This is a genomic window from Bacillus sp. S10(2024) (assembly GCF_050473865.1).
Lineage (GTDB): Bacteria > Bacillota > Bacilli > Bacillales > Bacillaceae_G > Bacillus_A.
Genome location: NZ_JBFLUR010000002.1, coordinates 3,188,014 through 3,245,684 on the forward strand (window position 1 = coordinate 3,188,014; position 57,671 = coordinate 3,245,684).

Consider the following 57,671-nt stretch of genomic DNA (forward strand, 5'->3'; position numbering starts at 1 on the left):
TAACCGTTTGAAGTAGGGGTTCTACTAGTTTATCATCATCATAATCAGGCTTTGCATACCCATCTCGTATAACAGTAATATCTTCTGATTTCTTCTTATCATAAGATATTAAATAAGTTTCCTCTTTCCCATCAGCATTTTTCCCATAAACAAATGTATCAAACGCTGTGATTGTTCCATCTGAACGAAATGTAAGATCAAAATCAGTTGCCATATATAATTTCTTTGGCAAAGGATATTTTTTATTTATATCTTCAAAAATACCTTCTACTCCAGATTCATATATATTATTATGTTTAAATTTAACTGATCTTTCATGTTTTAACCTTTCTATAAGCCATGCAAGTTTGCCATTATAATTTGTTGCACTTTTATAAATCTGTACCCCATAAAATGATGTGATTACAACAATAATGATAATAGAAATGTATTTCCATGTAGTTGAATTCGTTAATTTTTTAGATTCATATTCTCTATCTTTTATCATTCTCATTGTAATAAATGTAATGATAGATGCAAAAAATACTATACATAATAATAAAATATAAATATTATAATCCATTCTTCCATACTTACAATATGAAGCTAACTCATAACAAAAAATCCCGTATACAATTATTAATATTGGATTTGTCACTAATGACATAAATATCCTTTTTATATTTTTCCTAAATATAGAAATCACTCCCAATTAAATGTATCAATGACATTAAGTATACTTTTTTTACCAAACAGTTGTATATAAGTTTTAAAAAACGACATAAGACTCCTTTCTTTTTTATGTGAGAAGACCATTGCATCCGGCCGTGTATAGGAGCAGTCAGATGTAATGGGAGCAAGCAAGTGCAGGTCATAATGTATTCTGCATAACAGTGACTTATATGTCGAAACATGAAAAAGAATTTATATAGTAGTGAAAGGCAAATAAAAAAGTAATCCATTTTGTAAAATATAAAAAGACAAGCTCATGTAAGTAAGCTTGTCCTTGTATATAAATAGAAGAGATATTGTTTATTTAAAACTTAACTTCAATTTTTTAATATCAAATGTAATCCACTGCTTTCTGTTCACCATTACTTGCCTATACAGTTTCTAATACCTTTTCAAGCATTGTCCCATTTTTAGCAAAATTCGTATGCCAAGAAAAAGCTTTTTCTAACACATGAGGAGTTTGTCCACCTCTTGTTTGCGCTTCTTCGTAATAAGCTCGTAGTTGGTCACGATACATTGGATGTGCGCAATTCTCAATAATCAGTTCCACTCTTTCCCTTGGCGCCAGTCCCCTTAAGTCAGCATATCCCTGTTCAGTGACGATAACATCTACATCGTGTTCCGTATGGTCTACGTGAGAGACGAAAGGAACGATACTTGAAATGTTACCACCTTTCGCAATGGACTTAGTAACAAAGATAGCTAGGCGTGCATTTCTTGCAAAATCACCAGAACCACCGATACCGTTCATCATTTTTGTACCTAAAACGTGAGTAGAGTTAACATTTCCGTATATATCTAATTCTAAAGCAGTATTAATCGAGATTAATCCAAGGCGGCGAATGATTTCAGGATGATTGGAAATCTCTTGCGGGCGCATCATTAATTTATCACGATACTTTTCAAAGTTGGAAAATACCTGTTGCATTTTCTCTTCAGAAAGCGTGATAGAGCAACAAGAAGCAAAATTGACTTTCCCAGCATCCATAAGATCAAAGACCGCGTCCTGTAATACCTCGGAATAAACTTCTAAATCTTCAAACTCCGAATCTAACATTCCATGCAGCACTGCATTGGCCACTGAACCAATTCCCGATTGTAACGGCGCTAAACTATTCGTTAATCGGCCTACTTTTACTTCTTTTCGAAGGAAATCTATTAAATGCTGTGCCATAATAACAGTTTCTTCATCTGGAGGAACAATCGTCGATGGCGAATCAAGTTGGTTCGTAAACACAATTCCCTTCACTTTTTCAACATCAACTGGAATACCAATCGTTCCAATTCGATCATCCGATTTAGCGAGCGGAATTGGAAGTCTTTCCCCTTGTTTCCCTGGCTCATATAAATCATGAAGCCCCTCTAATTGTGTAGATTGAGCCATATTCATTTCAATAATAATCGACTTAGCATTTAGAGCAAACGCTAAAGAATTTCCAATTGAAGTGGTTGGAATAATCATTCCGTCCTCAGTTATTGCAACCGCTTCCAAAATAGCGACATCTATATCCATAACGTCAGCACGAAGTAGTTCTGCTGTATGAGATAAGTGCTGATCCACAAATAAAAAGTCTCCGTTATTAATTCCTTTTCGCATAGTTGCATCGGCTTGGAAAGGCAATCTTTTCCCTAAAATCCCTGCCTCAGCAAATAATTTATCTACATCCGAGCCTAAGGAAGCTCCAGTATAAACATTTACTTTAAAAGATTTATCACCCTTAACACGATTCACAAGCGCAAATGGAACTGCCTTCACATCACCTGCACGTGTAAACCCACTTAATCCTAACGTCATTCCACTTTGAATCCAGGAAGCCGCTTCTTCAGGTGTAACTACTCGGTCTTTCAAACGATGGTCCCTGATTCTATCTAAATTATTCTCCATAATATAATCCCTCTCTTAATGAATATTCATAATTATTTTACACATTAACACTATCAAAATAGGGATTTTAGTATACGATACGAAAAATTCAGATAAAGGAGCTAATTTAGGTCCTAAAACAGTAAATCTAGAATCCTAGAAGCTTCCGAAAATAACTAGCATATGATTGACTAACTGGTACCCTCTCACCATTATCCATCGAAAGCAAAAAAGTAGAATGGGTATCAGGATAAATTGCTTTAATATGATTAACATTCACAATAAATGAGCGGTGACATCTAATAAACGAATCCTTCGGAAGCAAATATTCAAATTCTTGCAGAGAGTATTTATGCGTTCCTGATAACTCTTCTGAATTCACATACGTCTTTTTATCTTTTGCCTCCAAATACATGACCTTTGAAAAAGGAACCGGGACCCAGCCGTCCGTTGTTTTTAAAGTAACAACCGACTTTCCATCCGTTAAAGCTGGATAAATTGCCGTCACGCACCCCTCAAGTTTTCCATTATTAAAAAATGGTACGGCCATTCCATGATAAGGAATACCAAAAACATCTCGGTTAATAAACTCAGAAACCTTTTGCTTTGTCACCATTGCCTTATGGGCAATCGTCCCTTCCTTTATAGGGTCCCCAACGCTAATCTTTAAATCAATTCGTTTACTTGGCTGATAGTAGATATATTCTTTCGTATTCGAAACAGCAATTGAAATTTCATCTGAAAATAGTTCACCAACGACATCCAGTAGTAAGCCTAAGGTTATATCTTCCATATTATTCACCTCATTCATTATTATACTACTATTATTAATACCAAACTGTATTGATTCTGATGGAAAAGTAATAAAATAATCAAATGCAGCATTTCCTTTTCCTGTAAAACATTTTTAACCTCTCATTTTATTTTTTTCGATATCAACTCTCCATTGAACACTCTTTTTTATGTCCTTCACCACCTATTATTTTCGAGAGTTTATTATTGCCTATATGCATTCATACTGACTTCAATGTCATTAACTATTCATGGATTTTCATATTACTTTTATAAATAGAATATATATATAATGTTGAAAATCTTCTTGTTCTCCTTCGGGTTGACTAGAGTATAGACAATAAACAGTTAAGGGGGAAATAGATGTTATATACCGACGAGTTTATGGAGAGTTTACGGATGGAAGGCGACCCTATTCCGGATGGAATTATTAAAGAATTGTTCAAAAATAGTCAGGTTGGTGCAGTAAACTCTTTGTTGAAACAATTAATTAACAATGATCAAGCTTATCCAAAAGAGCTTCCTGATAACATTGAAAGTTGGCTGAGGGATACAGCTTATTGTCCACAAGGGGTTGACTGGGCCCGAATGAGAAACGCAACTGACTTATTTCGGGAACATGGTATTGCTATCACTTTACTATTAGCAACAGGCTCACTTGTGTATTGTTATGCAGCTCGTAAAGGTGTTAAGGTCCTTACATTCAGTTATCGTTTAGGTCAAAATGCCTACCGTAGGATAGCTGAAACAGGACAATTCGTCCTTCATGTCATGGCACCAGATGGTCTTGAATCCGAAGGACAAGGAATCAAAGCGATCCAAAAAGTTCGTTTAATGCATTCGGCTATTCGTCACTTAATCCAACAAACTGGTAGATGGAACGAAAAAGAAAATGGGATCCCCATTTGTCAGGAGGACTTGTTGGGTACTCTATTATCCTTCTCTAGTGTTATCATTGATGGCCTTCGCCGTTTAGGTATGAATATAACAGAAAAACAGGCCGAAGATTATCTATATTTTTGGAAAATCGTAGGATCCATGCTAGGAGTTCGGGAGGACATTATCCCAGAGACCATGGAACAATCAATAATGTTAACAAAAACTATTGGAAGAAGGCATCATGGTCCGTCCCCCGAAGGAATTCAGATGACTCAAGCTCTTCTCGAATACCATGCAGATCTAATTCCGGGTCAGATGTTTGATAACATTATTCCTGCTCTAATTCGAGAAATCGTAGGAGACGAAATTGCAGATTGGATGGAAGTGCCCCGCTCCAATTGGCAAAAGTTAATGAAACTCAAAGAACTAATGGGTCTTCTTGATCCTGATTATTCAGGTGTTTTTGGAAGTATGACTAATCAGCTCGGACTGGCATTGCTCAGACGGCAGTCACTTTCTATCACCGATTATGAATATACCCCGTTTCTCATACCAACCAAACTACGAGAGGTATGGGGAATAGATGGAGATGCAAAAAAAGGGGATAAAAATGAATAAACCTTGCGCATCTTTATACTTGACGAATGATATGCGGCAGGCTGTATCCATTGGTAGTCCCGCTGTTGGAGATAATGACCGACTACTTGAATAATTTGAATCCTAATTTAATATAGGGATTATGTATAATATTCCATAATCCCCTTCCCATATGAACTACACCGCCTAATTATAAAGGAAAATAACATACGATATTATTTAACATTTACATGGCATAAAAAAGACCAACTCCCAATTGTAGGAGCTAGTCATAGGTTTGTTAAATTAAGGTTTTTATCGGCGTAAACGTCTTTTCTTCTATTTTGGCATACCACTATTTATGAATCGCAGTTAGTTATTTATTCCTCAACATCTCAGCAAGTTCATATAGTGGATTGTGCTGCTGAATGCGATAGTGACGTCCTTCCTTTTGCAAATACCCTTTATCGCAAAATTGTGTTAGTACATGCAATAAGTGACGATAGGATACACCTAGATAATCACAAACCGTTACGTGTTTCTCCTTATAAACCCCTTCATAAGCTGTTTGCAAAATAAAATCTGCAAGTCGGTTTTCAAGCGGAAAGGCAAGGCTTTGTGAATACTTTGCAGCCATAAGTGTTGCCTTTATACTTAAAAACTTAGTTAATTCACGTAGAAATTTTGCATCTTCCATCAATTGTGTGCGACAACGATGAATAGGAAGAGCAAAACAAATGGTCTTCATTGATGCTTGAATTCCTTTTGTATAGTACACCTCATTAAATAATTCCATTTCTCCAATGTACTCATTTGTGTTAATAAAATTAATTAAGGAAACTTTTCCATTTTGATGTGTTACATATATCTTTGCTTTCCCTTCAATAACATAAAATAGAAAATTCGTTCTCATACCTTCTTGAATAATCCATTCATCCCGTTGATACTCATGCACTTCCATAAACTCTTCGACTGGAAAAGAAAATAAATGCGCAATAGAGCCCTTCTTCAACTGCAGTCGCTTTTTCTCACCTTTGTAGATTTCCATAATCCACCTCAAAAATATGAGATATCTCATATTATTTTTTCGTATTTACATGATAACATGCAAACTATAGGGGGGATACAGCATGAACACACATCGCTGGATGAGTGTACAGTTTTTTAGTTTTTTTATGACATGGGGAATTTTTCTGCCCTATTGGACAGGATGGATGATTCATACAAAAGGAATTACGGTTCCTCAAGCTAGTTTGATTATGAGCTTAGGTTTAGTTGCAAGAGGCCTTTCCACATTATTTGCATTTCCTTATTTATCAGGGAAATTTAGTAGTAAAACCTTATTAAACGGGGCGGGAATCTGTACGCTGATTGCTATTCTGTGTTATATTCCGGCAAGTTCCTTTACTAGCTTACTTATAGTCACATTAGCATTCCACTTTTTTTATCCAACATTGATGCCTGCTTTAGATAGCGCTGCTGGCGTACTCGTACAAAGTAACCAATTAAAAGATTACGGGAGAAGCCGTCAATGGGGATCCATCGGATTCGTCCTAGCCGGCATGATTTTATCTATCTTTACAGGGATGCTTGGAGATGAAGTGATTTTATGGGCCTTGTTACTTGGTACAGTAATATTCGTGTGTCTTGGTTTTATGCGCGCACCTGTCATTCTATCTAAAAGTCCTCAATCAGACCAAACACAAAAAGAAGGCATGTTAAAACTATTTCATATCAAGCACTTTAGTTTGGTACTCATTATAGTAATTTTACTGCAAGCGGCACACGCTTCTTATTACAATTATGGTTATCTCTTTTTACAAGAAATCCACGCACCCAAATATTTAATAGGTGTAATTATTAACATTGCCGTAATCGCGGAAATCATTTTTTTCTCAATCGCAGACCGGAAGTTTCAAAACTTTTCAGTAGGCTCCTTACTTGCACTGGCAGCACTTGGTTCTTCCGTACGTTGGCTATTAGTATTTGCTTTTCCTAATGTAATTGTTTTTTGTATCGCGCAAACCTTGCATGCATGCTCATTTGCAATGGGGCATTATGCCTTTATGAAATACCTAGTCAAAAACATTTCACATACACAGATTCCGAAAGCACAAGGCATATATTCAGCGCTGGCTCTTAGCTGGAGCACTGCCGTATTTACAATTTTCGGTGCCTATTTATACGAAATTGAGCCAAGATATGCCTTTATCGGGATGATTGTTTGTACCATACCGTCGATGCTGCTTGCACTTGTTTATCGGAATTTGGAACATAAAAAGAAAGCAGCAGTTTTTATTTAGTTTGTTTATTTAAAACTATACGAAGCTAAACCGATCTTATATGCCGCACAAATCTAATTGAGGTGCTTTAGATAAGAAAAAAGTGGAGCCATATTGTGCTCCACTTCAATCTTTATCTTTTTGAATTTTAAGACTAACTTATTTTCTTTTGCTTTTCTATATCATGTATTTTTTCATATTTGCTATACATTAACCATGCAACAACTGAGAAAATAACAGGTCCAGCCACACTCCAGATGGTTGTTTGTATATCCCCTTCTAAAGCCGGCTGTACGATACTAAAGAAATTTGCAATTCCAACTGTTAGAACAACAATCCATGTCCAAAGATTTGCGCTCAATTGTGTTTTATATACGATAAATGGCTTATTGATTTCCACTTTTCTCTTAAAATACGGGAATGCAAGTGCTATAAATACATACGGTATTGTCATAGCCACGTTAGTCATCGAAACGAGTATGTTAAAGAATGCCGCCATTGTGCTTCCACCGAAAGCGATTAGTGCGATCATTACACAAACAATAACAGCTTGAATCCACATAGCATTAACAGGCAGCCCATTCTTTGTTTCACCGATTCTCCCGGGCCACAATCTCTTAGGTGTTCCTTCAATCAGCTGCTTTAACGGTGAAAACATTAAGGTAAAGAACGCACCGGACAGTGCCAGGAACATTGAAAGTCCAATGTATCTGGCAACCCCAAATCCCAAAGCCGTAGCTGTAGCATGGCTTGCTCCAAAGGCAGTACCTAGTGAGTAGCCTAAATTGGCCATAACTATATAACTTGCGTTTCCTAGGTTAACATTCGCAATACCCATTACAGATGCCCAGTTTGTGAATATTCCAATTAATAATATTCCTAATGAATACCCTACAGAGATTATGGCTGCAGATAAAAGAATTCCTTTCGGAAACGTTTTTTCTGGATTTTCTGTTACATCCACTAAACCGCCTACAGCTTCAAGTCCACCATAAGCGAAGAGGGCATATACTACAAATGCTAGCGAAGCAATAATATCTCCTGCATATTTAGGATTTGGTGTTTGAGTAAATGAATGTAACCCTGCAATCGGCTGCGCCAAATGTCCATGATTACCTATAAGTACTACTATTGCACCGACCAAAAGAAATACATTCAATAACAAGACTGCAGTACCACCTAAAGAGGTTACTTTTTTTATTTTATCCAGACCCTTAGTTGATGTATAGGTTACTATAAGAATCCATACAATTCCTAAAACCCCCAGAACTTGAGGTCCTCGAAGATTAAATAAAGTCCAGCTTTGTGTTGTATCTTGTCCAAAGATAGCATTTGACACCGGAACCCACATACCCGATGCAACATTGACCATCCAAGTTATATAAGAAAAATACCACATGAAAGTTCCTATAAATGCAAATTTTGGACCGATGGATTTTTCCATCCATGAATAGATACCACCTTTTTCCTCTTTAAAGGCGGAACCAAATTCAGCTACCATTAATGCAAAAGGAACAAAGAAGGTTATGGCTGAAAATATGTACCAAGGTATAGCGGCATAACCCATCTTATAAAATGATCTTGGAATATTGTTGAATCCATAAACAGAAGTAAAAATCATTAATACTAGGGATACTAAAGTCAATTTTTTGGCTATGTTTGTGTTTGACACACATTTCCCCCCCTAATTATAGTTATCATATAACTTCAACACGGAATGTTTACTTCGTATAATCATACTTAATCCTACATTTAAAAATAGACAAGCATTTCCAGTCAACGTAAGTAAACGATGAAATTGCTTTTTATTATATCCAAATTGTACTATAGCTACTATAATCCACTGTTACAATCATATGAACACATTCTAATACTATTTAACTTCCCCGAATTCCTTTACATAGGCTTAGCATTTTTTAATTCAATAATGATTTTAGTTTTCCTGTTCTTCTCTTCTTGACGTTGAAACTAGCCAATAAAAAACCTCATTTACTAAAAATTCAATAAAGAACAGCGCTGATAAAAACCCTTTAAAAGTATTTCCACCATTCAGAAATCTTTATCTTTTCTGGGGGTGCGAAAATAAGGAGTAACTGGTAACTGGCAACTGGCATTGCTTATGGACAGTATAGGAATAATCTCTCTTGTAAACCTTCTAAGACGTCTTTTGGCACTTCCCTGACCTCAATATCCCCACCTAGGAAAAGTAGCCAATTTGTTATTTCGGTCAATTCTTCTGAATTATTAACATTGATAAAAGTCTTCAGAATGGCTGTAGTTTGGTAAGGATTCGTATAGGAAATTGAAACTTTTAAAGGATGGTATTTTTTGAATTGAGCAATCGCCTTTGGACCAAGTTCAAGAACAAGATTGATCGCTTCTTCCTGTTTACTTAGTTTTTCCAAAATCTTTTTCTTACTTAATCTTTTTTTCGTAGGGTATGGTTTGACATTGGTGAGATTGTCGACAGGAAAAATCTGTCTCTTTTCTTCCGTTAAGTCAAAGCCTTCAATTAGCCAAAGGCTTTTTTCACGATAAAGGTGCAAGAGATAAATTGGATAAGACTTGATTACCTTCGCTTCTTTGATGGTAATCAATAAATAGCTATCAAGAAGCAGGACTTGGATAAGTTCTTCTAACATAGGATGGGGGAGGTCTGATAGATCAAGCAGATCGGGATTATTCGGGTTGGTCCCTTCAAAAAGCAAGATTTGATTTAAAAGAACAAGGTCCCCTTGCTGGTTTTCTGAGATGAGGCCTAGTAATTTTTCAGCTAAAGAATGACGACTCTTTAGATAGGGGAGTTGTTGATTTCTTGTAGCCATAAAGGCAATAAAAAGAGCTTTGATCTCATTATCAGTAAAGCGAACAGTGGGCAGGACAGAGTTGTTCATGACAAAATAACCCCCATCCCTTCCAACTTCAGCGACAAGTGGCATCCCCATAGCTTCAATTTCTCTGATATCTCTAATAGCTGTCGAACGAGAGATGTTAAATTCTCGCATGATTTCAGAAATTGTAAAGTGGGCGCGGTTGTTGATATACCGCATAATGATATTAATCCGTTCAACTTTTTTCATCTGGGCCTCCTAAACAGTATCACTTTTTGACATGATTTAAGGCTATTATAAACTCATCAAGTGAAAAGACAAATCATTTGATTAATAAAAAAAGAGGTGGGTTTTGAATATGACTGATTATACCCTAGAAGAAAAAGACAGCTTTACCGTTTTAGGTATTGGAACTGAGCTTAAGAGTGATTACACAGACTATGCTAGCATAAACAAGGAAAAATCAGACTTTTGGCGGGCCGTCAAACAAGATGGAAGGCTTGACACTTTAAAAGCCATAGCCGCAAATAATTACATTTTTGCCGTGAACGAAGCAGTGAATAACAAGATGATGCATTATGCTGGCGTCATGACAGAGGTATCAGTACCAGAAGAATCTAGAATTATCCAATTCCCTAAAGGGGAATACCTAGTTGTTAAAGGGGAAGGGAATACGGCTGATGAGTTGAGTAATAAGCTTACTGGCATTGCCTTTGGTCAAGTCTTGCCAGAAGCAAAGAATTTTGCCTATGTTGGTGGGCCAAATGCGATGGTTGAGATGGAACAACGAAATGGCTTAGTATTTGGTGAAATGTGGATTCCTGTTGTTAGGAAATAAAGAAATAAAAGGAGAGATGGAAATGTCCTATATCGTTGATTTTAAAAATATATCTACAGTTGGTTTAGAGTCTTCACCTGTAGCTGAAGCGCTTGCTGGTTTACGTGCTAATGAAGCCCGTTACTTTATGAATAAATACAAGCATGAATTTACGGTTGTACCAGCTAGCGAAAGCCAGGAGACCCTTGATTATGTGAACCGAATTTTAAAAGAAGAACGTGATATTAAGTTTGCGGCCAAACCTTTAGAAACGTCGCGTTTTCAAGTGGAAAATATCAAATTCGCCTACGTCTTTTATGAGGATGGTCTTGGGATTAACGTCATGTATACGGTTGATGCCCCTAAGAAGCGTGCCGTTGGTTTTAAGCTTTCTGATGGGATGGAGGTACCGAAGGAGTTAGAAGGGAAATTTAAGTTTGCTAGGCAGAAGTCTAAACTAGCTGGAACAATTCGGGGCTCGTTTTTTGTAATTAAAGGAGAATATTAAAGTAAGCAAAAGCGTATATGGAGAAATTTAACCATTTTTTGTATATGGTCATCCTTTTTCTTCATTTTGATAGAAAAATCCTGATTGAACAAAAAATTAAATTCATTGCAAGAGCAAAAACAACCATTCATGCAACACATGTTCATCTAGGCATTCAAATAACAAAACAGCACCTCTCCATCAAATTAGAGGGTGCTGTTACTTTTTTTGCAAAAAACTTGTTTACTTATAATACGGTTCTGCGAAATTAATTCCAAAAATGCCAAACTAGCTAATACCCGAACCGATACACCAAAAACCTCTCATTTAAATTCCGCTCATACAATCCCGGCAATATAACCTCCTCTTTCAATTCAAACGAGGTTTGATTATCTAAAAAGTAAATATAGTCTTCTGATGGATAATACAAAATCAACTCTACTTCTCGTTCTACTTGTTCCACTGAAAACAATATATTATTGATCACATTCATAAACACTTGCACCGAAAACGGATTAAAGAAGTAAAATTTATTATCAAGCGGATCAATTTCGTATTCTTGCGCTAAGCAACATTGGAAATGAATTTTATTTTTAATTCTCTTCTCCTTCTTTACATAGCGATCTCGATTTTCCATCGCTTCTTGATAGAACGTCTCGTTCATTTCTACCCCTACAACGGACGCATGATAGAAATGATGAATATAGAAATTTAATCGTCCTTTCCCACATCCAAAATCAACAACTCGGTCACTGCTTTTTAAATCATATTGCGTAAATAATGTTTCGAGTGCGCGATATGGTGTTGGTTCATAACGATGATAATGCAAAGACTTATAAAACTCTTTTTGCTCTCCTACTGTTTTTATATTTAACACTGCATCGTAATATTGTTCATTCATGTGTTCACCCTACTCTCTACGAAAAGAATCTTGATACACTCCAGATCCCTTTCGATTTTATCATATATATACGAGTTCCAAACCTATGCCATATGAAAAAAAGTCCCTTCATAATACGAAAGGGACTTCGCTCACACAAATGATCTGCACAGCAATTCCTCTTTACTATACAGATCATTTGTATGATAGTTTTTATAAATAATTGCGGAATAATGAATTTACAGTACTGCTTTTAATAGTTCTGCTACTAATGGAATTACTCCACCTAAGAATGATAACACTGCCATTGCGATTGCCATATGATTTCCTCCTCTACTATATATATCAATTCACTTTTGCTATACATCATTTGTATGATAATTTTTATAAATAATTGCGGAATAATGAATTACATTACTGCTTTTAATAGTTCTTGTACGAATGGAATAATTCCACCGATAAATTTTAAAACTGCCATTGCGATTGCCATTTTATTTCCTCCTCTAATCTACACTTTAATTCATCTTTGCTATACATCATTTGTATAAATAGTTGCTAAATAATGAACTTACATTACTGCTTTTAATAGTTCTGCTACTAATGGAATAATTCCACCGATAAATTTTAAAACTGCCATTGCGATTGCCATTTTATTTCCTCCTCTAATCTACACTTTAATTCATCCTTGCTATACAGATCATTTGTATAAATAATTGCTGAATAACGAACTTACATTACTGCTTTTAATAGTTCCTCTACGAATGGAAGGACCCCACCGATAAATTTTAAAACTGCCATTGCGATTGCCATTTTATTTCCTCCTCTAATCTACACTTCAATTCACCTTTGCTATACAGATCATTTGTATAAATAATTGCTGAATAATGAACTTACATTACTGCTTTTAATAGTTCCTCTACGAATGGAATAATTCCGCCGATAAATTTTAAAACTGCCATTGCGATTGCCATTTTATTTCCTCCTCTAATCTACACTTTAATTCATCTTTGCTATACAGATCATTTGTATAAATAGTTGCTGAATAATGAACTTACATTACTGCTTTTAATAGCTCTTGTACGAATGGAAAGATCCCACTGATAAATTTTAAAACTGCCATTGCGATTGCCATTTTATTTCCTCCTCTAATCTACACTTTAATTCATCTTTGCCATACAGATCATTTGTATAAATGTTTGTTCTTAATAACAAACTTACATTACTGCTTTTAAAAGCTCTTGTACAAATGGAATAATTCCACCGATAAATTTTAAAACTGCCATTGCGATTGCCATATGATTTCCTCCTCTAATCTTTACTTCAATTCATCTTTGCCATACAGATCATTTGTATAGATGTTTGTTCTTAATAACGAACTTACATTACTGCTTTTAATAGCTCTTGTACGAATGGGATAATTCCGCCGATAAATTTTAAAACTGCCATTGCGATTGCCATTTTATTTCCTCCTCTTTTTTGTTGTTAAGATGTTGTTCATCTTTATACTCTTATTATAGTAAGCGCTTACATTTTTATCAACACATTTTAATATGCAATAATACATATTGAAATGTATTTAAATTCTCTTCCTTGTTTATTTGGTCATAGAGAGGTATTATCATTATTTTAAAAAAAAAACGCTAAGGGCCAGTACTAGTATTGTTATAACTAGAGAAACAATGATGAACTTGTATGGATAAAAAGCAAATTTACGTTTTGGATAAATATAAATCAGCTGCTACACTCAAGATACTTAACAATTAAGTCTCTTCACCCGAAAAAAGCCGATTTCCCCGAAGTTAAGGAAGAATCAGCTTTCATTCACACTCACGCTTAAAACCATAAAGGTAAAAAATAAAAACAATACTATTTCAAAACTTCCAATACCGTTTGCTTCAAGATTTCTACGCCATCTAATATACAAGATCGCTCAAATGTCATGTGAGGATGGTGTAATCCTGGCTTTAAATTCGCTCCTAATCCTAACATAACTGCTTTTAAATGAGGCTTTTTCACCGTATAATAATGAAAATCATCACTTCCCGCTGTACGAAGCGGTGGAGTGCAGCCCTCTACTCCATATGTTTGCAGAATTCCCTTACGAAGAAACTGTTCCGCTTCTTCTGATACGACTGCTCCAGGTACATAGTCAACCCAGTCATAAGAAATCTTTACACCCATTGATTCAGCTGATTGAATCACTTGTTCTATCTTTTTCTTTAGATCTTCCAACAATCCATTGTTTTCCGCCCTTACATCTAAAGCAAAATGAGCGTTCCCAGGAATGATATTTAAACTTTCACCACCTGCTTGGCATCGCGTCATTTTAACGGAATAAGAATATTGCGGCGAAAACCATATATTTTTCAATCCCATATTAATCATCGTAACGACATCAATTGCATTCGTACCTTGATGTGGTCGTGCACCGTGAGCATCCGTTCCAACTATATGAGCTTCTAAAAAGTCAGCTGCACCGTGACGGATAGATGGTGCTGCCTGCTTTAATGATAATTCCTCTATTGGTCGTAAGTGAATGCCAAATAGGAAATCAACGTCATCCACAACGCCTTTCTCCACCATTTTCAGGGCTCCGCTTCCCTTTTCTTCTGCCGGCTGGAAAATGAATCGAACTGTTCCTGTCTGCCAATTCGCCTGTTTTAACTGTAAAATGAGCCCCATCACAATCGTCATATGAGCATCATGACCGCATGAATGATTTGCTTTAAACTCTCCATCTACTTCTTGCCATAACGCGTCCATATCACCTCGAACCGCGACAACGGGTTCCCCGCTTCCCATTTCTGCGATTACACCAGGACAATCATCAAACGTTTTATAGGAAATGCCTTCTCCCTCTAAGAATTTCGCAATATAGGCAGTCGTATTATACTCTTTCCAGCTCACTTCAGGATTCTCATGTAAATGTTGAAAAATTCCGCTTAACCGATCCTGGAAATCTACTTTTTTCACTGTTGTGCTCTCCCTTCTCACATCGCAGTCACTCTCTTAAGATGTATAAAATGCTAAACGACCTTATTATTCATAACAATCATGTTTTCCAAAAACATATTCAATATTCTTGTAAATGTCAAGAAACAAACACTGATAATTCGTAATTATTCACGCATTTATTATATCTGACGAGAAGACCCCCATCTCAAGCAGAGAAGTGTGTCCAATGAAAAAAGCATATTTTCAATTCGGATCTATAAGAATGCGCTGAAGGAGCAGTATAACGATCGATTGCGATATGTGTTTGTGAAAGAATTACAGGGTGAGAAACAAAAGGAATGAGTGAATGTAGAAAAGTTTCTTATGAGTGATATTGCTGGGCAGCAAAGGTTGCTGGCGGAGGGTTATCGTGGGTATGATATGGAGTTTTTTTGGGGGGAGTATTTGGTTTGGTTTGGGAAGTAAAATAACAATAGCGCATTTTCTTATATTCTTTATTATAGAAAAAAAAGGTGAGATGCTACTATCTGTAGTGTATCACCTTTTTCAATGAGACGCCCCTCTTAGAAAAAGGTAGAGAGAACTTGATAATTTTCTCCCTCCACTCTTCATTGTATGCTCGCCCTTTCTATAACTTCGAGCAGTTTCTTAAATAATACTGATAAAATAACCCATCAGACCAACCCATTCGATGCTTTAGTTCAGTTAAATAGGCCAATATAATTATGAGCCCATCTGAATTGGACTGAAAAGAAACCCCTCTTTCTTGCAGATCATTTGCCAATGGACTGATCATTTCCATATTTCCACTACGATAAATTTCCTCACCAGCAATAGAAACTTCCTTCGCAAATTTTAATAGGCCTCTTTCATGCAATTTCGCTTTTTGTGACTCATAAATGCCATATGCACAGCTGAATAATACATCGATGTCCTTCAATATAAGTGTTTCTTTTCCAACAAATAAGTTTTGTGTTTCTTTTTCGAACATCTGAATAATTGAAATGTCCCGTTTTTTTTCTTCCAAAGCATGCAAAATACTCATGTAATACCATGATTGGTCACGTTTTCCACGCTTAAAACGCGACCATATTTGATCGTCTTCTCTTTCTACATCCTCTTGAATGGAGCGTAAGTTATGTAATTTATCTGCGATGATTAACGTAATCTCTTCATTCGAACGGTGTGGGAGAGATAGAATAGTATGTTTTTTTCGCTCTTCCCATGACAATGATTTATCTGGTTCTGAAGCCGCCTGAACCAGCTTCAGAACTTCTTCGCCAAAATTCTCACACAACTCAGCCTCAGTTGTATTGGTATCTTCTAAAGTATCATGCAATAACCCTGCAGCAATCACTTCATCACGCTGCTTTGCTTTCTGTAAGATAAGTGCTACTCCAAATGGATGTATAATGTACGGAATGTTAGTACCTTTACGCATTTGGCCTTCGTGCTTAATAGCAGCAAACTGCATTGCTTTCTCAACTAACCTGCTCATGTACCTCATCTCCTTTTCCTTCATTTCTATTCATAACATAAACACCGCTCAGAATAAAATCTTCCGAGCGGTGTTTGCTTCTCTAACCACTTACAAAAGTGCCCCTTCGTAAAGGGGCATCTTTCATTTATTTATTAACCTCTAACAAATCCACCTGCTCCAGCTTTTTCCTTACTGTCCTTTTGCTCAACCTTATAACGATCTCCACCTACAAATAAGGAAACAAGAAGCCCGATGATACCAGCTATTATTGCCAATATAAAGCCGCGGTGCAATGCTGCTTCTAACGCCCCTCTCAGGAATTCTACTAGCTGAGGAGGGATCTGCGCATGATTTTGCATCAAGATTTCTGGTTTTGCTAATTTTTCAATTTGATCAGCCGGTATTCTAGAAGATGCTGCAAAATCCACCATCTTTTCTTTTAAATCATTGTTCACAATAGTTGCTGTAATGGCAGCTCCCATTACACCACCAATACTTCTCCAAAATCCCACAACCGATGATGCAATCCCCATATATTTCATATCGACGGATTGAGCGACAGCATTTTGCGCGACACTCATAAGTGGGCCAAGAACAATCAGCCCCATTGTAATCATAACAAGTGTTACTGTTAATTTTGATGTATCATGTGTGATGGTACTGAGCATGTAAGCTTCAAATATTCCAAATGCCATAGAAATGACCATAATAGTACGGAAAGAGACTTTCGTACAAAGGAAACCACCTAAAATTGCACCAATCATAATTGGAAACATCATTGGTGTTAACACACTATTTGAATTTTCATTCCCAATAATAGCTACTGAAAGAATAGGAAGATACGTAATCGCAGAGAACATAATTGCTCCCTGACAAAATACAATAATACTTGTGCCAAGCACCATTTTATTTTTAAAAATGGAAAGAGGTAAAATCGGTTCACTGGCCTTTCTTTCCACTAATATAAACAACACAATCGATATAGCAGCTGTACTAAACATTCCAATGATTTGAACGGAGTCCCAAGCATAATCCTTCCCACCCCACTCTAAACCGAGAAGAAGTAAAACAGTTGAAGCAATTAATAAAATCGTTCCAAGATAATCCACTTTTGGTTTATGTTCTGACTTAGATTCCTGTAAAGAAAACAACAAAGTAATAATCGATAAAATGCCAAAAGGTACATTTACGTAAAAGCACCATCTCCATCCTAACCAAGATGCTTCGGAAATCCAAGTACCGATCTGCGGTCCAAGAACTGAGGATATACCAAATATCCCAGCAAACACACCAGACATTTTCGCAGCCTGCTTAGGATCTGTAGAAATTGAATAAATGATTGTGAATGAGATCGGGAAAATAGCTCCTGAACCAATCCCTTGAATAACACGATACGCAATTAACTGGTCTATATTTTGAGCAGTTCCACATAATGCTGACCCAACTAAAAATAAACTAATCCCAATTAAATAAAATAATTTCCTTCCAAACAAATCGCTCATTTTCCCAAACACGAGCATCGTACTTGTTGCCGCAAGCATATAAGCCGTGAAAACCCAGCTCATTTTATCAAACCCACCAATATCTTTAATCACTTGACTAATGCTTGCTGAAACAATGGTGTTATCCAGAGATGACATAAACAGTCCTAATGCCATGGCTACAATCACAAAGGGCATTCTTTTGTTATTTTCCATTATGCTCTCCCTTCATTCCCCATTTTTTCAATCCTATCCACTCAAATAGAATAACACTTTCACATTGAATAACAACAAAATTTGGAAGTGTTTTTCTGACAAAAAACTACTTAACACTTTGTAGCCATAGATAAAGAATATGTGTTTCATCCAGACACAATAATACAGCATTCTCGTTTAAGGCATTTTTGTCTGGTCAATTGGGCAAAAGAATATCTTCTGCTTTTTCGTGTCAGCTTTTTTCAACACATAAGTAGGGTATATGTTGAAGAAGGAGGATTTAGATATGAGAAAAAAGGAAATTTACCCACTTATACGTAGGTGATTTATATTGAAAGAAATTATGCGGTTAAATTTTTACTATTTAAACACCAAAATATGTAAAATAAAAATTCCCCGTATATTATATTTTAATTTCAAATCAATACATATTCATTGTATTATTTTCTAAAAATTTGGAATTATTGTATTTTTTTGTTGAGAAAAAGAGGATAAAATGTTATATTTTGGTTATAGATAGGGAATGGAGGTGATTTTAATGAAAATCGAAATTAAAGAAGTTGAAAATCTAGTACCTTTAATCAATCATCATCGCTAATTAGTAACATTACATAAAATCTAATTATTAACTTAGTAAAGTACACAATTAGATTTTACATTTACTAATAATTGTAATTTAAAAACTACAGAGTCGGATAGTTTCACGAGAAATGTTTGAATTACCAAACCATAAGGAGGTGATTTTAGTGAAAATTGAAATTAAAGAAGTTGAAAATCTAGTACCTTTAATCAATCATCATCGCTAATTAGTAACATTACATAAAATCTAATTATTAACTTAGTAAAGTACACAATTAGATTTTACATTTACTAATAATTGTAATTTAAAAACTACAGAGTCGGATAGTTTCACGAGAAATGTTTGAATTACCAAACCATAAGGAGGTGATTTTAATGAAAATCGAAATTAAAGAAGTTGAAAATCTAGTACCTTTAATCAATCATCATCGCTAATTAGCGATATTAAAAAGAGTGTAATCATTAAATGAAAACTAAGATGATTACACTCTTTGTGTTAAAATTTTTTTAAGAGAGGGATGAATATGAGGCCAAAAGTCAAAGAAATAATAACACCTATTATTAGACATGGGGATTTCTTAAGAATAGGATACGAAGGAAAAGTTTATGATCTATTAGACACCGATTCCTCTTTAGAAAAGTTATTACTTTCCCTTAATGGAGTTAATTCGTTAGCTGATTTAACAAAAATTCATAAGTTAAGTGAAGAAGACTTATACACAACTTTAGTGCAATTGGATAAAATTAACATACTTGAAGATAAATATAAAAATAACAATTTGTTGACAGAATATGAAAAAGTGAGATACAGAGCTAATCTTACTTATTTTGAAAACTATTCTTCTCTCGACTACAGCTCATATGAGATGCAAGATCGACTAAAACAAACCCATGTATTGGTTTTAGGATTAGGTGGAGCTATCCAAGACGTTGCTTCTTTAGCTAGTTTAGGTGTTGGAAAAATAACTGGATTAGATTTTGATTTAGTAGAACACAGCAATCTAAATAGACAGTACATATACAAAGAGGAAGATGTTGGAGAAAGTAAAGCTCAATCTGCTAAAAAAAGGATCAAAGAGATTAATAGTAATACTCAGATTAATATAATAGAAAAAAAAATAACGAATGTAGCAGATTTAGAAGAACTATTAAATGGTGTCGACATTGTAATCAGTGGAATAGATTCACCTGGAATTATTTCAAGCAGATGGGTCAATTACGCATGTCTAAAACAACAAATACCCGCTATTTTTAGTGGCATAAGTGGAAATAAAATAATGATTAATAAATTATCTTCCGATGGGAATGGGTGTTTTGATTGTTTTTTAATTGATTGTCTTAAAAAGGATCCTTTCTTTAAGCATCAATTAAAGAAACTTTATGGAGCAAATTTTGAAAAGAAAAATACCGCAATTGCTCCGACAGTATCCATTTTGAGTGGTTTTATTACCTTAGAAGTAATGAAGCACGCTTTAAATATAGAAAATCAAATACAACCAGGGACGATGTATCAAATTGACTTAAACACACTCTCTATCATCAAAGATTTTTCATGGAAAAAAAACCCTAATTGCCCTTCGTGTTGCGGAAAAGAAAACAACACCAATATTTGTGATATAAATGATTTATTCCAGGTAAGCGAGGTCTAAACCTATGACAATTAAAGACCTAACTAAAGATTCAATTATTTCTCTGCAGAATTTAACAATTATCAAAGAAGTAGATGAATTTACATTAGGGGATGAAAAGAAAAACATCTATTTTAGAGTCCCTATAGAAGCCACTTACGTGATACAAGAGGCTAATGGTATTAAGAGCATCAAAGAAATTGAAGATACAATCAAAGTCACCAAGCAGGTAGACATTGACGTTCTGGACTTTATAATCAATTTAAATAAGCTTGGCCTAATTGAAGACATAGATACTCTCCAACAGCATAACCTAACAAAAAAATCTTGGACTATTTTGTTAGGAAAGATTTTTTTCAATAAATTTACCACTGTTTTTTATAGCTTAAATGTGCTACTGCTTTTCATACTATTCATCATAGATTATGAAACACTACTACCTTCATATAGAGATACCTTTGTTTTTACACATATAGGTTTAAGTTTGCTACTATTCTTTATCGTATCATGGTTATTAGTTTTTATTCATGAGTTAGCACATTATTTTGCAGTTTCTGCATATGGTAAAAAAATGAAATTACAGTTGAGTGTTCGATGGTTTTGGATTGTAATTGAAGCTGATATGAATTCCTTATGGTTAATACCTAGAAACCATAGATATATCCCATTTTTAGCTGGTTTTTTTTGGGATGTACTTATTTTGAACACCTCACTAATAATTAGTCTATTTATTGAAAACGGTTTATTTCTAAACATATTAAAAATGATCTCGTTAATACAATTTTATAAAATACTCTGGCAGTTTATTATATTTTTAAGAACCGATTTTTATTATGTAATCATAAACTATCTTGGAATATCTAACTTAACAAAAGGAAGTATTTCCTATTTATTAAGAAAATTTAGCCACAGTCAAAAAAATTTCTTTGATAAGTTTAATAACCGCGAACAAAAAATTTGTAAGAGGTATAGTTATTTATATCTTATTTCGATAGTAATAATGTCTTATTTATTTTTCTCTTTATCACTTCCAGCTACAATATATGCTATCAGAGAATCATTTCAGAATATAAGTACATTTAATATGAATAATCTTATTTTTTGGGATTCTTCAATTGTCTTATCCATTTTTTTATTAGAACTTGTCCTTTGGATAATAGGCGGCTACCAAAAGTGGAGACGGGAGGGTACTTAAATATGAAAAATAAAATTCACTTCGTTACAGAAGGAAACAAATCTAATCATCCCCTCATTTTTATCCATGGGTTATGTTGGACAAAAAAAATTTGGGATTCAACTATAAAAGATCTGAAGGATGACTTCTTTTTAGTTCTCATAGACTTGCCTGGTCACGGTGACAGTGGATATTTAAATAATTATTCTTTTGAACAAGTTTCTAAAGAAATTCATCGAGTTATTTTATCTTTAGACATTACAGACAAAGTAAGTATAATTGGAAATTCTATAGGAGCATCAATCGCCCTAGTTTATACGAGCCTTTATAATAATGTTAAAAATTTATTTTTAGTTGATGGTGGATATTATCCATTTAGCCAAATTGAAGGATTAACTTGGCGTGATATCGAAAACGCAAGCTTACCAGATCACATATTCGAGAATCAATCAAATTTCATTGAATTTATGAAAAGTGATAATCCATCATTATGGAATGATTCCATTGAACAAGCAGTTTTAGATCAAATCTTCTGGAACAAAAGTGAAGAGAAATACCAACTCAAAATAAACGATGAAGACCAACTAAAATATATGGGAGCTGAGTGGGAGTTAAATCCTCAACAGAAACTAGATGAAGTCCCAGATTCCTTAAATATTATTTTAATGGTTGCCTTAAATCAAAATACAAATGAAGAGTTTTCAATGAAACATGCAAATCAAATGAAAGAAAAGCATTCAAATACAACTGTTCTTATTTTCAAAAATACAGATCACTTAATTATGCTAGATGCTACTGAAAGGTTTGTTAAAGAAGTTAAAAACAATATAACCCAATAGTTATACTGTTTTATAAGGTGAATTTAATGATTTAAACATTATGCATCATAAACATTTCAATAAAAAGTTATTGAAATAATCTCTGTAAAATCAATTTTTGAAAGGTAAGAAAAATATGCCGATGCGTTCAACCACATCGGCAATTCATTCAAAATCCTTATTTTATAAGTTTTAACCAAGCCACACACTCCTCATATCCAGAGTGTATGTAGCAACCCAAGGGGGCTGCTAGTACATTCTTGAGACCTTTTCCTTTCAGAAAACAGACTTCATCAAAACAAAAGTTGTCGGCTGCAAAGGACCTCGAAACTAAATAAAATAAATACAAATGAATTGATGCAATTCATTTTCCCTCTAAATCTTTGAGAGTTACATCATTTCAATGTCCTCTGCCTCATCAACACTCTTTTCAAATTTATCAAGCAATGCACGCACTTCATCTGTTGATTTCGTGCTCATTAATTGATTTCTTAATTCAGCAGCTCCATGGAATCCTTTTACATAAATCTTGAAAAAGCGATGAAGCCCTGTGATTGAACGTGGCAGTACTTCCGCATATTGATCTTGAAGATCAAGCTGCAGTCTTAAAAGATCAAGGTATTCTTTACTGCTATGCTCTTTTGGCTCTTTTTCAAAAGCAAAAGGATTTTTAAAAATACCTCGCCCGATCATAACGCCATCAATACCATATTTTTCAGCAAGCTGCAGTCCAGTTTGACGGTCAGGAATGTCTCCATTAATTGTTAGTAACGTATTTGGTGCGATACGGTCACGTAATTTTTTGATCTCCGGAATTAACTCCCAATGTGCATCTACTTGGCTCATTTCCTCTCTTGTACGTAAATGAATAGAAAGGTTCGCAATATCCTGTTTTAAAATATGCGTTAGCCACTCCTCCCATTCATTTATATCCTTATAGCCAAGTCGTGTTTTCACGCTGACAGGCAGTCCGCCCGCTTTTGCTGCTTGAATAAGTTCTGCCGCAACGTCTGGGCGTAGAATAAGGCCACTGCCTTTCCCTCTCGATGCCACATTCGGTACAGGGCAGCCCATATTAATATCGATGCCTTTAAATCCTAGCTCTGCCATACCAATACTCATTTGACGGAAATATTCGGGATTATCCCCCCAAATATGTGCCACTATTGGCTGTTCATCTTCTGTAAAAATCAAACGGCCACGCACACTTTTCATACCCTCTGGATGACAATAACTATCCGAGTTTGTAAACTCTGTGAAGAATACATCCGGTCGACCAGCTTCACTTACTACGTGACGAAAAACAACATCTGTCACATCTTCCATTGGTGCAAGTACAAAAAATGGTCGTGGTAAATCACGCCAAAAATTATCTATCATTTCAAACTCAAATCCTCTCACTATGAATACAACTTCAACCTCTCGGTCAAAAAATATAAAGTGAAACTTTAATCAGTGGGGGGCTTCATCCCCCACTGATTATCAGCCCTCACCAATCGGGCTTTTACGGGCAGTTTCTCTCCCACCTAACTTCTTAAGAAAAGCGGAAGCGGCTCGCTCAGAATCGCAGGGCGTTGGAGTACCGGACAGAGAGGCGCTTTTTGCCTCGTCCGAGGGCGCGGAACGACCGGAGATTCTAGCCGCTAAAGCTGGACAATGCTTTCGTCGAATTTTGAGGTGGGAGTATTACTGCCCACGAATAGCGGGATAAAGTCAAATGTTTCACTTCTTTTACACTTATATCATGCCTAATAACTTATTATCAAACACAAATACATTTGGACATTTATAATTTGTGAAAATCAGCAATATTTATTTTAACTAAAATTGATCCTAAATGGTATTTTTATAAACAAAAAAGCAAGTAATATAGATTTTTCCTATTTCAACTGCTTTTCTACTATACCAACTCCAACGATATCACTGCTAAACAGTCATTTTCCAGCTTGATAATGCTAACCAGTTTTCCAGTTCCTTATAATCAGGCATTATTTTCCCAACAAGGCGCCAAAAGGATCGATCATGATTTAGATGGACCATATGGCACATTTCGTGAACGACTACATAGTCAATCACCCTCAGTGGTGCCATTGCCAGCTTCCAATTAAATGTTAACTGCAGATTTGAATCACAGGTTCCCCATGTACGATTACTATCTGAAATACGAATTGAACGCGGCTTTGTTTTAAAGTTGCTTTGATAAGATTGGATACTCTTCTCTACTAACGCTTTACACCGCTGATAATAAAATCGTTTTAAGGCTTGTTTTATTTTCTCATCCTCAAGCTGTTTCACATATATATGTAGCTTATCCCCTTCAAACACTGCATGGTCTTGCCCAATACTTGCATCTTGGGAAATTTGTATGGGATATGTGTTCCCTAAATACAGAAAGCTCTCCCCATGATCATAGACCTTCTCCTTTGGCCCAAGCATTCTATCCTTCATTTCCTTGGATGTTTTCTGAATCCAATCCCATTTTTCCTCTAACAATTGGAGTACGTATCCAACAGGCATCCCTTTAGGAGCCTGGACTTCAACATTTCCGTAAGAATCTACATAAATACGTACAGATTTTTTCTTCTTGTAAGTTATATGAAAATTAATTGTCTCACCTAAATATGTATGTATCATTTCATCACCTAGAATATTCGTTCATGTTATCTTTGCATTCTATATTAAAAAAATAAGAGTAGGATACAAACTTCCTACTCCATCCATTGTATCATCTACTTTCTTAACATGAATACACATACAATGCTAAGAAGTTACAATGCTTATTCTTTACCCTCTATATTTAACAGCTAGTCCCTTTAAGAAATTCCTTGCATATCTATCACCGCACTCTTTGTAATTCTTATGACCTTTTTTTCTTAATAAAGCGCCTAACTCTCCAGCTGTTACCTTAACTCCCACTCCGTCTAATATCTCAAGTACTTCGTCACTCGTTAATGATAGTGCTATTTTCATTTTCTTTAAAAGAAGGTTATTAGCACTCTCATTATTCTGTAAAGGTACCGCTTGTCCTGGTTTCGGATCTTGTTTTCCTCTTTTAAAAGTAATAAAGCCATTCAAAAATGACTCTAACATCGCATTATCGCATGTTAATACGTAGTCACTTTCAACTACGTCAGCATTGCTAGCTTCATTTTGGGGAATTTTCTTTAATTTTGTAAACATATCAAGCACTTCTTCTTTCGTTACTTCAATGCCACCAAGATTAAATATTTCCACCATATCTGTATCTTTTATATCTAGGGCATATCTTATCCTCTTTAATATATCATTATTGCTCATAGCCATTGTTAGTCCTCCTAAAATGTTGATTATTTATCTAGCAGTCAAAGCGTATCCTTTAACACGCCTTAATTTTCAACCATTATTATGTTAAATATAATAAATCGCCCTTAAAATTGATTATATCTCTAGTACCTTTAAGCTAATGCCATTAATACTTTAACATTTTAAAGACATGTTTTATAGTCTTACCTGAATTAATACTTGTAAAGGTTATACCGAGAAGACCTTCAGTCTGAAGAAAGATTAAAATGATGTTTGATTCACTTTTATCTCTTTCATTGCACCTGTAGATCTAATCCATATTTGTTTTATAAGAATCTTTCCGCCGCAGCATTGACTAAAAGAAAAAGCAGTGCTTTGATTTCTCAAAAACACTGCCCGTTCACTGACATAGGCTGAAACAGTTTTAAAAAGTTGACGACAATTACACATAATGTCAGTATCATGACTAATCGCGATAGTATATTCATGATATTATCATTGATGGTATCGTCAAAGTCTCCCGTCGGCCCATCAATGATAGTATCCGTATTGTATGACTACGCTCTTGCGATACTCCGCGCTGTTAGTTGCCTTCTCTTAAATTAAGCCAAGCCACACACTCAACATGCGTAGTATGCGGGAACATATCCACAGGCTGAACCTCCTGCGTCTTATACCCGCCTTCTTCAAGCACTTTCAAATCACGAGCAAGTGTCGCTGGGCTACATGATACATATACAACACGCTTTGGCTTCATGTCGATGATTGTTTTTAATAGTGCTTCATCGCACCCTTTACGAGGTGGATCGACGACGATTGTGTCGGCGATAATGCCTTGTTTGTACCAGTTTGGGATGACTACTTCTGCCTCGCCTACGCCGAATTCGACGTTTGTTATGTTGTTTAGTTCTGCGTTTCGGTTTGCGTCTTCAATTGCTTCTGGGACGATTTCAACGCCGTATACTTTTTTTGCTTTTTGCGCTAGGAATAATGAGATTGTTCCGATGCCGCAATATGCGTCGATAACCGTTTCGTTTCCATCTAGTTTTGCGTACTCTAGTGCTTTGTCATATAGCACTTTCGTTTGTGCTGGGTTTACTTGATAGAAAGAACGTGCTGAAATTGCAAATTTAATGTCACCGATAAAGTCATAAATATATTCTGATCCGTATAGAACTGTTGTTGCGCTGCCGAAAATGACGTTTGTGCGTTTGTTGTTTACGTTTTGGACAATCGATTTTACGCTTGGGAACTTCGCTGCAATTTCTTCGATGATTGCCTGTTTGTTTGGAAGTTCTGCCGTACGGGTGATAAGGACAAGCATGATTTCCCCTGTGACTTGTCCGTAACGAGCCATGACGTGACGAAGTGTACCTTTGTGGCGTTCTTCGTTGTACGCTGTTATGCCGTGCTTTTCACAAATGCGTTTTACTTCTTGAATTAATGTATCGTTTTCTTCTGCTTGGATTAAGCATGTTTCCATATTAATGATGTCATGCGTTCCTTGGCGGTAAAAGCCAGCGACAAGTCCGCCTTCACGCTCGCCAATTGGCACTTGCGCTTTGTTTCGATATACCCATGGATTTTCCATGCCAAGGACAGGGTGAACGGGTACATCATGTAGTCCACCGATACGCTGCATCACGCCCTGCACTTGCTTTTCTTTTGCTTGTAGTTGTCCTTCATATGTTAGATGCTGCAGTTGGCAACCGCCGCACTGATTATATACTGGGCATTCTGCATCTTTGCGGTATGGACTTTCTTGATAAAGTTTCATTAAACGACCAAAAGCAAAGTTCTTTTTCACTTTAATGATTTTAATTTGCGCTTCTTCACCCGGTAATCCGTTTTTAACGAAAATAGGATAGCCTTCTACTTTCGCAACACCGGCACCGTCATGTGTTAAATCTTCAAATACTACATCTATAAACTCGTTTTTTTCAACTGGTGGCGTCATTTTATTACTCATTTTCCGACCTCTCTTTTTTCATAACACTGCGTTACATTTTACCATATTCCCTCGCTCTTTAGCCATCGGAAGAAAAAATCTATTGACGATAATTCTTTATTAATGTTACGCTACTACTAATTGCATACGGATGGTGTTACCTCATATATACTTGATGATATGGATCGAGAGTCTCTACCTGGCAACCGGAAATTGCTGGACTATGGGGGAAACTAATGAATATTAACTTTTTTATTATATATAAAGACTCATATTGATTAGCTTTCTCGCATAGAAGAAAGTCGATCTGTATGGGTCTTTTTTTATTTCTATTTTAAAGGTTAGACATCATACGTATGACTTAAAATCTTTGAGGTTTACTCTTCTATTTATTTACACATCTGAAAGGAGAAAATTTTGTGCACTATGTAATGAGTATTATCGGTATTCTTGCCGTATTAGGAATTTGTTTTGCTTTCTCTAACAACAGAGCAAAAGTGAATTTCCGCGCTATTATTATTATGCTTGTTTTCCAAATTTTAATTGGTTGGTTTGTATTTGGAACAAAAGTTGGTCAGCAAATCATCGTTTTTATCGGTCAAGTCTTCAATAAATTAATTAAACTTGGTACGACAGGCGTGGACTTTTTATTTAACGGCATTCATAAAGATTTTGTATTTTTCTTCAATGTATTATTAATTATCGTCTTTTTCTCTGCACTACTTTCTATTTTTAGTTATCTTGGCATTTTACCTTTTATCGTTCGTGTTGTTGGCGGTGCGATTTCAAAAATTACAGGTTTGCCGCGTGTGGAATCGTTCCACGCTGTAAACTCGGTCTTCTTTGGATCAAGTGAAGCATTACTTGTTATTAAAAATGATTTACAACATTTTAATGCAAACCGTATGTTTATCATTTGCTGTTCGGCAATGAGCTCTGTATCAGCTTCTGTCACAGCATCTTATGTGATGATGTTAGATACAAAATACGTATTAATAGCCTTGCCGCTAAACTTATTCTCTAGTCTTATCGTTTGTTCATTATTAACACCAGTTGATACAGCACAAGAGGATGAAAAGCTCCAAAAGTTCGATAAAAACATGTTTGGTAACAGCTTAATTGATGCGATGATTAACGGTGCTTTAGACGGTTTAAAAGTAGCCGGAATTGTTGCAGCATTAATGATTGCTTTTATCGGTGTAATGGAAGTTGTAAACTTCGTAATTTCTTCTGCTTCAGGTGCAATTGGTTATAAAATTACACTACAACAAATCTTCGGTTACATTCTTTCACCATTTGCTTTCTTAATGGGAATTCCAGCACATGATGTTATTTCTGCTGGTGGTATTATGGGAACGAAGATCGCATTAAACGAATTCGTTGCGATTCTTGATTTAAAGAAAATCATGACAACATTATCTCCGCAGACAGTTGGGATTGTTACAGTATTCTTAATTAGCTTTGCAAGCATTAGCCAAATCGGCGCAATCGTCGGTACAATTCGTGCTCTATCTGAAAAACAAGGGCGCATTGTATCACGCTTTGGATGGAAACTCCTTTGTGCTTCAACATTAGCTTCTATTTTATCTGCGACAATCGCAGGATTATTCATTTAACTAGCAGATAGCTTCCTATCTTTAAAAATAGGAAGCTATTTTTTTATTTTCCTTATAAAATTGATTCATTTAAGTGTATACATTTATTATTATTGATTCGTTGTATAAGTATAGGGAGGACAAATGATGAAAAAAGAAGATATACTCGCCTCCTATCTTATCAATTTAGGAGAGGAAGTGTTCAACCTATTACTAGCGAAAGGAGCAAAAAAGGAAGATGCTGAAGATATAATTCAAAACACTTTTTACAAAGTGTACACACTGTTGGATGATCTAACAGAAAGCAATATACGTCCATGGTTTTTTAGAGTCGCACTCAATGAATATATTGACTTAAAAAGAAAAAAGGAGCAGCAAAACATCTACTTAACCGAGGAAATTTATGCAAAGCTCCAATATACAGACAGCGAATTTGACGCCATTTTAAATAAAGATGAGATTTTCTATTTATTAAAAGACATCAAAAAAGACTACAAAGAAGCTTTCTTTTTAAAGTATTACTATGATTTTTCATACGAAGAAATTGCAATTATTTTGGACGTTAAAGTAAACAGTGTAAAACAAAAGTTATATCGTTCCCGTAAATTGATTCACTCAAAAATAGGGGGAAAACATTAATGGACACTTCGTTAAAAGATGCTTTAAAAAAAGCTAAACGAAAACAATTACTAAAAATCGTCATTACTTCTATTATCGTTGTACCTATTCTATTACTAATCTTTTATAAAGTTGGCAATTACTTTGCAGCAAAAAGTTCTACAAGACTTCACGAACAACTCTTTTTACATAATGAAATTGCCGAACCTAATATTCAAATCAATTCTCAAGTTACAAGTAATTCCTCCATGTTTGGTGGTAACATTGTGACGAATCGTTCTAAAAATATTAATGGTTATTTAGTACAATGGAGCACACTTACAAGTTCGTATGATTGGCTTCGCGTTACTATCGATCACAATGAGTTAATACCAGGATTTTATTGGTCTGATACAGAGTTCTATGAGTATGATAAACAAACAAAGAAGAAAGTTGCGACATTTTATCATCCATCTATTAAAAAGTACTATGATGGTGTACAAAATGAACTAGGTGAAATTTCACAAATGGAAAATCACGTTGCGGAAGTTGCGATTTCTTTCGATCAGCCTTATACATTACAAGAAATTCAAGCAAAGATTCCCGATAATTTAAACATCGCATGGTTATATATGACATCACCAATTGCAGATGAAAGTAAGGGACCTGCTGGTATGCCTGTTTATGGATTCGATCCATCTGATTCACCGAAAAAGGCATACGATAGCTTTATTGATGCACTTAAAAAATATGATACAGATGGTAGTAACGAAACAGTCCAAAAGTTTTTAAAATCAAATAAAAATAAACAGTTTGATGAAGTAAAAATTTTAGGGGTAATGCTGACTGGTCAAACCAAAAATTTTAAAGCCTTAGAAAATCAAGGTTTCATTCGTGGTGCTTCTGTAGGGGCTACTGCACAAATCGTCCCTTATATGAAACCAAAGAAATAATAAGCAAGAGACCAGATAAAGTGAAACCTTAATCAGCCCTCACCTATCTTTTTCGATTCTCTCTCAATCTTGAGGTGGGGGATAACTGACCACAAATAACGGGATAAATATTTGGTCTCTCTTTTTTGTTTTAAATGTTGCACCTGGCAGGAAAAGGCCCTGACCGTTCCTATGCGCGGACAGATGCTCTCGCCCTTCCCTAAAAAGAAAAGGGTTTTTATATCGTTTTTTTTGATATTTATATATATCTTCCTTGTTAGTTGCGAAAATTCAGTATCTTTGTCGTAATTATCCAAAAAAGTATATTCCCCTCTCCTTTCGAGAGTGATATGATTAACAAGGATATAATACACAATAGAAGGATGGATATGATGAAGAAATATGCACTATTGGCTTTACTTTCTTCTACTATTCTTGTAGGCTGCAACACTAGTGTAACTAGTGATACACAGAAAAAAGATGCAGCTACCGAGAAGCAAAAGGAAACGAAAAAAGTTGAAGCAAAAACAGTCGATGTTCCTTTAACACAAGGGAACATCACATGGGAGCCTTTTGCACCTGATGCAAAAAACACTGTGCTCTATATGAACAATTTAAAAGATGCGTTTAAAGAAGTACAATACCACGTTTGGCGCACTGCTGATGGCCCTGAAAGCAAACAGACATTTTCATCACATGAAAAAGATCATAACTTTGCTTTCCCATTCCACTTAAAATCTTTCAATTTGAAACGCGGAGAATATCAAATTGAAACAACAGGATTAAAAGAAGATGGCACACAAGTACCTCTTGCGAAATCTACAATTACATTCCAACAATCTGTACCAATTCTAATGTATCATGCGATTGAAAAATACTCTGGACCAGGTGACGGCGAGTTAGGGTTGTATGTACCGCCCGAACAGTTCGAATTACATATGAAGTATTTAAAAGATAATGGGTATACATTGCTGACTTTTGAACGTTGGAATGATATAAATCGTGTCAATAAGCCTGTCTTTATCACCTTAGATGATGGACGAAAAAATAATATGAATGCCCTTAGAATTTTACAAGGTTTAAAAGATGATAAATTCCAGCCAGCAGCGACAGAGTTTCTCGTTGCCAATGATATTGATGCACCAAATCGTCTTTCAAAAGATGAGATTAAACAGATGGTAGATTCCGGTATTTTCTCTATCCAATCGCACACATCTACTCATGCGATGATGGCTTTTTCAAACAATTATGATGAGGAATTACGCGTTTCAAAAGAGAAAATTCAAAATCTTACTGGCAAAAAAATCATTGCTCTTGCGTATCCAGTAGGTTCTTATAACGATCAAGCTGTTGCAGAAACAAAAAAATATTATGAGTTTGCTGTAACAACAGATCATGGCAATCATCTGACAAAAGGTACACCGAACGAGCAATATTTAATTAAACGCCATTTTGTCGGACCTAAAACAACAATGGGTGAATTTACAGCATTGGTAAGAGAGCGCAATTAATAATATAAATGCAAATTCCTGCCGCATAACAGCGACTGATATGTGGAAAAATGAATTTATATATTGTAAGGCTGTTTTATTAACAAAGCAGCCTCTTCTTATACTTTGATTAAAGGATGCTTATACTATGAAAAAATATATTTCTACTATACTACTCTCTACGCTGTTCATCGCTGGCTGTAGTAATACAACGCAAACAGAACCGAAAAAAGAAGCAGCAACTTCCAAGCAGCAAACCACTAAGAAGGCAGAAGAGAAAGTGCAGCCACAAGGATCCATTTCGTGGAATCCGATTACACACGAGTCAACAAACACTGTTATCTATATAAAAGATGTAAAAGATTCCCTGACAGAGGTGCAATACAAAATTTGGCGCACCGCTGACGGAAAAGAAAATGTCAAAACATTCTCTTCTAAAGAAAAAGAAAATCATTTTTCTTTACCGTTCGATTTGAAAGAATTTGAAGGTAAGCGCGGGGAATATCAAATTGAAGCTAATGGTGTGAAAGAAGATGGAAAAACAATCCCACTCACAAAATCAGCAATTGTCTTTCAACAGCATGTACCGATTCTCATGTATCATGCGATTGATGATTATAAAGAAGGAAGCGGTATTAAAGACCTATTTGTTTCCCCTGCCAACTTTGAAGCGCAAATGAGGTATTTAAAAGATAATGGCTATACACTTTTAACATTTGAACGTTGGGACGACATCAACAAAGTAAACAAGCCAATTTTCGTTACATTTGATGATGGGATGAAAAACAATTTAAACGCTTTTCATATTTTACAAAAGCTAAAAGATGATAAATTTAAACCAACTGCAACAGAGTATATGATTACTGATTCTATCGATACAGACGGTTCTCTATCTACAGCTGATATAAAAGAAATGGTGAACTCCGGCATTTTTTCTGTTCAATCTCATACAGCAACACATGCAGATTTACCAAAAATCACAAACTATGAAGCTGAGCTAAGGGGTTCGAAGGAGAAACTTGAAAAAGTTACCGGAAAACCTGTTATTGCGATTGCTTATCCATTTGGCCATGTAAATGATCAAGTTGTTGCAGAAACGAAAAAATATTATCAATTTGCGACAACAACGAAACCTGGACAATTCATTACAAAAGGTGAAGCAGATGAGTTATTACGCATGAAACGTGTCCGTATTCATAACAACACAACTGTAGAACAGTTTGCGTTAGCAATTAAATAAGAAAATAGAACCCGCTTACAATCGGGTTCTATTTATAATTTCAGAATTTTCCTGTATTATGTATATAAGAAATATTTAAACAAAGGAGAATACATATGTCATTTGAGCAAACTTTAGAAAAATATGCTTCACTTGCGGTAAATATCGGAGTAAATATTCAACCTGGACAAACATTAAGTATTGGCGCACCAATTGAAGCTGCTCCGTTCGTTCGTCTTGTTACAAAAAAAGCTTATGAATCTGGAGCAAAACATGTATACGTTGACTTTGTAGATGAGCAATTATCACGCTTAAAATTTGATTTAGCACCAGAAGAAGCCTTTTCTGAATTCCCCGCTTGGAAAGCACGTGCACGTGAAGAACTAGCAAAAGAAGGCGCAGCATTTATGTCTATTTACGCAGAAAATCCAGATTTATTAAAAGGTGTGGATCCAAAGCGTATTGCGAGCGCAAACCGAGCAGCTGGGGAAGCGATGAAAACAGTTCGTGAATATATGCAAGCTGACAAAGTAAGCTGGTGTGTGATTTCTGTTCCAACTGTAGAATGGGCAGCAAAAGTATTCCCAGATGTACCGAAAGAAGAACAAGTAGCAAAATTATGGGATGCGATTTTCCAAGCTACTCGTGCGAACTTAGAAAATCCAGTTGAAGCGTGGAACGAACATAACGATAACTTACATACGAAAGTACACTATTTAAACGACAAACACTATAAAGCATTATCTTACAAAGGACCAGGCACAGATTTAACAATCGAACTTCCTGAAAAACATTTATGGGTTGGTGCTGGCAGCGTTAACGAAAAGAATGTACCATTCATGGCAAACATTCCAACTGAAGAAGTATTTACAATGCCATTAAAAACAGGCGTAAACGGCTATGTGACAAGTAAAAAACCATTAGTGTATGCTGGAAATGTAATTGATAACTTTACACTTACATTTGAAAACGGACGCATTGTAGAATACAAAGCTGAAGTTGGCGAAGAAACATTAAAACACTTAGTTGAAACAGATGAAGGTTCTCACTTCTTAGGAGAAGTTGCATTAGTACCGCACGATTCACCTATTTCGAATACAAATATTTTGTTCTACAATACATTATTTGACGAAAATGCATCTTGCCATTTAGCAATCGGTAATGCTTATGCTTTTAACTTAGACGGCGGTAAAACAATGTCAAAAGAAGAACTTGCAGAAAACGGTGCAAACTCTAGTATTACACACGTAGACTTTATGATTGGCTCCGGCGAACTAGATATTGATGGTATTACAGCAGATGGTACTCATGAACCAATCTTCCGTAAAGGCAATTGGGCACTTTAATAAGAATAAAGAATCGCATCAACGAAAACGTTGATGCGATTCTTTTTATAGTCCTAATGAAATATATTTAATTTCTACATACTCTTCAATTCCAAAGTGACCACCTTCACGGCCGATACCACTTTCTTTAAATCCACCAAATGGCGCTTGCGCAACCGATGGAAGACCGTCATTTAAGCCAATAATTCCGTATTCCAATGCTTCACTAATTTGAAATGCTTGGCTAATATTTGTTGTAAAGACATATGCGGCTAGGCCGTACGGCGTATTATTCGCACGCTCAATTACTTCTTCAGCTGTTTTAAATTTCGCAACAGGTGCAAGCGGCCCGAATGTTTCTTCTGTCATACATAACATCTCATCATTTGCTTCGCCGATTACAGTTGGCTGAACAAAGTAACCTTCTAATTCTGCAACTCCTCCGTTCAGTACCTTTCCACCCTTTTGAATGGCATCTTCTATATGTTCCTGTACTTTTTCAACAGCTGATTGATCGATAAGCGGCCCAACAGTTGTTCCCTCTGCAAAACCGTCACCTACCTGTAATTCTCCGACAGCTTTTTGAAGCTTCTCTACAAAATTTTCATATACATCTTCTTGCACAAACACACGATTTGTACAAATGCACGTTTGACCAGCATTACGGAATTTCGAACCGATTACCGCTTCAACAGCTTTATCTAAATCTGCATCATTCATCACAATAAATGGTGCATGGCCACCTAACTCTAGGGAAACTTTTTTCATTGTTTCTGCCGCACCCCGCATTAATTCTTTTCCAATTTCCGTTGATCCCGTAAAGGATACCTTTCTCACACGTCCATCATTCATCCATGTATCAGCAATTGCTTTCGCGCTACCTGTTACAATATTTAAAACACCTTTTGGAATGTCTGCTTCATGCGCAAGCTCAGCTAGTTTTAACGCTGTTAATGGCGTTTGACTTGCTGGTTTCACAACTGCCGTACAACCAGCTGCTAATGCAGGTGCTACTTTTCTTGTAATCATGGCTGCCGGGAAGTTCCACGGCGTAATTGCTGCTATGACACCAACAGGTTGTTTCGATACAAGGATTCGTTTATTCGGGTGAGAAGCAGGAATCATTTCGCCATATATACGCTTTCCTTCTTCCGCATACCATTCTACAAAACTATTTGCATAATTTACTTCACCAAGCGCTTCCGCAAACGGTTTTCCTTGTTCCTTTGTCATAATAGAGGCGATTTCTTCTTTATGCTCATCAATTAATGTAAACCACTTTTTCAATTTATTCGCACGCTCTGCTGCTGTTAACTTCGACCAAGTCTTAAATGCATCATGTGCCGCATCCACCGCTTGCTTCGCCTCCGTTACTCCGCCCTTCGGAACAGTAGCAAACACTTCTTGCGTAGCAGGATTGTTAATTTCAATTTGCTCATGCAAATGAATCCACTCACCATTTATGTACATCGCTTTCTTATCTAATATTGCTTTTTTATCCAATTTGTTCGTCCTCCTTTATATTTACTATGATATACCTTTTTATGTAACATAAAAAATGAGATGCTCGCGATCATGCAGAACACTACATAACCCGCTCTCGCCCCTCTAAAAAAGGCGATTTTATCAATTTGTATTTATTGAAGTTCCTTCCTCTTCAATAAACTTTTTAATTTTCCTCGTTGCCGCAGACTGACTAATCTTTAGCGCTTCCGCCACTTTATAGCTTGATCCGTGCACTTTATAAGTCTTTAAAATAATACTGCGCTCTACTTCTTCTAACATTTCATACAAACTTTTTCCCGATTGCTCAATCGTCGATTTTTGCATAGATAACGGTAAATCGTCCATTGTAACAAGCTCGTCCGCGGTAATGACAACACGTTCCATTACATTTTCTATTTCGCGGTTGTTTCCTTCCCACGGATATTCTAAAAATGCATGCAACACATGCGGGGATAATGTCACATTGCGGCCATACTTCTCGTTAAAATGCTGCAAGTAATAAGAAACGAGTGGTAAAATGTCTTCCTGCCTCTCACGTAAAGGAGGAATATGAATGGGGATAACGTTAAGACGATAGTATAAATCCTTTCGAAACGTTCCCTGCTTCACCATCTCTTGCAAATTTCTATTCGTTGCAGCTACAATGCGAATATCTACTTTTTTTAATTCTCTGCCCCCTACTGAACGAAACGTTTTTTCCTGTAATACTTGTAAAAGTTTCGCCTGAATTTCAAGAGGCATTTCTCCAATTTCATCTAAAAAGAGCGTTCCTTTATGAGCCAATTCTAAAATCCCTTTTTTCCCTTCACGATGCGCACCTGTAAAAGAACCACCTGCATATCCAAATAGTTCAGATTCAATTAAATTTGTTGGCAGAGCTGCACAATTGATTTCATAAAGCATTTCGTTTTTCCTGTGGCTCAGTTCATGTAAATGGCGTACTAATCGACTTTTCCCAACTCCGGTCTCTCCTAAAACTAGAACTGTACTATCGACTACAGATACCTTTTTTATTGTTCCAACTATTCTCTCCATCGCCGCACTTTTGAAAATAAGTCCTTCATGTTCATATGTTTCTCGTAATTCTTTTTTATACGTTTTTAATTGATCAGTCATTGTCTCTACCTGTTGGCGCAATTGATAGAGCTCTGTTAAATCACGTGAGTAGCTAATGACCCTTCGTAAATTGCCTTGATCATCAAAAACTGGTCGCGTCCGAACATGTAAATACTCTCCCGATTTTGTTGTTTGCACAAGTTCAATCGGCTTCTGTTTTTCAATCACTTCAAGAGTTGCCGATGGATAAAAAATCCCTTCCTTCTGCAGCTCTTTTACACTCTTACCTATTAATTGTTCCGCCGGTAACTGGTAATGTCTTTCACACATGCTGTTTACACGAACGACAATCCCTTTCTCATCTGTTACAAAAATTTCATCAAAAGCGTATTCAAATACATCTTTTAAATCCATAAACGCTCGTTCCTTTTCCGCCACCATCCCAGTCACTCCCTGAGGTTTAAATATTTTAAAAGTTTCATAACCCTGTTTTGAAATACCGCAGAGTTTATCTTTTAATAGGCATAATATGCAAACACGTCCAATTTATATAATGCTTTCTTATCATTATATAACAGGGAGCATGGGAACAGTGGCAAACAAGTTTTTAAAATATATATTTAATACAGCTTCAAGCACGGCCAGTCGCTCTCGCCCACCTAAAAGAAAGAGGTTTTTACACGTGCGCTTTATCTACTTTTCCATAACAAGATTGAAGCGACTCTTCTAAAATCATAAGCCCTTCTTCAAGTTGCTCATCCGTAATTACAAGTGGCATTAACACGCGAACGACATTTCCGTACGTACCTGCCGTTAATAGCAACAAGCCTCTCTTATTTGTTTCTGCAATAAGTTTGGCAGCTAGTTCTTTATTCGGTTCTCTCGTTATTTTGTCTTTCACTAATTCAAAGGCACACATCGCTCCTAATCCGCGAACATCACCAATGCATTCATATTTTCCAGCCATTTGATGAAAACGATTCATCACTACTTTTCCAATATGCACAGCTCTTGCATTTAAATTTTCCTTCTCCATTACTTCAAGAACAGCTAATGCAGCACTGCATCCTAATGGACTTCCTGCATATGTTCCGCCTAATTCACCCGGCGTGGCCTCATTCATTACTTCTTTTCGGCCAATTACACCGCTAATTGGCACGCCTGCTCCTAGCGATTTCGATACCGTAATTAAATCTGGTACGACATCGTAATGGTCAATCGCAAAATATTTCCCTGTACGGCCAAATCCTGTTTGAATTTCGTCAGCAACGAACAAAATGCCATGTTCAGCACATAAGCGGTGTACTTCTTTCACAAACTTTTTACCCGGAACAATAAAGCCCCCTTCTCCTTGTACAGGCTCCATCACAACAGCAGCAATACTTTCTGGTGCAACTTCTGTGATTAAGAAATTCTTAAACTCTTCAATAATGAAATCTTCATATTGTTCTTCTGTTAAGCCTGCTGGACGGCGATATTCGTAAGGAAATGGAGCTTTATACACTTCTGGTGCAAATGGACCAAATCCGTTTTTATATGGCTTCACTTTACTTGTCATTGTCATCGTCATTAATGTACGGCCGTGAAACCCTTTTGTAAAAGCAATAATCCCTGTTCGTTTCGTATACTTACGAGCAATTTTCACTGCATTCTCAACCGCTTCAGCTCCGCTATTTAAAAACAAAACTTGCTTATCAAAGTCACCTGGTGCAAGCGCAGCTAGCTTTTCTGCCAATTCAATATATGACTCATACATCATTACGTTAAAACCTGTATGGATATATTGATCGATTTGCTTATGAAGAGCTTCTGTAACGGTCGGATGACAATGTCCGACGTTAATTGTACCGATTGCTCCCGCAAAGTCGATAAATTGATTTCCATCCACATCTGTCACAAGTGCTCCTTGAGCCGACTGTACAAATGTTTGAATTCCATTGCTTACTCCTCTTGGTACAATATTTTGACGGCGTTCAAATAAAGAAGCTGCTTTTGAACCCGGAATATTTTCATTTACTTTTGCAAAATTTGTTTTCATAATATTCTCCACCTCTTTTAGTCATTTTCCTTTTATAATGCAAAATTTGTGCCAACTTATAAATGCACGATTCTCTTATGCTTCCGTACGTTTCGACACAAAAAATAAGTCATTAAAGACTCATTTCAAGTCTATAATGACTTATCTAAAAGGTTTCTCTATATAAGCTGCTATGCAAAACACAGCATGATCTGCTCTCGCTTCCTTCCTTTGTTTTAAAAAAGGCACGGACCGCTTCTACGCATGGCCAGTTGCTCTCGCCTCCCCCAAAAAAGAAAGATTTTTTATATCGGTTTTTCAGTTTGTATTCATTTTCCTTTCTTCACAAAAAAACTACCTCTTACAAGGTAGTTTCTTCTTGATTTGGAATAAATAATTCCAAACAGTGATACACATTTTCAAACTCCATCGGTGCATCGCCGCCGTATTCACCATCTAAATTAATCATTAGTTTTTCTGTTGAATGTACTTTAATTCGGTTTGCTTGTGTATATAACACTTTTGGATTATTGATATGCTCACCGCGCTGCGCTTGTGTCGCTGCTTTAATTAAGTCCGCAATCGATCCTTTTTTTAATATTAACAAATCAAACAAACCATCATTAATAGAAGCATACGGCGCTACTTTTTCAAAGCCGCCGACTGATCGTGTATTTGTAATCAAAAACATTGTAATTTCTTCTCGTAATATTTTTCCATCATATTCAATTTCTACATATGTTGGATGTAAGGATGGTAACATTTCAATACCTTTTAAATAATACGCAAGTTGTCCAAGTACTGTTTTTAACTTACTTGGTACTTCATATGTTAATTCCGTTATGCGGCCACCGCCTGCAATATTAATAAAATATGTATCATTTGCTCTTCCAAGATCGAGAGGTACTGTTTGACCAGCACAAATGATATCAACAGCTTCTTCAATTGAACGAGGTACACCAATCGCCCTAGCAAAGTCATTTGTTGTACCAACTGGAATAATTCCGAACTTTGGATGATGTTCATTTCCAACTAACCCATTCACAACTTCATTTAATGTACCGTCGCCGCCTGCTGCAATCACAACATCAAATTTACGCTCTGCCGCTTGCCTCGCTGCCACAGTAGCATCTCCAGGACCTGTCGTCGCATGACATGATGTCTCATATCCTGCTTGTTCTAATTTTTGCAGTACTTCCGGTAAGTTCTTCTTAAACAACTCACGACCAGAAGTTGGATTATAAATAATTCTTGCTCGTTTCATATAACATTAGCACAGGAAAACCCTCATTCATCAAAAAAGGGAAAGGAATAGCCGCTAAGCACTTACTTAGCATTCCTATGCATACCCTCCTTCCATTTTTCACTCTCACGAAGCCCTATAACTTCATTTTTCACATCAAGGAACTATTTATTTCATATGCTGAAAAAATTCTCTCTAAATTTAGATTTATCATTATTACAAGCTTTTTGCAACTACCTTACCATACTTAACATGACAGCTTTTTGTTTATATTTGTCAGTTAATCAAACGTTTGTTTAAACGAAATACCATTTAAACAAACGTTTGATTAACCCAGAAAAACACCCATGTATGGGTGCTTTTCTGATTAATCGTTGTTGTTACTGTCTAGCTCCGCTTTTCTTTATGTCCAGCTCTGCCTCCTAGCCCTTTGCGTCTAAGAACCTTCCACATGAGAAAGTAAAAAACACTTTCTGGGCGAAAGAACCTTATCCGTCAGGGCTAAACAGTCGGCTCTGCTTTTTTTATTATCGTTTGTTAATCTCTTCAAGTAAGATTTTGTTAACAAGCGGCGGGTTTGCTTGTCCTTTTGTCGCTTTCATAATTTGACCAACTAAGAAGCCAATTGCACGGTCTTTACCGTTTTTGAAATCTTCAATAGATTGTTCATTATTATCAAGAATTTCTGTTACAACCTTACGAAGAGCTCCTTCGTCAGAAATTTGAACAAGACCTTTTGCTTTTACGATTTCTTCTGGGTCTCCACCGTTTTCAATTAACTCGTTAAATACTTTTTTCGCAATTTTAGACGAAATTGTACCTTTTTCAATTAATTGAATCATTTTAGATAAACCAGCTGGTGTTAGTGCTACGTCTTGTAATTCTTTTTGTTGTTTGTTTAAGTATGCTAATACTTCACCCATTAACCAGTTTGATGTTAATTTCGCGTCTGCACCATCTGCAACTGTTGCTTCGAAGAAATCAGACATCTCTTTCGTTAACGTTAATACGTGTGCATCATAAGCTGGCAAGCCAAGCTCCTCAACATAACGTACTTTACGAGCATCTGGAAGCTCAGGAATAGAAGCACGAACGCGCTCTTTCCACTCATCATCGATGTAAAGCTCTACTAAGTCTGGCTCTGGGAAGTAACGGTAATCGTCAGATCCTTCTTTCACACGCATTAAGATTGTTTTCTTCGTTGCTTCATCATAGCGGCGTGTTTCTTGTTGAATGATACCACCCGATAATAGCTCTTTTTCTTGACGCACTTGTTCAAACTCAAGACCTTTTTGTACATAAGTGAAGGAGTTTAAGTTTTTCAATTCCGCTTTTGTACCGAATTTCTCTTGTCCAACTGGACGAAGGGAAATGTTCGCATCACAACGAAGGGAACCCTCTTCCATCTTACAATCAGATACGCCTGTATATTGAATGATTGATTTTAACTTTTCTAAGTATGCATACGCTTCTTCTGGTGTACGCATATCTGGCTCAGATACGATCTCGATTAATGGCATACCTTGACGGTTGTAATCTACTAGTGAGTAGCCTTCGGTTGTATGCGTTGATTTACCTGCATCTTCTTCTAAATGAAGACGTGTAATACCGATACGTTTCTTTTTACCGCCTACTTCAATTTCAATCCAACCATTTTCCCCAATTGGTTTATCATATTGAGAAATTTGGTATGCTTTCGGGTTATCTGGATAGAAATAGTTTTTACGGTCAAACTTTGTTTCTGTTGCGATTTCACAGTTTAATGCCATTGCAGCTTTCATTGCAAAGTTAACTGCCTCTTTATTTAGAGTTGGAAGCACCCCAGGATATCCTAAGTCAATTACACTTGTTTGTGTATTTGGATCAGCTCCAAATTCTGTTGGACTCGCAGAGAAAATTTTCGAATTCGTTTTTAACTCAACGTGAACCTCTAAACCGATAATTGTTTCAAAATTCATCTATGCTCGCCTCCTTACAGACTTGCTTTTTTTGTATGATAGTCTGTTGCTTGCTCGAACGCATGTGCAACGCGATAAATTGTTGCTTCATCAAAGTGTTTACCGATAATTTGTAGTCCAAGTGGCATGTTGTTTGCACCGAATCCACATGGAACAGAAATTGCTGGAACACCTGCTAAGTTTACTGGAATTGTTAAAATATCATTTGCATACATTGTCATTGGATCATCAACTTTTTCGCCCACTTTAAACGCTGGAGTTGGCGTTGTTGGTCCAATAATAACATCATAGTTTGCAAATACATTTTCAAAATCATTTTTAATTAATGTACGTACTTGTTGTGCTTTTTTGTAATATGCATCATAGTAACCAGAGCTAAGTGCAAATGTACCAAGCATAATACGACGTTTTACTTCATCCCCGAAGCCTTCGCTACGTGTATTCTTATAAAGGTCTATTAAATTATTCACATTATCAGAGCGAACGCCGTAACGTACGCCATCAAATCGTGAAAGGTTTGCAGACGCTTCAGAAGAAGAGATTAAGTAATATGTTGCTAATGCATATTTAGAGTGTGGAAGCGAAACTTCTTCCCAAGTCGCGCCCATGCCTTCTAACACTTTTAAAGCAGCTAGTACGGATTCACGAGCTTCTTCGCCAACACCTTCACCTAAGTATTCTTTTGGTACAGCAATGCGTAAGCCTTTTACGTCGCCTGTTAAACCAGCTAAGTAATTCCCAACTTCAATGTTTGCAGAAGTTGTGTCCATACGGTCCACACCAGAAATAGCTTGTAGTAAGTATGCGTTGTCTTCTACTGTACGCGTAATCGGTCCGATTTGGTCAAGAGAAGATGCAAACGCAACTAAACCGAAGCGAGATACACGACCATATGTTGGTTTTAAACCAACAACGCCGCAATATGCAGCTGGTTGACGGATAGAACCACCTGTATCAGAACCTAAAGAGAATAATACTTCTCCTGCCGCTACTGCTGCCGCAGAACCACCACTAGATCCGCCTGGAACATAATCTAAATTCCATGGATTTTTTGTTGCATAAAAACCAGAGTTTTCGTTAGAAGAACCCATTGCAAACTCGTCCATGTTTAATTTACCGATTGTAATTGTGTCAGCAGCGTTTAGCTTTTGTACAACCGTTGCATCATAAATCGGGTCAAAATTTGCTAATATTTTGCTCGCACATGTTGTACGAAGACCTTTTGTTACGATGTTATCTTTCACACCAATTGGCATACCAAATAGTAAACCATTATCTTCAGCGCCTAACTTCGCATCTAATTCTTTCGCTTTTGCACGTGCACTTTCTTCATCTAATGTAAGAAAAGCTTGTACTTTATCTTCAACATCCGCAATACGTTTGTAAGATTCCTCTACTAAATCCGTAACGGAAATTTCTTTGCTATGTAATTTTTTGTGTAACTCTGATACAGAATGATCAAATAATGACATCGAAATTCCCCTCCTCTATTCTAATACTGCTGGAACACGGATTTGATTCTCTTTGTGATCCGGTGCATTTTTTAATACTTCTTCAACTGGTAAACCTTTTTCAGGTACATCTTCACGCATAATATTCTTCATATCTAGTACGTGAGTTGTTGGTTTTACGTTTGTTGTATCTAATTCATTTAACTGCTCAGCAAATGTAACAATTGCATCGAGTTGTTTTTGAAATCTTTCTGCTTCTTGATCTGTAATTGCAAGACGCGCTAAATGGGCAACGTGCTTTACATTCTCAACGGAAATTCTTGACACGGCTAGGCCACCTCCATAATATATCGTACAATCTACAATACTATTGATGATACCAAATTTTCAGTAGTTCAAGCAAGTAAACACAGCACACTTCACTCATTTTTAGACAAAAAAAGAAAGGCTTTCGCCTTCCTTATCAATTTGCTATATAAAATTCCATCTTACTTCTCAATTGTTTCTTTTTTAGAAATTGGTTCAGTATGGATGTTGTTTGCATTATCTTCTTCATTATCACGAATTGTTTTTTGCAGCACAAAACTAGACATCGTTAAAAATAATGTACCAAGTAAATAATAGCCTTTTACACTAAGTGGTTCTTCTAATGTATAAATACCAATTAACATACCAGAAAGCGCACAAACAAAAGATGTCCATGCTAAAAATGTGAACGCTTGAGTATTTCTCCTTCTCATTATTATCCCCCTTATCATTGCCCAATTCACCATTAGATATTTCATTATTATCCATATTATGAAATAATATGTAAAATACCCTATCTTTTGTATTACTCTAGCATATATATAATTCTTTATAAAGAATAAAATGAATTTAGCCTGAAAATTTAAAAACAATTGACATTTATTGCAATTGAACATAGAATGAGAAATATATTACGAACCTCGAAATATACGGGAGTGGAAATAATTGCTGCAATACGAACATTTTTTAGACTTACTGCTTGATAACGCCAAGAAGCTTTTCTATCCAGAGGAATGGGTAAGCCTTGATTTATCACTTTCAAAAACAGAAGTATTTTGCTTGCTTTGGATGGAGCGAAATACAGACATTACAATGAGTAAAATTGCGGAACTTCTCGATATTCCAATGAGTACAACAACAGGTGTAGTCAATCGTCTCGTAAAAAAAGGATATATTGAGCGCTACCGAAATGAAAGTGATCGTCGCATTGTATTGATTCGTTTAACGGAAACTGGTATAGAGCTTGTAGAAGAAGTAAAACAAAATGCTGCTTATTACTTTAACCTTGTAACAGAGGCGCTATCAGAAGAAGAAAAAGCATTTTTACTACATATCTTCCAAAAAATCATGAATCATATCGCTACATCACAACCAAAACCAGAAGAAAAGCTTACTTCACCTAAGATGAAAAACATTCCGATTGAATAGACCCCTCTGCGGGTTTTTATTCAACAACTTATTTCGACTCTCGTAATATTCGACTATCGAAACAAAGGGGATATAAATGATGAGAATTATTTTATACACTGGTAAAGGCGGCGTGGGAAAAACAAGTATTTCAGCAGCAACAGCAATGCAAAGTGCAAAGCAAGGATTAAAAACGTTAGTCATGAGCACAGACCCTGCACATAGCTTAGGAGATTCCTTTGGTATGAAGCTTTCATCAGAGCCTCAAGAAATTTGTGAAAACCTATGGGCGCAAGAAATTAATACAATCTATGAAATGGAAAAAGGCTGGGGGAAATTGCAAAAATATATTACATTGCTATTTACATCAAAAGCAGCTGACGATATTACTACAGAGGAACTTACGATGTTCCCAGGTATGGAAGATTTAATTAGTTTATTGCGCGTTTTAGATTACTATAAACAAAAAACATACGATGTCATCATTATTGATTGTGCTCCAACTGGCGAAACATTAGCAATGTTAAGCTTTCCTGATATGCTCGGCTGGTGGATGGAAAAACTATTTCCAATTAAACGTAAAGTATTAAAAGTCGTACGGCCCGTTGCACAGCCACTTATTGGGTTCCCCCTTCCTACCGACGATACCATGGAAGAATTAACAAATACTCTCGAACAACTTGGTGAAATGAGAGAGATTTTATCCAACCGAGAAGTAACGAGTATTCGCGTTGTTGTAAATCCAGAAAAAATGGTGATTAAAGAAGCACAGCGCAGCTTCACATATTTAAATTTATATGACTACAATGTTGATGCCATCATGATTAATCGCGTCATCCCTGATACCGTAACAGATTCATATTTTCAAGCATGGAAAGATGCGCAAAAAAAATATAAAGCATTAATTCAAGATAGTTTTCAGCCGCTTCCTATTTACGAGGCACCTATGTTTGAACAAGAAGTAGTTGGCTTATCTATGTTAGAGCGTGTCGGCGATGCATTATTTAAACATGATCCCGATCCAACTGCGGTAAAATTCAACGGCCGGACGCAGTATGTCACCAAAAACGGGGATGAATATATCTTTGTTCTTTCCATCCCATTCTCTGATAAAAGTGAACTCTCTTTAAATCAAAAAGGTGACGAATTAATTATTCGCGCCGGTTCCGTAAAACGAAACATTACATTACCAAAAACATTAACGCATTTATCCATTCAAGGTGCAAAATTTGAAGGCGATGTCCTCAATATTCGATTTGGAGGTGTTGTTCATGCGTGAAGACTTACTACGCAAAATGATTCGGACGAAAATTGAGATTGGAGCATATATGATAAACGAATTACCTGCCCCGCTTCAGCAGCGCGCAAAAGGGGTATTAAATATATTTCAGGAAGAACTCACTTCTTATGTAAAGGAACCGAAGCAGCCTGCAGAAACTTCTTTAAAACGTGTGACAATTGAATAATGATATAGGAAAAGACCAGGGAAAATCCTGGTCTCCTCCACTTAAATTTCTTAGTTTTAATCTCATGCAAAATTAAGACTTCCATGTGTAGGGTAGATTTTTGAAAAAATACTGCATTAGCGTCGCAATACACACTAATTATTTAATAGAACCAAATTGGACAGAGGAGGGGTTTTCATTGAGAGAATTGGTTATTTTATTTTTATTTGCTATTACATTACATAATTTAGAAGAAGCAGTATGGTTACCAGAGTGGTCAAATCACGCCTCAAAATTCCACAAACCTGTAGGGAAAAACGAATTTTATTTTGCAGTTATTGTTATTACTTCTTTAGCTTACCTTTCAACTTTTTATTATCTATTTTCTCCAAATTCAAGTCTGGCTAAATATATTCTTATTGGCTTCATTAGTTCAATGATTATTAACGCTATTTTTCCTCATTTACTCGCAAGCATCGTGTTAAAAAGATATGCACCAGGCCTTTTAACTGGCATGCTATTGAATATCCCTATTAATAGCTTTATTCTTTATCAATTTTTTAAAAATAACGAACTAACTTTTAACGAGTTATTTTTGTCCACACTTATAGTAGCAGGAGTGTTAGCAAGTTTAATCCCCATTTTATTCAAAATAGGAAAATCCATTTCTAAACAGATTTATTAAAAACTAAAACAATTCAATTTTAATTTCATGTAAATTTCTTTATCTCACACTTTGTGAAAAGGAAAACCCTCTAAAGTTATGGAATAATTAAATGAATATAAAATTGAAAACTGGGGGGCTGTAACTGAAATGAAAACTGCTCTTTTACTCGTTGATATCCAAAATGATTATTTTCCAAATGGAAAGATGGAACTGCGAAACGCCGATGAAGCAAGCGAATATGCAACGCGCATACTTCAACATTTCCGTAAAACAAGTCAGCCTATTTTTCATATTCAACATGTTTCCATGCAGGAAAATGCAACGTTTTTTCTTCCGAATACAGAAGGCGTACATATTCATGAAAGTGTTCGTCCTTTTCAGCATGAAACGGTCATACTGAAGCATTTTCCTAATAGTTTTCGTGAAACGCCGCTATTAGAAGAATTACAAAATTTACAAATTAAACACGTCGTTATATGCGGCATGATGACTCATATGTGCATTGATGCTACAGTACGTGCCGCCTTTGACCTTGGCTTTACATGCACATTGATACATGATGCGTGTGCAACGAAAGATTTAGTCTTTAAAAACGTTTCTATTCCAGCTGTATACATTCACAATACCATTCTAGCTGCTTTAAACGGCGTATATGCTGAGGTAATAAGCGAAGCGGAATTTTTACAACGCGAGCAATCACTTCAAGCTTAACGAAAGAAGTTGTTTCTATTTTTCTTAAAGTATATAAAAAACACCGCCTTCAGCGAGCAAACTGAAAGCGGTGTCTTCTTGTCTAATCATAGATTTTCCTTCAATTGTATTATACAGGAAATTTATAAAATTTATACAAAGAAATATGACGAACGGGTAAAATTTTCTAGTCATTTTGTGCGTTTTTCACTTAAATTAAGTATAAATATCCAAAATAAGGTAAACCAATAACAAAGAAGGTATAACCCGTGAAATTTTCCATTCAACGTAACCCATTGCTGTCTCTACTCATTATTGCATTATGCCCCATACTATTTCTCCTGTTCTTCACAGACCAAGTTGATGCAGGTGCTATTATAATAAGCATCATCATGGTATCTATTATCGGTATTCTTCTATGGGCACTATTTCATTCTTATCACGAGATTACAAGTACACATCTTGTTGCTGTATTTGGTTTCACCAAAACTATGATTCCACTCCATGAAATAACTAGCATCAGATACACCTACAACTTACTTTCCGCACCTGCCTAGACGTTTAAACGCTTAGAAATTACTTATAGCAAGTATGATACAGCTCTTATATCGTTGCCAAAAGACCCCGATTTATTTATGAAAACATTGCAAGAGAAGTGTCCAATGCTCCATCAAACTCATTCTGTTTAATATAAAAAGACCTTCTCGGTTACGAGAAGGTCTTTCCTATACTTCTTATAAAGTTTCAGAAGTAGTTTTTGCTTGCATGTGAAGTGCTAAATAGTCAGGGCCACCTGCTTTAGAGTCTGTACCAGACATGTTAAAGCCACCAAATGGTTGGTAACCTACGATTGCTCCAGTACATCCACGGTTGAAGTATAAGTTACCAACGTGGAAGTCTTCACGTGCCTTTTCAATATGTTCACGGTTATTAGAAACAACAGCTCCTGTTAAACCGTATTCTGTATTGTTCGCAATTGCAAGTGCATGATCAAAGTCTTTTGCTTTGCAGAATGCTACAACTGGTCCGAAGATTTCTTCTTTCATAAGACGAGCATCTTCTGCAACGTCAGCAATGATTGTTGGTTTGATGAACCAACCTTGAGAATCATCACCTTCACCACCTGCTACAAGTTTACCTTCTTCTTTACCAATCGCAACGTAGCTCATTACTTTATCAAATGCAGCTTGGTCGTTAACAGGTCCCATGTTTATGCCTTTTTCAGCTGGGTTTCCTACTGTTAATTCATTTGTTAATTCAATTGCACGGTTTAATACGTGATCGTATACATCCTCATGGATTACTGCGCGAGAACATGCAGAACATTTTTGTCCTGAGAATCCAAATGCAGATGCAACGATAGATTTTGCTGCTAATTCAAGATCTGCTTCTTTATCAACAACGATTGTATCTTTACCGCCCATTTCAGCGATAACGCGTTTTAACCAAATTTGTCCTGGATTTACCTTTGCTGCGCGTTCGTAAATACGAATACCAACATCGCGTGATCCAGTGAAGCTAATGAAGCGTGTACGAGGATGATCTACTAAGTAGTCACCAACTTCAGAACCGCTACCAGGAATGAAGTTTACTACGCCTGCTGGTAGGCCAGCTTCTTCTAATACTTCCATAAACTTCGCTGCCACTACAGGTGTTGTACTAGCTGGTTTTAATAATACAGTGTTACCAGACACTAATGCAGCTGTTGTCATACCTGCCATAATAGCAAACGGGAAGTTCCAAGGAGAAATGATAACACCTACTCCTAATGGAATGTAAGAAAAACGATTATATTCAATTGGACGGCTTTCTACCGGAATGCCATCTTTTAATTTCAACATTTGACGACCATAATACTCCATGAAGTCAATTGCTTCTGCTGTATCAGCATCTGCCTCATTCCATGGCTTACCTGCTTCTTTTACAAGAATTGCGGAAAACTCATGTTTTCTGCGGCGAACGATTGCAGCTGCGCGGAATAAAATATCTGCACGCATTTCTGGTTTTGTTTTTCTCCAAGTTTGGAATGTTTCATCCGCTACTTGCATTGCTTTCTCTGCTAATTCACGACTTGCTTTTGAAACGCGGCCAACGACTTCTTCTTTATTTGCAGGATTTACAGAAACGATTTTCTCGTCTGTAGTGATCTTTTCTCCCCCAATAATTAATGGATAGTCTTGTCCAAGATAAGATTCTACTTTCTTTAAACCTTCTTCAAACGCAACTTTATTTGCCTCTACTGTAAAATCTGTAAATGGCTCATGTTTGTATGCTACTACCATTATTTTAGCCTCCCCTTAGAAAAAAACGTTTACATTAAATACAATATTATTCTACACGATAATTTAGATTTGTTCAAATATTCTTAGACTTATATTTTTAAAATTAAATAATTTTTCAAATATAATAAATAAAAAAACAACATGATGCATATGCACCATGTTATGAAATATGAATGTATTCCCAAAAATTCTTACCAATTAATAAAATTGTTACTGCTAAGAATAAAATTCGTACATATCCTACACCCTTTTTAACAGCAAATCTCGAACCAAAATATGCACCTGCGACCATTGATACACCCATAATTAAACCATATTTAAATTGAATTGCTCCTAAAAATAAAAATGTAATCAGCGATACAATATTGCTAACAAAATTTAAAATTCGACCAGCAGCAGCCGCGCGGATAAAATCCAAACCGATTAATAAAAATGCAAAAATTAAAAAGGAGCCTGTACCTGGTCCGAAGAAACCATCATAAAATCCAATAATCAAAATGACTAGATAAAATAAAAATGTTTTTCCCTTCGTCATTTTTTTATAAGTAGATACACTACCCCAATCTTTTTTTACAATAATATAAATAGCAATTAATACAAGTAAAACTAATACCATAGGACGCAACACATCCGGTGGAATGAATTTTACAACAAATGCACCTGCAACTGCCCCAACAATTGTGAACGGAATAAGTTTCCCTACAATGCGAAAATCTACTTTTTTAGAACGAATAAAATACATTGTACTCGTAAATGAACCCATTGTTGCCGCCAATTTATTTGTTGCGATTGCCGAAGCTGGAGGTAACCCTACAAACATAAGTGCCGGAAGTGAAATTAAACCTCCTCCTCCAACAATAGAATCAATAAATGATGCTAAAAAACCGAAAGCAATAAGTAGTATAATGACTTGCAAACTTAAATCTTCCATCTGTACTTTCCCTCGATCCCCTTCTTTATTAACAACATTAAAAATTATAGCAAAATTTCTACTATATAAATATAAATTAAAACACGAAGTTTAGGGGGCGAGAGCATCTGGCCATGCATAGAATCAGTTAGGTCCTTTTCCTGCCACGGGCAATACGAAAACAAAGAGAAAAAGCAATTTCATGTCACTTTTCATTCTAAAATAGCAGTGACTTATATGCTTAAAAATCAAAATGAATTTATATACAAAAAAGTCGTTCCTCATAAAAGGAACGACTTTTCTTAATCTAACATTTGAACAAACGGCTTATCTTGTTTTACGTCACGAATAATAATTGCTTCTGGACGGTCTACAGATTTAATTGTAACTTGCACTTTAATATAATTAGGGAAATCGGTAACAGCCCCGGCTACATATTGTGTAAATCCAATGACCTCTGCCTTTCCATTAAACTGAACTGGAATCTCAAGCTTCAATTCTTTTAATTGACCATCTTTATAGAATCCTCTGCCTACAACTGCAGTATAATCACCTGTAAAATACTGCGCTAATTTTGCATTGAAGTTCTTTACACTTGTTGCATCATCACGATAATTCGTTTCTGCTTCATTAGAAGGGAATAAATAATATTTCTCGTCTAAGGCTTTCCAATCGTCTACTTTATCGCTGCCTTTATCAACTGTTGTATATGATAAAAAGGAGCCTGGTACAAGTGAAGATTTTGCTTCCTGTCTGTAAATCGCAAACGTAATCGGAACATTTTTCAAGTCATCTTTTTGGCGCAGAAGTGGTAAGATTTCTTGCGCCATTTTTTGCCCTTGTTCTAGTAATGTTTTATCATCAATTTTTTGTTCACGCGGATAACCGTGTTGCTCTGTATAATAATGAACTGAATTCATCGCAAGGCCGATAACAACTCCGCCTATCTCTGCTTGGTTCTCACCTTTTATTTTTAAGTAATCCTGTTCTAAAATTTGCGATAAATACATTGGACTCTTTTGATTTCTCGCTTCTAGTGTTTCCGGTTCTCCTGGTGGTAGCTCTGGATTTAAACCATTCGGCAATTTTTTCTTCAACGCTTTTTCTAACTCACTTTGCTTCTCGGGTGTACGTTTTCTCTCGATTAATGCTTGTATCGTATCCTTATCTAAATACTTTCCACCTTGAAATATATAATCTTTCGTATCGTATGATTCTTTCGCAATGCGCATTAATCCTGTTTCAAATTCATCAACATCTAAACGGCTATTTAATCCTTTCACAGCTAATCCTCGCGCCGATCCTTTTTCAAAAGGAAGTGCCGTTTTATAATAATCATCTGAAATCGAGTATTTCGAAATAATTGATTTCTCTTTTGAATTCCCTTTTTCTACGATTTTTTCTTCTTTTTTTGGCCCTATACTACATCCACTAAGAAGTAATCCAAGGCTTAACGCTGCTAATATCACTTTTTTCATGGTAACTTTGCACCTCTTAATTATTGAGCTCTTGTAAGAACCTCGCTTCATCCCAAATCTCAACGTTATGTTTTTGTGCTTGCGCTAACTTAGAACCCGCGGCTTCTCCTGCAACGACTAAGTCTGTACTTTTGCTTACACTGCCTGTGACTTTCCCGCCAAGCGCTTCAATTTTCTTTTTCGCTTCACTTCGTCCCATCACTTCTAGTTTTCCTGTTAACACAACTGTTTTTCCTGCAAAATAAGATTCAATGTTTTCTAATTCTGCTCGTTTTATCCCTTTATAAGTCATATTCACACCATATGACTTAAATTGTTGTAATAGCTCTTGTACATCTTCATTATCAAAATACGTAACGATCGATTGCGCCATTTTTTCGCCAATTTCATTAATAGTTGTCAGCTCTTCTTCTGTAGCGTTCACGATGTTATCCATCGTTTCATAATGTTCCGCTAATGTACGAGCGGCTTTTGCTCCAACATGGCGAACCCCAAGACCGAACAGTAATCGTTCTAATGAATTATCTTTGGAAGCTTCAATCGCTTGTACTAGATTTGAAGCAGATTTTTCTCCAAAACGTTCTAGTTGTAATAACTGTTCTTTCGTTAATGTATAAAGATCTGCAAATGTACGAATATAATCCGCATCAAATAACTGCGTAATGACCCGTTCGCCTAGTCCGTCAATATTCATCGCATTACGTGATACAAAGTGAATTAATCCTTCTCGAATTTGTGCCGGGCATGCTGGATTGATACAGCGAAGCGCAACTTCTTCTTCCAAACGAACAAGTTCACTCTCACATGCGGGGCAATGCGTTGGCATACGAAACTCTTCTTCTTCACCTGTGCGGCGGTCTACAATAACATTTACAACTTCAGGAATGATGTCCCCAGCCTTCTTTACAACAACATAGTCGCCAATACGAATATCTTTTTCACGAATTAAATCTTCGTTGTGTAAGGAAGCACGGCGAACAATCGTTCCTGCCACGCGTACTGGCTCTAACTCAGCAGTTGGGGTTACAACACCTGTACGTCCAACGCTTAGTTCAATACCCGTCAGTTTTGTAACAACTTCTTCAGCTGGGAATTTATATGCAATAGCCCATCTTGGACTTTTCGCTGTTGTTCCTAAGCTTTCTTGAAGGGATATATCGTCTACTTTAATAACGATACCATCAATTTCATAATCAAGATGCGGACGTTTTTCTTGCCACTCTTGCACGTAATGAATGACCTCATCAATTGTTTCGCAAACTCGGCGATTCAGGTTCGTTTTAAATCCAAGCTCTCCTAAAAGGTTTAACGATTCACTATGCGACGCAATCGTCTTTCCTTCTAAATTCGTAAGCCCATATACGAATAAAGATAAATTGCGCTTTGCTGCAATTTTTGGATCTAATTGACGCAATGAACCCGCAGCTGCATTTCGTGGGTTCGCAAAGACCGCTTCTCCATTCTGTTCTTTTTCTTCATTTAATTTCACAAATGAACGTTTCGGCATGTACGCTTCTCCGCGCGCTTCTAGCGTCATTTCTTCTGTTAAACGCAGCGGAATCGCTTTAATCGTTTTTAAATTTTGCGTAATATCCTCACCCGTTATACCATCACCACGAGTTGCTCCTTGAACGAAGCGTCCTTTTTCATAATGAAGGGAAACCGCCAGTCCGTCAATTTTTAATTCGCACACATATCTTACATTTTGATCGTCAATTCCTTGACGTACCTTGCGATCAAAATCACGCAAATCACCTTCATTAAAAGCATTTCCTAAACTTAACATCGGGGATTTATGTGTTACTTTCTCAAAAATATCAAGAATCTCTCCGCCAACACGAACGGTTGGAGAGTCTTCTGTAAAAAATTCTGGATGTTCTGTTTCTAATTTGATTAACTCTTGCATATGACGATCATACTCTGCATCTGATACAGATGGCTGATCTAGCACGTGATACTCATAATTAAGTCTATTTAAAATGTCACGAAGCTCTTCAATACGCTTTTGTGCTGCTTCTTTCGACATGACCTCATTCCTTTCTTACACTTTCGTCACTGGCGCAAATTTAGCCATTAATCGTTTAATGCCAATTGGACTTGGGAACGCGATGTCTAACTCTTTCCCATCTCCTTCGCCTTTCACACTCACAACCGTGCCAATCCCCCATTTTTGATGTGATGCTTTATCACCAACTGACCAACCAATTTGCTCACCGCCTGTTGTTTTCACAGCTGGACGAACAACGGCTGAACGGGAACGAACTGTCGTTGTAGTTGTAGGTTTAGACTTCGCACCAAAAGTTTCACGCTTTGGTTTTACTTCATGAAGTGCTTCAATAAGATCCTCAGGAATTTCCGAGATGAAACGTGATTCTTTATTCATGCTCGTTCTACCAAATATCGTTCGCATTTGGGCATTCGTTACGTACAGTTCTTCTTCGGCACGTGTAATTCCAACGTATGCTAAGCGGCGTTCTTCTTGCATTTCATCTTCTTCCATTAAAGAACGAGTATGCGGGAAAATCCCTTCTTCTAATCCTAAAATGAAGACAACCGGGAATTCTAATCCTTTTGCAGAGTGCATTGTCATTAAAATGACTTCTTCACCAGCAGTCGGATCTTCATCTACACGATCAATATCAGCAACAAGTGCTAAATCAGTTAAGAACGCAACAAGACTCTTATCTTCACTCTGTGATTCAAACGTTTGTGTAACAGATAAAAATTCGTCTAAGTTTTCTAAACGTCCCTCTGATTCTAACGTACGTTCATTCTTCAGCGCATCACGGTAACCTGTTTTTTCTAACACTTCTTCTACAAGTTCTGTTACCGATAAATACTCTTGCATGTTTACCCAATTATGAAGCTGCTTTGCAAAATCCGCTACTGTCTTTGCAATTTTTGCACTTACACCGACATGCTCAATTTCGTCTAATACAGCTGTCAATGAAAGACCATTTTGCACGCCATAATTAATAATCTTATCAATAGATGTTGCTCCGACACCACGTTTTGGCACATTAATAATACGTGCAAAGCTAATTTCATCGTCTGGGTTTGCAATTAAACGCAAATACGCCAACATATCTTTAATTTCTTTACGATCATAGAATTTAATACCGCCAACAATTTTGTATGGAATATTTGATTTTAAGAAAATCTCCTCAACCATACGGGACTGAGCATTCGTACGATATAGTACTGCAAAATCTGTATACTTTCGATTTCCCATTTGAATTTCATCACGAATCTTTTTCGCAACAAAATATGCTTCATCTTTTTCAGTTGCAGCGCGGTAATACGAAATTTTACTTCCTACTTGATTATCCGTCCATAACTTCTTCGGTTTACGATTTGTATTATTTTCAATAACCGCATTCGCCGCATGTAAAATACTTTTTGTTGAACGGTAGTTTTGTTCTAATAAAATAACCTGTGCATTGTCATAATCTTTTTCAAATGACAAGATATTCGAAATATCAGCTCCGCGCCAACGATAAATCGATTGATCTGAGTCACCAACTACACAAAGGTTTTTAAAACGCGCTGCCAATTGATTAACAAGAATATACTGAGCACGGTTCGTATCTTGATACTCATCAACGTGAATATATTGGAATTTACGCTGATAAAACTCCAGTACTTCTGGTATCCGTTCAAATAATTGAATAGTCGTCATAATTAAATCATCAAAATCAAGTGCATTATTTTTAAGAAGACGCTTTTGGTATTCTGTATATACATCGCTCGTCAACTTTTCATATGGATCTGCAATTGAGATTTTTTTCGCATATTTTTCTGGAGATAACAATTCATTTTTCGCATTGCTAATTCCCGCAAGAATAGAACGCGGTTCAAACTTCTTCGGATCAACGTTGCGCTCTTTCATAATTTTTTTCACAACTGTTAATTGATCACTTGCATCTAAAATCGTAAAGTTACGATTAATACCAATGCGATCAATATCTCGTCGTAAAATGCGGACACACATAGAGTGGAATGTTGAAATCCAAATATCCTCCGCTTCAGGACCAACAAGTTTATCAATACGCTCACGCATTTCACGTGCCGCTTTATTTGTAAACGTAATTGCAAGTATATTCCACGGTGCAACACCTTTTTCGCCAAGTAAATAAGCAATGCGGTGCGTTAACACACGCGTCTTACCACTACCTGCTCCCGCCATAAGTAACAATGGCCCAGACGTTGCTTGTACAGCTTTTTGTTGCTGCGGATTTAATCCTGTTAATAATTTTTCTGTTATACTCATATATTCGGTCACCTACTCTCCTTTTACAGCTTTTACTGTTGCTAAAGCTTTCTTTATATCTTCATAAACTAAATTTCCAACGACAACTGTATCCGCATATTGTGCCATTTCCTTCGCTTGATCTGCATTTGCAATTCCGCCGCCGTAGTATAATGTTGCACTCTGCAGCTCAGCTTTCACTTTTCTTACAAGCTCCACATCCCCATACGTACCACTGTATTCTAAATAGAAAATTGGTAGGTGAAGAAGTTTATCCGCCATACGCGCATATGCAATCACATCGTCTTCTGATAGTTCACAATTTGCTTCCGTTAACTTTGCTACTTTCGCTTCTGGATTTAACACACAATATCCTTGCATGAAAATTTCATCCCAGTTCATAATATCTCCATATTCTTTCAATGCCGCATGATGAAGGCCTGTTAC

General features: G+C 36.3%; 46 protein-coding genes, 2 pseudogenes and 1 riboswitch (2 of these 49 only partly in view). Of the genes and pseudogenes, 19 read left to right on the top strand and 29 right to left on the bottom strand.

Annotated features, from left to right (window positions below; translation table 11 throughout):
- The 3 genes from AB1280_RS16175 to AB1280_RS16185 form a co-directional block, all read right to left on the bottom strand.
- Positions 1-646, bottom strand: partial view of a WD40/YVTN/BNR-like repeat-containing protein gene (locus AB1280_RS16175; RefSeq protein WP_429756452.1) — the 5' portion only. 797 nt of this gene lie to the left of the window's left edge; only the first 646 of its 1,443 coding nucleotides appear in the window; it begins with the start codon at positions 644-646; the stop codon falls past the left edge of the window.
- Positions 647-1,081: 435 nt separating this feature from the next.
- Positions 1,082-2,596, bottom strand: a complete 1,515-nt coding sequence (locus tag AB1280_RS16180) for an acetyl-CoA hydrolase/transferase family protein (protein ID WP_429756453.1) — start codon at positions 2,594-2,596, stop codon at positions 1,082-1,084.
- 127 nt (positions 2,597-2,723) lie between these two features.
- Positions 2,724-3,368 carry a LytTR family DNA-binding domain-containing protein gene (locus AB1280_RS16185; RefSeq protein ID WP_429756454.1) on the bottom strand — a complete coding sequence of 215 codons (645 nt, stop codon included), beginning with the start codon at positions 3,366-3,368 and terminating at the stop codon, positions 2,724-2,726.
- Positions 3,369-3,730: 362 nt separating this feature from the next.
- On the opposite strand from AB1280_RS16185, the gene AB1280_RS16190 reads away from it, so the two are divergent.
- Positions 3,731-4,864 (top strand): oxygenase MpaB family protein, encoded by a 1,134-nt coding sequence (locus tag AB1280_RS16190; RefSeq protein ID WP_429756455.1) that lies wholly within the window; start codon positions 3,731-3,733, stop codon positions 4,862-4,864.
- Positions 4,865-5,198: 334 nt separating this feature from the next.
- On the opposite strand, the gene yeiL is transcribed toward AB1280_RS16190, so the two are convergent.
- Complete coding sequence (gene yeiL / locus AB1280_RS16195) at positions 5,199-5,870, bottom strand: transcriptional regulator YeiL (protein ID WP_429756456.1); 672 nt, start codon at positions 5,868-5,870, stop codon at positions 5,199-5,201.
- An 82-nt stretch (positions 5,871-5,952) separates the two neighbouring features.
- On the opposite strand from yeiL, the gene AB1280_RS16200 reads away from it, so the two are divergent.
- Positions 5,953-7,125 (top strand): MFS transporter, encoded by a 1,173-nt coding sequence (locus AB1280_RS16200; protein WP_429756457.1) that lies wholly within the window; start codon positions 5,953-5,955, stop codon positions 7,123-7,125.
- 133 nt (positions 7,126-7,258) lie between these two features.
- On the opposite strand, the gene yjeM is transcribed toward AB1280_RS16200, so the two are convergent.
- Positions 7,259-8,776 (bottom strand): glutamate/gamma-aminobutyrate family transporter YjeM, encoded by a 1,518-nt coding sequence (gene yjeM / locus AB1280_RS16205; protein ID WP_429756458.1) that lies wholly within the window; start codon positions 8,774-8,776, stop codon positions 7,259-7,261.
- Positions 8,777-9,221: 445 nt separating this feature from the next.
- Positions 9,222-10,184 carry a helix-turn-helix transcriptional regulator gene (locus tag AB1280_RS16210; RefSeq protein WP_429756459.1) on the bottom strand — a complete coding sequence of 321 codons (963 nt, stop codon included), beginning with the start codon at positions 10,182-10,184 and terminating at the stop codon, positions 9,222-9,224.
- 109 nt (positions 10,185-10,293) lie between these two features.
- Between AB1280_RS16210 and AB1280_RS16215 the strand changes: the two genes are divergently transcribed.
- Together AB1280_RS16215 and AB1280_RS16220 are read left to right on the top strand one after the other, a co-directional pair.
- A complete protein-coding gene (locus AB1280_RS16215) occupies positions 10,294-10,773 on the top strand; it encodes a GyrI-like domain-containing protein (protein ID WP_429756460.1) in 480 nt (159 codons plus the stop codon).
- Positions 10,774-10,795: 22 nt separating this feature from the next.
- The gene (locus tag AB1280_RS16220) at positions 10,796-11,260 is read left to right on the top strand and encodes a phage tail protein (protein ID WP_429756461.1); all 465 of its coding nucleotides are present in this window, start codon (positions 10,796-10,798) and stop codon (positions 11,258-11,260) included.
- A gap of 271 nt (positions 11,261-11,531) precedes the next feature.
- Here AB1280_RS16220 and AB1280_RS16225 read toward each other — a convergent pair whose 3' ends face one another.
- The 5 genes and pseudogenes from AB1280_RS16225 to AB1280_RS16245 form a co-directional block, all read right to left on the bottom strand.
- Positions 11,532-12,140 carry an SAM-dependent methyltransferase gene (locus tag AB1280_RS16225; protein ID WP_429756462.1) on the bottom strand — a complete coding sequence of 203 codons (609 nt, stop codon included), beginning with the start codon at positions 12,138-12,140 and terminating at the stop codon, positions 11,532-11,534.
- Positions 12,141-13,496: 1,356 nt separating this feature from the next.
- Positions 13,497-13,683, bottom strand: a pseudogene (locus AB1280_RS16230) (hypothetical protein).
- A gap of 302 nt (positions 13,684-13,985) precedes the next feature.
- On the bottom strand, positions 13,986-15,092 hold the full coding sequence (locus tag AB1280_RS16235; protein WP_272188781.1) for a M20 peptidase aminoacylase family protein: 1,107 nt from the start codon (positions 15,090-15,092) through the stop codon (positions 13,986-13,988).
- A 610-nt stretch (positions 15,093-15,702) separates the two neighbouring features.
- On the bottom strand, positions 15,703-16,572 hold the full coding sequence (locus tag AB1280_RS16240; protein ID WP_429756463.1) for an HD domain-containing protein: 870 nt from the start codon (positions 16,570-16,572) through the stop codon (positions 15,703-15,705).
- Positions 16,573-16,706: 134 nt separating this feature from the next.
- Positions 16,707-18,251 (bottom strand): DHA2 family efflux MFS transporter permease subunit, encoded by a 1,545-nt coding sequence (locus AB1280_RS16245; protein ID WP_429756464.1) that lies wholly within the window; start codon positions 18,249-18,251, stop codon positions 16,707-16,709.
- A gap of 1,103 nt (positions 18,252-19,354) precedes the next feature.
- On the opposite strand from AB1280_RS16245, the gene AB1280_RS16250 reads away from it, so the two are divergent.
- Genes AB1280_RS16250 through AB1280_RS16260 form a run of 3 tightly spaced genes read left to right on the top strand, consistent with a single transcriptional unit; the run spans position 19,355 to position 22,471 of the window.
- A complete protein-coding gene (locus tag AB1280_RS16250) occupies positions 19,355-20,479 on the top strand; it encodes a HesA/MoeB/ThiF family protein (protein ID WP_429756465.1) in 1,125 nt (374 codons plus the stop codon).
- Positions 20,480-20,483: 4 nt separating this feature from the next.
- Positions 20,484-21,653, top strand: coding sequence for a hypothetical protein (locus AB1280_RS16255; RefSeq protein ID WP_429756466.1), 1,170 nt, complete (start codon positions 20,484-20,486; stop codon positions 21,651-21,653).
- Between the two features lie 2 nt (positions 21,654-21,655).
- A complete protein-coding gene (locus AB1280_RS16260; protein WP_429756467.1) occupies positions 21,656-22,471 on the top strand; it encodes an alpha/beta hydrolase in 816 nt (271 codons plus the stop codon).
- 369 nt (positions 22,472-22,840) lie between these two features.
- On the opposite strand, the gene AB1280_RS16265 is transcribed toward AB1280_RS16260, so the two are convergent.
- The 4 genes from AB1280_RS16265 to rlmD all read right to left on the bottom strand — a co-directional run bounded on the left by AB1280_RS16265 (position 22,841) and on the right by rlmD (position 27,701).
- Positions 22,841-23,830: a tRNA dihydrouridine synthase gene (locus AB1280_RS16265; RefSeq protein WP_429756468.1), complete on the bottom strand. Its 990-nt coding sequence runs from the start codon at positions 23,828-23,830 to the stop codon at positions 22,841-22,843.
- A 546-nt stretch (positions 23,831-24,376) separates the two neighbouring features.
- Positions 24,377-25,084, bottom strand: coding sequence for a M48 family metallopeptidase (locus AB1280_RS16270; RefSeq protein WP_429756469.1), 708 nt, complete (start codon positions 25,082-25,084; stop codon positions 24,377-24,379).
- 150 nt (positions 25,085-25,234) lie between these two features.
- Positions 25,235-25,753, bottom strand: coding sequence for a DUF1456 family protein (locus AB1280_RS16275; protein WP_429756470.1), 519 nt, complete (start codon positions 25,751-25,753; stop codon positions 25,235-25,237).
- A gap of 562 nt (positions 25,754-26,315) precedes the next feature.
- Complete coding sequence (rlmD, locus tag AB1280_RS16280) at positions 26,316-27,701, bottom strand: 23S rRNA (uracil(1939)-C(5))-methyltransferase RlmD (RefSeq protein ID WP_429756471.1); 1,386 nt, start codon at positions 27,699-27,701, stop codon at positions 26,316-26,318.
- 121 nt (positions 27,702-27,822) lie between these two features.
- Positions 27,823-27,924: riboswitch (purine riboswitch) on the top strand.
- A gap of 175 nt (positions 27,925-28,099) precedes the next feature.
- On the opposite strand from rlmD, the gene AB1280_RS16285 reads away from it, so the two are divergent.
- The 6 genes from AB1280_RS16285 (at position 28,100) to AB1280_RS16310 (ending at position 34,859) form a co-directional block, all read left to right on the top strand.
- Positions 28,100-29,296 carry a NupC/NupG family nucleoside CNT transporter gene (locus AB1280_RS16285; RefSeq protein WP_429756472.1) on the top strand — a complete coding sequence of 399 codons (1,197 nt, stop codon included), beginning with the start codon at positions 28,100-28,102 and terminating at the stop codon, positions 29,294-29,296.
- Positions 29,297-29,422: 126 nt separating this feature from the next.
- Positions 29,423-29,914, top strand: coding sequence for an RNA polymerase sigma factor (locus AB1280_RS16290; RefSeq protein WP_429756473.1), 492 nt, complete (start codon positions 29,423-29,425; stop codon positions 29,912-29,914).
- Complete coding sequence (locus AB1280_RS16295) at positions 29,914-30,825, top strand: sigma factor regulator N-terminal domain-containing protein (RefSeq protein ID WP_429756474.1); 912 nt, start codon at positions 29,914-29,916, stop codon at positions 30,823-30,825. Before AB1280_RS16290 ends, AB1280_RS16295 begins: the two co-directional genes overlap by 1 nt.
- Positions 30,826-31,196: 371 nt before the next feature.
- The gene (locus tag AB1280_RS16300) at positions 31,197-32,315 is read left to right on the top strand and encodes a polysaccharide deacetylase family protein (protein WP_429757355.1); all 1,119 of its coding nucleotides are present in this window, start codon (positions 31,197-31,199) and stop codon (positions 32,313-32,315) included.
- A 127-nt stretch (positions 32,316-32,442) separates the two neighbouring features.
- Positions 32,443-33,534 carry a polysaccharide deacetylase family protein gene (locus tag AB1280_RS16305; RefSeq protein ID WP_429756475.1) on the top strand — a complete coding sequence of 364 codons (1,092 nt, stop codon included), beginning with the start codon at positions 32,443-32,445 and terminating at the stop codon, positions 33,532-33,534.
- A 95-nt stretch (positions 33,535-33,629) separates the two neighbouring features.
- The gene (locus AB1280_RS16310) at positions 33,630-34,859 is read left to right on the top strand and encodes an aminopeptidase (protein WP_272188772.1); all 1,230 of its coding nucleotides are present in this window, start codon (positions 33,630-33,632) and stop codon (positions 34,857-34,859) included.
- Positions 34,860-34,904: 45 nt separating this feature from the next.
- Here the strand turns inward: AB1280_RS16310 and AB1280_RS16315 are convergent, their stop codons facing one another.
- From AB1280_RS16315 to AB1280_RS16350, 8 genes are all read right to left on the bottom strand, one after another.
- Positions 34,905-36,308 (bottom strand): NAD-dependent succinate-semialdehyde dehydrogenase, encoded by a 1,404-nt coding sequence (locus tag AB1280_RS16315; RefSeq protein WP_429757356.1) that lies wholly within the window; start codon positions 36,306-36,308, stop codon positions 34,905-34,907.
- 156 nt (positions 36,309-36,464) lie between these two features.
- Positions 36,465-37,841, bottom strand: a complete 1,377-nt coding sequence (locus AB1280_RS16320; protein ID WP_272188770.1) for a sigma-54 interaction domain-containing protein — start codon at positions 37,839-37,841, stop codon at positions 36,465-36,467.
- 235 nt (positions 37,842-38,076) lie between these two features.
- The gene (gene gabT / locus AB1280_RS16325; RefSeq protein ID WP_429756476.1) at positions 38,077-39,438 is read right to left on the bottom strand and encodes a 4-aminobutyrate--2-oxoglutarate transaminase; all 1,362 of its coding nucleotides are present in this window, start codon (positions 39,436-39,438) and stop codon (positions 38,077-38,079) included.
- Positions 39,439-39,778: 340 nt separating this feature from the next.
- The gene (locus tag AB1280_RS16330; protein ID WP_429756477.1) at positions 39,779-40,681 is read right to left on the bottom strand and encodes a diacylglycerol kinase; all 903 of its coding nucleotides are present in this window, start codon (positions 40,679-40,681) and stop codon (positions 39,779-39,781) included.
- Between the two features lie 506 nt (positions 40,682-41,187).
- Entirely contained in the window at positions 41,188-42,618 is a 1,431-nt protein-coding gene (gene gatB / locus AB1280_RS16335; RefSeq protein WP_429756478.1) for an Asp-tRNA(Asn)/Glu-tRNA(Gln) amidotransferase subunit GatB, read from the bottom strand.
- Between the two features lie 14 nt (positions 42,619-42,632).
- Positions 42,633-44,090, bottom strand: a complete 1,458-nt coding sequence (gene gatA / locus AB1280_RS16340) for an Asp-tRNA(Asn)/Glu-tRNA(Gln) amidotransferase subunit GatA (protein ID WP_272188766.1) — start codon at positions 44,088-44,090, stop codon at positions 42,633-42,635.
- A gap of 15 nt (positions 44,091-44,105) precedes the next feature.
- Entirely contained in the window at positions 44,106-44,396 is a 291-nt protein-coding gene (gene gatC, locus AB1280_RS16345) for an Asp-tRNA(Asn)/Glu-tRNA(Gln) amidotransferase subunit GatC (protein ID WP_429756479.1), read from the bottom strand.
- Between the two features lie 161 nt (positions 44,397-44,557).
- Positions 44,558-44,809, bottom strand: a complete 252-nt coding sequence (locus AB1280_RS16350) for a YiaA/YiaB family inner membrane protein (protein WP_272188764.1) — start codon at positions 44,807-44,809, stop codon at positions 44,558-44,560.
- 232 nt (positions 44,810-45,041) lie between these two features.
- On the opposite strand from AB1280_RS16350, the gene AB1280_RS16355 reads away from it, so the two are divergent.
- The 6 genes and pseudogenes from AB1280_RS16355 (at position 45,042) to AB1280_RS16380 (ending at position 48,994) form a co-directional block, all read left to right on the top strand.
- Positions 45,042-45,524: a MarR family winged helix-turn-helix transcriptional regulator gene (locus tag AB1280_RS16355; protein ID WP_429756480.1), complete on the top strand. Its 483-nt coding sequence runs from the start codon at positions 45,042-45,044 to the stop codon at positions 45,522-45,524.
- 76 nt (positions 45,525-45,600) lie between these two features.
- A complete protein-coding gene (locus tag AB1280_RS16360; protein ID WP_429756481.1) occupies positions 45,601-46,782 on the top strand; it encodes an ArsA family ATPase in 1,182 nt (393 codons plus the stop codon).
- Positions 46,775-46,969, top strand: a complete 195-nt coding sequence (locus tag AB1280_RS16365; RefSeq protein ID WP_272188760.1) for a DUF3926 domain-containing protein — start codon at positions 46,775-46,777, stop codon at positions 46,967-46,969. Before AB1280_RS16360 ends, AB1280_RS16365 begins: the two co-directional genes overlap by 8 nt.
- Before the next feature lie 178 nt (positions 46,970-47,147).
- Entirely contained in the window at positions 47,148-47,633 is a 486-nt protein-coding gene (locus tag AB1280_RS16370; RefSeq protein ID WP_429756482.1) for an HXXEE domain-containing protein, read from the top strand.
- A 129-nt stretch (positions 47,634-47,762) separates the two neighbouring features.
- On the top strand, positions 47,763-48,326 hold the full coding sequence (locus AB1280_RS16375) for a cysteine hydrolase family protein (RefSeq protein ID WP_429756483.1): 564 nt from the start codon (positions 47,763-47,765) through the stop codon (positions 48,324-48,326).
- Positions 48,327-48,697: 371 nt separating this feature from the next.
- Positions 48,698-48,994, top strand: a pseudogene (locus AB1280_RS16380) (PH domain-containing protein).
- Positions 48,995-49,039: 45 nt separating this feature from the next.
- On the opposite strand, the gene pruA reads toward AB1280_RS16380, so the two are convergent.
- The 6 genes from pruA to AB1280_RS16410 all read right to left on the bottom strand — a co-directional run.
- Positions 49,040-50,587: an L-glutamate gamma-semialdehyde dehydrogenase gene (gene pruA, locus AB1280_RS16385; RefSeq protein WP_272188757.1), complete on the bottom strand. Its 1,548-nt coding sequence runs from the start codon at positions 50,585-50,587 to the stop codon at positions 49,040-49,042.
- 160 nt (positions 50,588-50,747) lie between these two features.
- Positions 50,748-51,518, bottom strand: coding sequence for a TSUP family transporter (locus tag AB1280_RS16390; protein WP_272188756.1), 771 nt, complete (start codon positions 51,516-51,518; stop codon positions 50,748-50,750).
- Between the two features lie 281 nt (positions 51,519-51,799).
- The gene (locus AB1280_RS16395) at positions 51,800-52,975 is read right to left on the bottom strand and encodes a CamS family sex pheromone protein (RefSeq protein ID WP_272188755.1); all 1,176 of its coding nucleotides are present in this window, start codon (positions 52,973-52,975) and stop codon (positions 51,800-51,802) included.
- Positions 52,976-52,991: 16 nt separating this feature from the next.
- Positions 52,992-55,001, bottom strand: a complete 2,010-nt coding sequence (gene ligA / locus AB1280_RS16400; RefSeq protein WP_429756484.1) for an NAD-dependent DNA ligase LigA — start codon at positions 54,999-55,001, stop codon at positions 52,992-52,994.
- 15 nt (positions 55,002-55,016) lie between these two features.
- On the bottom strand, positions 55,017-57,257 hold the full coding sequence (gene pcrA / locus AB1280_RS16405; RefSeq protein ID WP_429756485.1) for a DNA helicase PcrA: 2,241 nt from the start codon (positions 57,255-57,257) through the stop codon (positions 55,017-55,019).
- Positions 57,258-57,671: the 3' portion of a heptaprenylglyceryl phosphate synthase gene (locus AB1280_RS16410; protein WP_429756486.1), read on the bottom strand. It continues 276 nt past the right edge of the window; 414 of the gene's 690 nt are visible here — the last part of the coding sequence; its start codon lies off the right edge, out of view; the stop codon is at positions 57,258-57,260.

What these genes read in the sequence shown, in the direction of transcription:
- AB1280_RS16180 (WP_429756453.1), bottom strand. Translation starts at nt 2,596, where the DNA reads ATGGAGAATAATTTAGATAGAATCAGGGACCATCGTTTGAAAGACCGA.
- AB1280_RS16185 (WP_429756454.1), bottom strand. Translation starts at nt 3,368, where the DNA reads ATGGAAGATATAACCTTAGGCTTACTACTGGATGTCGTTGGTGAACTA.
- AB1280_RS16190 (WP_429756455.1), top strand. Translation starts at nt 3,731, where the DNA reads ATGTTATATACCGACGAGTTTATGGAGAGTTTACGGATGGAAGGCGAC.
- yeiL (WP_429756456.1), bottom strand. Translation starts at nt 5,870, where the DNA reads ATGGAAATCTACAAAGGTGAGAAAAAGCGACTGCAGTTGAAGAAGGGC.
- AB1280_RS16200 (WP_429756457.1), top strand. Translation starts at nt 5,953, where the DNA reads ATGAACACACATCGCTGGATGAGTGTACAGTTTTTTAGTTTTTTTATG.
- AB1280_RS16210 (WP_429756459.1), bottom strand. Translation starts at nt 10,184, where the DNA reads ATGAAAAAAGTTGAACGGATTAATATCATTATGCGGTATATCAACAAC.
- AB1280_RS16215 (WP_429756460.1), top strand. Translation starts at nt 10,294, where the DNA reads ATGACTGATTATACCCTAGAAGAAAAAGACAGCTTTACCGTTTTAGGT.
- AB1280_RS16220 (WP_429756461.1), top strand. Translation starts at nt 10,796, where the DNA reads ATGTCCTATATCGTTGATTTTAAAAATATATCTACAGTTGGTTTAGAG.
- AB1280_RS16225 (WP_429756462.1), bottom strand. Translation starts at nt 12,140, where the DNA reads ATGAATGAACAATATTACGATGCAGTGTTAAATATAAAAACAGTAGGA.
- AB1280_RS16240 (WP_429756463.1), bottom strand. Translation starts at nt 16,572, where the DNA reads ATGAGCAGGTTAGTTGAGAAAGCAATGCAGTTTGCTGCTATTAAGCAC.
- AB1280_RS16245 (WP_429756464.1), bottom strand. Translation starts at nt 18,251, where the DNA reads ATGGAAAATAACAAAAGAATGCCCTTTGTGATTGTAGCCATGGCATTA.
- AB1280_RS16250 (WP_429756465.1), top strand. Translation starts at nt 19,355, where the DNA reads ATGAGGCCAAAAGTCAAAGAAATAATAACACCTATTATTAGACATGGG.
- AB1280_RS16255 (WP_429756466.1), top strand. Translation starts at nt 20,484, where the DNA reads ATGACAATTAAAGACCTAACTAAAGATTCAATTATTTCTCTGCAGAAT.
- AB1280_RS16260 (WP_429756467.1), top strand. Translation starts at nt 21,656, where the DNA reads ATGAAAAATAAAATTCACTTCGTTACAGAAGGAAACAAATCTAATCAT.
- AB1280_RS16265 (WP_429756468.1), bottom strand. Translation starts at nt 23,830, where the DNA reads ATGATAGATAATTTTTGGCGTGATTTACCACGACCATTTTTTGTACTT.
- AB1280_RS16270 (WP_429756469.1), bottom strand. Translation starts at nt 25,084, where the DNA reads ATGATACATACATATTTAGGTGAGACAATTAATTTTCATATAACTTAC.
- AB1280_RS16275 (WP_429756470.1), bottom strand. Translation starts at nt 25,753, where the DNA reads ATGGCTATGAGCAATAATGATATATTAAAGAGGATAAGATATGCCCTA.
- rlmD (WP_429756471.1), bottom strand. Translation starts at nt 27,701, where the DNA reads ATGAGTAATAAAATGACGCCACCAGTTGAAAAAAACGAGTTTATAGAT.
- AB1280_RS16290 (WP_429756473.1), top strand. Translation starts at nt 29,423, where the DNA reads ATGAAAAAAGAAGATATACTCGCCTCCTATCTTATCAATTTAGGAGAG.
- AB1280_RS16295 (WP_429756474.1), top strand. Translation starts at nt 29,914, where the DNA reads ATGGACACTTCGTTAAAAGATGCTTTAAAAAAAGCTAAACGAAAACAA.
- AB1280_RS16300 (WP_429757355.1), top strand. Translation starts at nt 31,197, where the DNA reads ATGAAGAAATATGCACTATTGGCTTTACTTTCTTCTACTATTCTTGTA.
- AB1280_RS16305 (WP_429756475.1), top strand. Translation starts at nt 32,443, where the DNA reads ATGAAAAAATATATTTCTACTATACTACTCTCTACGCTGTTCATCGCT.
- AB1280_RS16310 (WP_272188772.1), top strand. Translation starts at nt 33,630, where the DNA reads ATGTCATTTGAGCAAACTTTAGAAAAATATGCTTCACTTGCGGTAAAT.
- AB1280_RS16315 (WP_429757356.1), bottom strand. Translation starts at nt 36,308, where the DNA reads ATGTACATAAATGGTGAGTGGATTCATTTGCATGAGCAAATTGAAATT.
- AB1280_RS16320 (WP_272188770.1), bottom strand. Translation starts at nt 37,841, where the DNA reads ATGGTGGCGGAAAAGGAACGAGCGTTTATGGATTTAAAAGATGTATTT.
- gabT (WP_429756476.1), bottom strand. Translation starts at nt 39,438, where the DNA reads ATGAAAACAAATTTTGCAAAAGTAAATGAAAATATTCCGGGTTCAAAA.
- AB1280_RS16330 (WP_429756477.1), bottom strand. Translation starts at nt 40,681, where the DNA reads ATGAAACGAGCAAGAATTATTTATAATCCAACTTCTGGTCGTGAGTTG.
- gatB (WP_429756478.1), bottom strand. Translation starts at nt 42,618, where the DNA reads ATGAATTTTGAAACAATTATCGGTTTAGAGGTTCACGTTGAGTTAAAA.
- gatA (WP_272188766.1), bottom strand. Translation starts at nt 44,090, where the DNA reads ATGTCATTATTTGATCATTCTGTATCAGAGTTACACAAAAAATTACAT.
- AB1280_RS16350 (WP_272188764.1), bottom strand. Translation starts at nt 44,809, where the DNA reads ATGAGAAGGAGAAATACTCAAGCGTTCACATTTTTAGCATGGACATCT.
- AB1280_RS16360 (WP_429756481.1), top strand. Translation starts at nt 45,601, where the DNA reads ATGATGAGAATTATTTTATACACTGGTAAAGGCGGCGTGGGAAAAACA.
- AB1280_RS16365 (WP_272188760.1), top strand. Translation starts at nt 46,775, where the DNA reads ATGCGTGAAGACTTACTACGCAAAATGATTCGGACGAAAATTGAGATT.
- AB1280_RS16375 (WP_429756483.1), top strand. Translation starts at nt 47,763, where the DNA reads ATGAAAACTGCTCTTTTACTCGTTGATATCCAAAATGATTATTTTCCA.
- pruA (WP_272188757.1), bottom strand. Translation starts at nt 50,587, where the DNA reads ATGGTAGTAGCATACAAACATGAGCCATTTACAGATTTTACAGTAGAG.
- AB1280_RS16390 (WP_272188756.1), bottom strand. Translation starts at nt 51,518, where the DNA reads ATGGAAGATTTAAGTTTGCAAGTCATTATACTACTTATTGCTTTCGGT.
- AB1280_RS16395 (WP_272188755.1), bottom strand. Translation starts at nt 52,975, where the DNA reads ATGAAAAAAGTGATATTAGCAGCGTTAAGCCTTGGATTACTTCTTAGT.
- ligA (WP_429756484.1), bottom strand. Translation starts at nt 55,001, where the DNA reads ATGTCGAAAGAAGCAGCACAAAAGCGTATTGAAGAGCTTCGTGACATT.